This is a genomic window from Victivallis vadensis, assembly GCF_003096415.1.
In the GTDB taxonomy this organism is placed as follows: Bacteria; Verrucomicrobiota; Lentisphaeria; order Victivallales; family Victivallaceae; genus Victivallis; species Victivallis vadensis.
This window is the reverse complement of the sequence record NZ_QEKH01000028.1, coordinates 1-57,671: the sequence shown is the minus strand read 5'-3', so window position 1 is coordinate 57,671 and position 57,671 is coordinate 1. Positions and strand designations below refer to the sequence as shown.

Annotated in this window: 46 protein-coding genes and 1 pseudogene (1 of these 47 running past the window's edge); 23 read left to right on the top strand and 24 right to left on the bottom strand. The window is 59.2% G+C overall.

Going from position 1 to position 57,671, the window contains the following annotated elements; translation table 11 throughout:
- The 4 genes from C8D82_RS15515 to C8D82_RS15500 all read left to right on the top strand — a co-directional run.
- Positions 1 to 2,860: the 3' portion of a hypothetical protein gene (locus C8D82_RS15515; protein ID WP_133245234.1), read on the top strand. It extends 338 nt beyond the left edge of the window; only the last 2,860 of its 3,198 coding nucleotides appear in the window; its start codon lies off the left edge, out of view; the stop codon is at positions 2,858 to 2,860.
- 39 nt (positions 2,861 to 2,899) lie between these two features.
- Complete coding sequence (locus tag C8D82_RS15510) at positions 2,900 to 4,291, top strand: MFS transporter (protein ID WP_116885199.1); 1,392 nt, start codon at positions 2,900 to 2,902, stop codon at positions 4,289 to 4,291.
- An 88-nt stretch (positions 4,292 to 4,379) separates the two neighbouring features.
- The gene (locus tag C8D82_RS15505; protein WP_206212657.1) at positions 4,380 to 5,765 is read left to right on the top strand and encodes an alkaline phosphatase; all 1,386 of its coding nucleotides are present in this window, start codon (positions 4,380 to 4,382) and stop codon (positions 5,763 to 5,765) included.
- Between the two features lie 3 nt (positions 5,766 to 5,768).
- On the top strand, positions 5,769 to 6,905 hold the full coding sequence (locus C8D82_RS15500; protein WP_116885198.1) for a YibE/F family protein: 1,137 nt from the start codon (positions 5,769 to 5,771) through the stop codon (positions 6,903 to 6,905).
- Here C8D82_RS15500 and C8D82_RS15495 read toward each other — a convergent pair.
- The 4 genes from C8D82_RS15495 to C8D82_RS15480 form a co-directional block, all read right to left on the bottom strand.
- A complete protein-coding gene (locus tag C8D82_RS15495; protein WP_116885197.1) occupies positions 6,823 to 10,026 on the bottom strand; it encodes an efflux RND transporter permease subunit in 3,204 nt (1,067 codons plus the stop codon). The genes C8D82_RS15500 and C8D82_RS15495 overlap by 83 nt on opposite strands.
- Positions 10,023 to 11,186 carry an efflux RND transporter periplasmic adaptor subunit gene (locus C8D82_RS15490; RefSeq protein ID WP_116885196.1) on the bottom strand — a complete coding sequence of 388 codons (1,164 nt, stop codon included), beginning with the start codon at positions 11,184 to 11,186 and terminating at the stop codon, positions 10,023 to 10,025. The genes C8D82_RS15495 and C8D82_RS15490 overlap by 4 nt, the downstream gene beginning before the upstream one ends.
- 182 nt (positions 11,187 to 11,368) lie before the next feature.
- Positions 11,369 to 12,607, bottom strand: coding sequence for a trehalase family glycosidase (locus C8D82_RS15485; protein WP_116885195.1), 1,239 nt, complete (start codon positions 12,605 to 12,607; stop codon positions 11,369 to 11,371).
- A gap of 76 nt (positions 12,608 to 12,683) precedes the next feature.
- Positions 12,684 to 13,421 (bottom strand): helix-turn-helix domain-containing protein, encoded by a 738-nt coding sequence (locus C8D82_RS15480; RefSeq protein ID WP_116885194.1) that lies wholly within the window; start codon positions 13,419 to 13,421, stop codon positions 12,684 to 12,686.
- Between the two features lie 188 nt (positions 13,422 to 13,609).
- Between C8D82_RS15480 and C8D82_RS21310 the strand changes: the two genes are divergently transcribed.
- The 3 genes from C8D82_RS21310 to C8D82_RS15470 all read left to right on the top strand — a co-directional run bounded on the left by C8D82_RS21310 (position 13,610) and on the right by C8D82_RS15470 (position 16,492).
- A complete protein-coding gene (locus C8D82_RS21310) occupies positions 13,610 to 13,747 on the top strand; it encodes a hypothetical protein (protein ID WP_165833118.1) in 138 nt (45 codons plus the stop codon).
- Between the two features lie 158 nt (positions 13,748 to 13,905).
- A complete protein-coding gene (locus tag C8D82_RS15475) occupies positions 13,906 to 15,609 on the top strand; it encodes an FAD-dependent oxidoreductase (RefSeq protein WP_116885193.1) in 1,704 nt (567 codons plus the stop codon).
- Positions 15,610 to 15,757: 148 nt separating this feature from the next.
- The gene (locus C8D82_RS15470) at positions 15,758 to 16,492 is read left to right on the top strand and encodes a type II secretion system protein (protein WP_116885192.1); all 735 of its coding nucleotides are present in this window, start codon (positions 15,758 to 15,760) and stop codon (positions 16,490 to 16,492) included.
- Positions 16,493 to 16,622: 130 nt separating this feature from the next.
- On the opposite strand, the gene C8D82_RS15465 is transcribed toward C8D82_RS15470, so the two are convergent.
- From C8D82_RS15465 to rpmF, 3 genes are read right to left on the bottom strand one after another with little or no spacing between them, the layout of a single operon-like run.
- On the bottom strand, positions 16,623 to 17,609 hold the full coding sequence (locus tag C8D82_RS15465; protein ID WP_116885191.1) for a beta-ketoacyl-ACP synthase III: 987 nt from the start codon (positions 17,607 to 17,609) through the stop codon (positions 16,623 to 16,625).
- 28 nt (positions 17,610 to 17,637) lie between these two features.
- Positions 17,638 to 18,681 carry a phosphate acyltransferase PlsX gene (plsX, locus tag C8D82_RS15460; protein WP_116885190.1) on the bottom strand — a complete coding sequence of 348 codons (1,044 nt, stop codon included), beginning with the start codon at positions 18,679 to 18,681 and terminating at the stop codon, positions 17,638 to 17,640.
- A gap of 52 nt (positions 18,682 to 18,733) precedes the next feature.
- On the bottom strand, positions 18,734 to 18,913 hold the full coding sequence (gene rpmF, locus C8D82_RS15455; protein WP_116885189.1) for a 50S ribosomal protein L32: 180 nt from the start codon (positions 18,911 to 18,913) through the stop codon (positions 18,734 to 18,736).
- Between the two features lie 244 nt (positions 18,914 to 19,157).
- Between rpmF and C8D82_RS15450 the strand changes: the two genes are divergently transcribed.
- From C8D82_RS15450 to C8D82_RS15425, 7 genes and pseudogenes are all read left to right on the top strand, one after another.
- Positions 19,158 to 20,141 carry an ROK family protein gene (locus C8D82_RS15450; RefSeq protein ID WP_116885188.1) on the top strand — a complete coding sequence of 328 codons (984 nt, stop codon included), beginning with the start codon at positions 19,158 to 19,160 and terminating at the stop codon, positions 20,139 to 20,141.
- Entirely contained in the window at positions 20,141 to 20,758 is a 618-nt protein-coding gene (locus C8D82_RS15445; RefSeq protein WP_116885187.1) for an MBL fold metallo-hydrolase, read from the top strand. Before C8D82_RS15450 ends, C8D82_RS15445 begins: the two co-directional genes overlap by 1 nt.
- 3 nt (positions 20,759 to 20,761) lie before the next feature.
- The gene (locus C8D82_RS15440) at positions 20,762 to 23,026 is read left to right on the top strand and encodes an AMP-binding protein (RefSeq protein ID WP_116885186.1); all 2,265 of its coding nucleotides are present in this window, start codon (positions 20,762 to 20,764) and stop codon (positions 23,024 to 23,026) included.
- 239 nt (positions 23,027 to 23,265) lie between these two features.
- Positions 23,266 to 23,343, top strand: a pseudogene (locus tag C8D82_RS22360) (prepilin-type N-terminal cleavage/methylation domain-containing protein); the annotation flags it as partial.
- A 114-nt stretch (positions 23,344 to 23,457) separates the two neighbouring features.
- Positions 23,458 to 24,027: a hypothetical protein gene (locus tag C8D82_RS15435; RefSeq protein ID WP_147835982.1), complete on the top strand. Its 570-nt coding sequence runs from the start codon at positions 23,458 to 23,460 to the stop codon at positions 24,025 to 24,027.
- A gap of 347 nt (positions 24,028 to 24,374) precedes the next feature.
- On the top strand, positions 24,375 to 26,447 hold the full coding sequence (locus tag C8D82_RS15430) for a hypothetical protein (protein ID WP_133245233.1): 2,073 nt from the start codon (positions 24,375 to 24,377) through the stop codon (positions 26,445 to 26,447).
- 41 nt (positions 26,448 to 26,488) lie between these two features.
- Positions 26,489 to 27,580, top strand: coding sequence for a GntR family transcriptional regulator (locus C8D82_RS15425; RefSeq protein ID WP_116885183.1), 1,092 nt, complete (start codon positions 26,489 to 26,491; stop codon positions 27,578 to 27,580).
- 57 nt (positions 27,581 to 27,637) lie between these two features.
- Here the strand turns inward: C8D82_RS15425 and C8D82_RS15420 are convergent, their stop codons facing one another.
- Positions 27,638 to 28,468 (bottom strand): hypothetical protein, encoded by an 831-nt coding sequence (locus tag C8D82_RS15420; protein WP_116885182.1) that lies wholly within the window; start codon positions 28,466 to 28,468, stop codon positions 27,638 to 27,640.
- Between the two features lie 174 nt (positions 28,469 to 28,642).
- On the opposite strand from C8D82_RS15420, the gene C8D82_RS15415 reads away from it, so the two are divergent.
- From C8D82_RS15415 to C8D82_RS15400, 4 genes are read left to right on the top strand one after another with little or no spacing between them, the layout of a single operon-like run.
- Positions 28,643 to 29,659, top strand: a complete 1,017-nt coding sequence (locus C8D82_RS15415; protein ID WP_165833117.1) for a glycoside hydrolase family 130 protein — start codon at positions 28,643 to 28,645, stop codon at positions 29,657 to 29,659.
- A gap of 14 nt (positions 29,660 to 29,673) precedes the next feature.
- Positions 29,674 to 30,426, top strand: coding sequence for an H-X9-DG-CTERM domain-containing protein (locus C8D82_RS15410; protein WP_116885180.1), 753 nt, complete (start codon positions 29,674 to 29,676; stop codon positions 30,424 to 30,426).
- 30 nt (positions 30,427 to 30,456) lie between these two features.
- Positions 30,457 to 33,429 carry a DUF5696 domain-containing protein gene (locus tag C8D82_RS15405; RefSeq protein ID WP_116885179.1) on the top strand — a complete coding sequence of 991 codons (2,973 nt, stop codon included), beginning with the start codon at positions 30,457 to 30,459 and terminating at the stop codon, positions 33,427 to 33,429.
- Between the two features lie 3 nt (positions 33,430 to 33,432).
- A complete protein-coding gene (locus C8D82_RS15400) occupies positions 33,433 to 34,203 on the top strand; it encodes a carbohydrate-binding family 9-like protein (protein WP_116885178.1) in 771 nt (256 codons plus the stop codon).
- A gap of 40 nt (positions 34,204 to 34,243) precedes the next feature.
- Here C8D82_RS15400 and C8D82_RS15395 read toward each other — a convergent pair whose 3' ends face one another.
- The 11 genes from C8D82_RS15395 to C8D82_RS15345 all read right to left on the bottom strand — a co-directional run bounded on the left by C8D82_RS15395 (position 34,244) and on the right by C8D82_RS15345 (position 43,892).
- Complete coding sequence (locus C8D82_RS15395) at positions 34,244 to 35,089, bottom strand: adenylate/guanylate cyclase domain-containing protein (RefSeq protein ID WP_116885177.1); 846 nt, start codon at positions 35,087 to 35,089, stop codon at positions 34,244 to 34,246.
- A gap of 3 nt (positions 35,090 to 35,092) precedes the next feature.
- A complete protein-coding gene (locus tag C8D82_RS15390) occupies positions 35,093 to 35,863 on the bottom strand; it encodes a glycosyltransferase family 2 protein (protein WP_116885176.1) in 771 nt (256 codons plus the stop codon).
- A gap of 28 nt (positions 35,864 to 35,891) precedes the next feature.
- Positions 35,892 to 36,695, bottom strand: coding sequence for a pyrroline-5-carboxylate reductase (gene proC, locus C8D82_RS15385; protein ID WP_116885175.1), 804 nt, complete (start codon positions 36,693 to 36,695; stop codon positions 35,892 to 35,894).
- Between the two features lie 11 nt (positions 36,696 to 36,706).
- The gene (locus C8D82_RS15380; protein WP_116885174.1) at positions 36,707 to 37,540 is read right to left on the bottom strand and encodes an undecaprenyl-diphosphate phosphatase; all 834 of its coding nucleotides are present in this window, start codon (positions 37,538 to 37,540) and stop codon (positions 36,707 to 36,709) included.
- A 9-nt stretch (positions 37,541 to 37,549) separates the two neighbouring features.
- The gene (locus C8D82_RS15375; protein ID WP_133245231.1) at positions 37,550 to 37,765 is read right to left on the bottom strand and encodes a hypothetical protein; all 216 of its coding nucleotides are present in this window, start codon (positions 37,763 to 37,765) and stop codon (positions 37,550 to 37,552) included.
- Complete coding sequence (locus C8D82_RS15370; protein ID WP_116885172.1) at positions 37,762 to 38,745, bottom strand: helix-turn-helix domain-containing protein; 984 nt, start codon at positions 38,743 to 38,745, stop codon at positions 37,762 to 37,764. Before C8D82_RS15370 ends, C8D82_RS15375 begins: the two co-directional genes overlap by 4 nt.
- A gap of 129 nt (positions 38,746 to 38,874) precedes the next feature.
- Complete coding sequence (locus C8D82_RS15365) at positions 38,875 to 39,849, bottom strand: RluA family pseudouridine synthase (RefSeq protein ID WP_116885171.1); 975 nt, start codon at positions 39,847 to 39,849, stop codon at positions 38,875 to 38,877.
- Positions 39,815 to 40,600 carry a prolipoprotein diacylglyceryl transferase gene (gene lgt, locus C8D82_RS15360; RefSeq protein WP_116885170.1) on the bottom strand — a complete coding sequence of 262 codons (786 nt, stop codon included), beginning with the start codon at positions 40,598 to 40,600 and terminating at the stop codon, positions 39,815 to 39,817. The genes C8D82_RS15365 and lgt overlap by 35 nt, the downstream gene beginning before the upstream one ends.
- Complete coding sequence (locus C8D82_RS15355) at positions 40,601 to 41,566, bottom strand: DUF368 domain-containing protein (protein ID WP_207776150.1); 966 nt, start codon at positions 41,564 to 41,566, stop codon at positions 40,601 to 40,603.
- Positions 41,567 to 41,722: 156 nt separating this feature from the next.
- Positions 41,723 to 42,115 (bottom strand): helix-turn-helix domain-containing protein, encoded by a 393-nt coding sequence (locus C8D82_RS21305; protein ID WP_165833116.1) that lies wholly within the window; start codon positions 42,113 to 42,115, stop codon positions 41,723 to 41,725.
- A 163-nt stretch (positions 42,116 to 42,278) separates the two neighbouring features.
- Positions 42,279 to 43,892, bottom strand: a complete 1,614-nt coding sequence (locus C8D82_RS15345) for a SpoIIE family protein phosphatase (RefSeq protein ID WP_116885168.1) — start codon at positions 43,890 to 43,892, stop codon at positions 42,279 to 42,281.
- 284 nt (positions 43,893 to 44,176) lie between these two features.
- Here C8D82_RS15345 and C8D82_RS15340 point away from each other — a divergent pair, with 284 nt between their 5' ends.
- The 4 genes from C8D82_RS15340 to aroC all read left to right on the top strand — a co-directional run bounded on the left by C8D82_RS15340 (position 44,177) and on the right by aroC (position 47,931).
- The gene (locus C8D82_RS15340; RefSeq protein WP_165833115.1) at positions 44,177 to 44,524 is read left to right on the top strand and encodes an STAS domain-containing protein; all 348 of its coding nucleotides are present in this window, start codon (positions 44,177 to 44,179) and stop codon (positions 44,522 to 44,524) included.
- Between the two features lie 899 nt (positions 44,525 to 45,423).
- On the top strand, positions 45,424 to 46,311 hold the full coding sequence (gene argB, locus C8D82_RS15335; RefSeq protein ID WP_116885166.1) for an acetylglutamate kinase: 888 nt from the start codon (positions 45,424 to 45,426) through the stop codon (positions 46,309 to 46,311).
- 1 nt (position 46,312) lies between these two features.
- Positions 46,313 to 46,879 (top strand): shikimate kinase, encoded by a 567-nt coding sequence (locus C8D82_RS15330; RefSeq protein WP_116885165.1) that lies wholly within the window; start codon positions 46,313 to 46,315, stop codon positions 46,877 to 46,879.
- Positions 46,876 to 47,931, top strand: coding sequence for a chorismate synthase (gene aroC, locus C8D82_RS15325; RefSeq protein WP_116885164.1), 1,056 nt, complete (start codon positions 46,876 to 46,878; stop codon positions 47,929 to 47,931). The genes C8D82_RS15330 and aroC overlap by 4 nt, the downstream gene beginning before the upstream one ends.
- Positions 47,932 to 48,101: 170 nt before the next feature.
- Here aroC and gshAB read toward each other — a convergent pair whose 3' ends face one another.
- Positions 48,102 to 50,324 (bottom strand): bifunctional glutamate--cysteine ligase GshA/glutathione synthetase GshB, encoded by a 2,223-nt coding sequence (gene gshAB / locus C8D82_RS15320; protein ID WP_116885163.1) that lies wholly within the window; start codon positions 50,322 to 50,324, stop codon positions 48,102 to 48,104.
- 249 nt (positions 50,325 to 50,573) lie between these two features.
- Here gshAB and C8D82_RS15315 point away from each other — a divergent pair, with 249 nt between their 5' ends.
- A complete protein-coding gene (locus tag C8D82_RS15315; protein ID WP_207776149.1) occupies positions 50,574 to 51,944 on the top strand; it encodes a cation:dicarboxylate symporter family transporter in 1,371 nt (456 codons plus the stop codon).
- 88 nt (positions 51,945 to 52,032) lie between these two features.
- On the opposite strand, the gene mraY is transcribed toward C8D82_RS15315, so the two are convergent.
- The 4 genes from mraY to C8D82_RS15295 form a co-directional block, all read right to left on the bottom strand.
- Positions 52,033 to 53,124 carry a phospho-N-acetylmuramoyl-pentapeptide-transferase gene (gene mraY, locus C8D82_RS15310; protein WP_116885161.1) on the bottom strand — a complete coding sequence of 364 codons (1,092 nt, stop codon included), beginning with the start codon at positions 53,122 to 53,124 and terminating at the stop codon, positions 52,033 to 52,035.
- 130 nt (positions 53,125 to 53,254) lie between these two features.
- Positions 53,255 to 54,679 carry an MATE family efflux transporter gene (locus C8D82_RS15305; RefSeq protein ID WP_116885160.1) on the bottom strand — a complete coding sequence of 475 codons (1,425 nt, stop codon included), beginning with the start codon at positions 54,677 to 54,679 and terminating at the stop codon, positions 53,255 to 53,257.
- A gap of 174 nt (positions 54,680 to 54,853) precedes the next feature.
- On the bottom strand, positions 54,854 to 56,377 hold the full coding sequence (locus tag C8D82_RS15300) for a hypothetical protein (RefSeq protein WP_116885159.1): 1,524 nt from the start codon (positions 56,375 to 56,377) through the stop codon (positions 54,854 to 54,856).
- Positions 56,374 to 57,573: a beta-galactosidase trimerization domain-containing protein gene (locus C8D82_RS15295; RefSeq protein ID WP_116885158.1), complete on the bottom strand. Its 1,200-nt coding sequence runs from the start codon at positions 57,571 to 57,573 to the stop codon at positions 56,374 to 56,376. Before C8D82_RS15295 ends, C8D82_RS15300 begins: the two co-directional genes overlap by 4 nt.
- Between the last annotated feature and the right edge of the window lie 98 nt (positions 57,574 to 57,671).

The following is a 57,671-nucleotide window of genomic DNA, read 5'->3' as shown; positions in this document are numbered from 1 at the left end:
GACCGTGCGCAGCAACTCCGAGCTGCGCTGGGGGACCGGCAAACCCTATATCCTGCAACTGGCCGCGGACCGGCAGGGAGCCGACGGCCGGGTGCTGGCGCCTTCCGGTGAACTGCTTGCGGAGCTGCGGTATGAATTCAGGCAGCCGGTGGAGCTCTCCGCCGGAGCGGTGACGGCCCGCACGGAGCTGGCCGAAACGGTGGTTTCCGCATGCCGGGTTACCGATGAACCGATGCCGGTTCCCCCGCCGAAACCGGCGAAGAAGATCGTATTGCAGGCCTCGGACGCCGGATACGACGCCGGGAAATTTGAATCGGTCGAAAACCGGGTGTTTTCGGATGGGCGCGGACTTCGGCCCAGACAGGAAGCCGGTGAACTGACCTTTACTTTCCGGACCGATCGCGACTGTGACTATCTGCTGAAAAGCAGTGTTGCATCCCCCAGTCGCGACGTTCCGGTTTATTCTAAATTCAGTCTGGACGGCGAACCGCCGCGCCGCCGCGTGGTGTTTCCGGCCTGGCGGCGCGGCGCGGGCTGGGAGAAGCTGATGCGGCTGCCGCTCAAGGCGGGGGAACACACGCTGCGGGTCGAACTGCCGCGGTCGATCACCCTCGACTGCCTGACGCTGGAGCCGCTGCCGCCGGAGCCGGAAGCCCCCGCCGCCGCCCGTTCCTATCAGCCGAAGCTGACGCCGCCCGCCGGACATCCGCGTCTGCTGCTGACGCCTGAAACCATTCCGGCGGTGCGCGCCAACCTGAAACACCCGGAGAACGCGCAGGCCGTCGCGGTGCTGCGCCAACTGGCCGCCGCGCCGCTTCAGGCTCCGCAGAAGGACGGCGTGACGGTCTATGACCGCAACTATCTGCTCGCGATCGAAGCGCGCGCGTTCTTGTATGCGCTGGAAGGCGACCGCCGCCTCGCCCGCGAAGCCGTGGACGCGATGAAAACATATCTTGCCGGGGTCGACTTCGACAACCTGATGGATGTGACGCGCCTGATCGGGCATACGATCTTTGTTGCGTCGGAGGTGTACGACTGGTGCTATTCGCAGCTCACCGACGCCGAGAAGGCGGAATTGCGTGCCGGAATGCTGCGGCTCGGGCTGGATTCCGAAATCGGCTGGCCCCCCTTCAAACAGTCGGTGATCAACGGTCACGGCAACGAATCGCAGTTGTCGCGGGATTTCCTGTCGATGGCGATCGCGGTGTACGACGAGGACCCGGAACCCTACCGGCTGTGCGCGTACCGGATTTTCGAGGAGATGGTTCCGGCCCACAACTACGAGTACCGCTCCGGGAGACATACGCAGGGGAGTAACTACGGTCCCTGCCGGTTCAGCTGGGATCTGCATCTGGCGATGACTTTCCGGATCATGACCGGGAAGGAGATTTTTTCCGCCGACATGGCCAAGGTACCGTATTTCTGGATTTACATGCTGCTGCCGAATCAGGAGCTGTTCGACGACACCGACGTGTTTTTCGAGCACGGCACGCCGTACCGTTACGGCGAACCGGCCTTCAACATGTTCGCCTATACCGGCGATCCGCTGCTGAAGGGCGAATTCCTGCGCCAGGGCGGGCTGCCGTGGATTTCAAAGTACATGCCGGTGCAGTTCCTGATCTTCAACCGCCCGGAAGTGGCTGCGTCGCGGGAGTATTCCGGACTGCCGCTGACCCGCTTTTTCCCGGAGCCTTTGAGTTCGATGATCGCCCGCACCGGCTGGGAGTTCGGCCCGGACTCCCGGACCGCCGTGGTCGAGATGAAGGCCGCCCCCTACAACCGGCACGACCACCAGCACATGGATGCGGGCGCGTTCCAGATTTTCTACCGCGCCCCGCTTGCGGTGGATATCGGCGTCTACGGCCACTGGGGGCAGCACTACGACTTCACTTTCGCGAAACGCACCATTCCGCACAACGCATTGCTGGTCTACGACCCGGATGAAAAGTTTGCGGTGCCCGGCAACGACGGCGGCCAGCGCTTCGTGAAGACGATGCCGTGGACGATCCGGCAGGTGATCGACCATCCTGAAATTCATTCAACCGGCCGCCTGGCCGCCCATTACGCCGGCCCCGACGCCGACCGGCCGCTCTTCAGCCACATCAAGGGGGATATCGCGGCGGCGTACAGTCCGCACAAGATGAAGGAGTACGAACGCAGCTTCGTGTTCTGCCGCCTCGACAATCCGGAAACGCCCGCGCTGCTGATCGTGTATGACCATGTGGTTTCGGCTCGGCCGGAGTTCCGGAAGTATTTCCTGCTGAATACCATCGCGCGGCCGGAACTCATGGAAAATGCCGTCCGGGTGGAAAACAGCCTGCCCGGAGGAAAGCCCGGAGAGCTGTTCGTGACCACGCTGCTGCCGCGCCGTGATAACCTTGAGGTTACGACGGCGGGCGACGGCAGGGCGCTGGAGTTTTTCAACGAAAAAGTGGAGATGCCGCCCCGCAACCGGATGCTGAGCCGCGGCTGGCGCACGATGATCTCCCCGAAAACACCGGCGGCGGAGGACCGTTTCCTGCACGTGATGCAGATCGGGGAGCCTTCCGCGCCGAAGCTTCCGGCGGAGTTGTTTGAATCCGGTACCCGGATCGGCGTGAAGGTCGCGGACCGGATCGTGACCTTCTCGAAAAACGGCCGGGCGACCGCCGACCCGGTGGAATTCACGGTTCCGGCGGGCGCTCCGCGCCAGGCGCTGCTGACCGACCTGCTGCCGGGCGACTATACGGTGATGCGGGACGGCAAACCGGAGCGGAACATTACGGTTACGGAAGGTGCCGGGACGCTTCTGCTGCCGGTCGAAGCCGGCCGCACTTATCGGGTCATTTCCGCTTGCAAAAGCCTGGACGCGGCTGTATAATAGGGATATTTCGAGAAACAACAAACGGGGAATCCACCGATGAATACGCATTCTGCTGAAGGAGCGCCCGCGTGCAGGCAGTGGCGCGCCGGGACTTTGACCTATACCTTTGCCGGTATTGTCGCGCTCTTTTTCCTGCTGCTGGCGGGGGATTTCGTATGGTCGCTGCGGGAGCGTTCGGTCGGAGTGATCACCCAGCTGCTGCTCAAGCAGCACGGCGCTTCGGACTTTCTGGTCGGACTTTATCTGGTCGCGCTGCCCGGCATTCTCGGACTGCTGGTCGGGCCGGTCATCAGCTACCGCTCCGACCGCCACCGGGGACGCTGGGGGCGGCGGATCCCCTATCTGTTCTTTTCGACGCCGATCGCGTTCCTCGGCATGGTCGGCATGGCGTTCACCCCGTGGCTGGGAAGCTGCCTGCACCGGATTTCCGGCTTGCAGGGTATCTCCGAAAATCAGTTGATTCTGACGCTGTTCGGCGTATCGTGGATGCTGTTTGAATTCGGTGTGTTCATCGGCAACGCGATCTTCACCGCACTGATCAATGATGTGGTGCCCCGGGAGCTGATCGGCCGCTTTTTCGGGCTGTTCCGCATTGTCAGCCTGGCGACCGGGATCATCTTCAACGCGTGGTTCCTCGGCTATGCCGAAACCCACTACATGATGCTTTTCCTGACGGTGGGGGGAATCTACCTGATCGGCTTCATGGTGATGTGTTTCCGGGTGAAGGAGGGCGAATACCCGCCGCCGCCCGAGCAGCCCGAGCAGCGGCATTCGCCGCTCGCCGCCGCCGGGACCTATCTGCGCGAAAGCTTCACCTCCGGCTATTATCTGCTGATCTTCATCGCCGTGACGCTGGCGGCGATCGTGTTCATGCCGGTGAACACCTATTCGATCTTCTTCATCGGGGAGCTGAATGTGCCGCTGGACCATTTCGGCAAGTACATCGCGGCGAGCTATGTGGTTTCGATCGTGCTCTCCTATCCGCTGGGAGTGCTGGCCGACCGGTTCCATCCGCTGCGCTGCGGGATCACCGTGATGCTGCTGTACGGGATAAGCTGTCTCGTCAGCGGGATTTTCATTCGGGGGGAAGCCGGATTCGCGGCGGCGCTGATCGCCCATACGGTTCTCTCCGGAACTTATTTCACGCTGACGGCGTCACTGCTGCTGCGGCTGTTCCCGCAGTCGCGGTTCGCGCAGTACCAGTCGGCGCAGGGGATTCTGGGCACGCTGGCGATGATTTTCGTGGTGCCGTTGATCGGCAAGCTGATCGACCTCTCCGGCAACTACCGGCTGATCTTCTACGCCGGCGCGCTGCTGGCGCTGCTGACCGCGATGTTGCTCTTCGCCTGCTACCGCCGGTTCAGGCAGTACGGCGGACCGGATCACTACACGCCGCCGGAACCCGAAAATTTTCCGAATGCGCATTGACTTGCGCGGAAAACTCATCCATATTAATCCTGTGACGGAAATGTTAGCTCCGGTTGGCCCGGAGTCAACCTAAACACAAGGTGAAAGGATGAAAATGAGATTTCTGCGTTGTCTGCTGGCGATCATCGCCGTGACGGTGCTGGCGGCGGTTCACGCCGCGGAAGCAAAACCGGTCAAGTATGTGTTTTTGTTCATCGGCGACGGCATGTCGATCCCGCAGCGGATGATGACCGACGAGTTCCTGAACCGCACCGAAAAACGCGGATTGCTGATCAACCGGTTCCCCGGCCAGGCGATCACCACCACGATGGCGGCGGACTCCTTCATCACCGATTCGGCCGCCAGCGGCACCGCGATCGCGTGCGGCGAAAAGACCAACAACGGCCGTATCGGCATGGATGCGACCGGAAAGCGCAAACTTCAGTCCGTCGCCGAAGCCGCCCGCGACAGCGGCCGCAAGGTCGGCATTGTAACCTCGGTGACGCTGAACCACGCGACGCCGGCGGCCTTTTACGGGCACAACGCGAGCCGGGGCAACTACTACCAGCTCGGATTGGATCTGGTCGCGTCGGATTTCGATTATTTCGGCGGCGGCGGCATCGCCCGGCACGACGACAAGAAAGACAAGCTGTACCGGGGCGACATTTACGGGCTGGCCCGGCAGGCGGGTTACACCGTCAGTCGCAGCAAAGAGGAGTTCGGCAGACTGAAGCCGGGCGTCGGAAAGGTGATCTCCGTCGGCGCGAAGGCGGACCTGCCCTATGCGATCGACATGGATGCAGACACGCTGCGGCTGGCCGACTTCACCCGGCAGGGCATCGAATTGCTGGATAATCCGAAAGGCTTCTTCCTGATGGTCGAGGGCGGCAAGATCGACTGGATGTGCCATGCGAACGACGCGGCCACGACGCTCCGGGAGGTGATCGACTTCGACAATGCGGTCCGGGTCGCCTATGAGTTTGCGCGGAAACATCCCGACGACACGCTGATCGTGGTGACCGGCGACCATGAGACCGGCGGCCTGACGCTCGGTTTCGCCGGGACCGGCTACCGCTCCTATATCGAAAATCTGCGGTTTCAGAAGTGCTCCCGCGACAGGATGACCGATCAATTCAGGAAGCTGGAGCAGCCGTCCTTTGAGCAGGTCAAACCGCTGATCACGGAGATGGCGGGGCTGGTGTTCGCCGCTGACGGCAGGCGGGAGAAGGGCGGCCTGAACCTGACCGAAAACGAGGAAAAGACGTTGCAGGAGGCGTTTGAGCGGCAGTACAAGGACGGCAAATTCACCGGCGGTGCGGTGCTGACCGACGCGGTGATCCGCCTGCTGAACAACAAGTCGGCAGTGGCGTGGACGACGGGAGCGCACACGGCGCTGCCGGTCAGCACCACCGCTTACGGCGCCGGAGCGGAACTTTTCTCCAACATGATCGACAACACCGATATCTCCAAACGGCTGAAGCAAGTGGTGCGCTGAGCGATGCCGGGCCGGAAGAAGCTGCCGGTTTCCCGGCGCGACCTGGTGATGTTTCTGGTGCTGGCGCTGCTGTGCGCGGGGCTGGCCTGTCTGGACCTCTTTCCGAAAAGCGATCCGCAGCCGGGCCGGAAGGTCCGTGCCCGGGTCGTCGCGGTGGACAACACCGACGTGGAGGAGTTCGGCCTGCTGAAAAAAGGGTCGCAGTCGCTGGAGGTGGAGATCCTCGGCGGCAGGTGGAAAGGGCAGCGCTTCCGGGCGGCGAACATCCTGCGCGCGCAAATGGAACTGGACAAGCTGTTTGAAGCGGGGGATACCGTTCTGGTCGGAATCCTCGACGACGTCGACCCGGAAACCTACACGCTGAACGCGCAGGATCACTACCGGATCGGCTATACCGTCATCCTGTTCAGCCTCTTTGCAGTGCTGCTGGCGGTGTTCGGCCGGTTCACCGGAATCTGCGCGCTGCTCTCTTTCGTATTTTCCTGTCTGGTGATCTGGAAACTGGTGATCCCGCTCTGCCTGCTGGGCTGGAACGCGCTGCTGGTCTCCTTCGCGGCGGTGACGCTGCTTTCGGCGGTGATCATCTTTCTGGTGGCGGGACTGACCCGCAAGGGAGCCGCCGCCTTCTCGGGAGCGATCGCCGGGGTGTTCGCAAGCTCGCTGCTGGCGTATGTGTTCACCCATCTTTTCAAGATCAACGGCGCGGTGATGCCGTATTCGCAGTCGCTGCTTTACTCCGGCTACGAGTTCCTGAGTCTGTCGGATATCTACATCGGTGCGATCTTCCTCTCCTCCTCCGGGGCGGTGATGGATCTGGCGATGGATGTGGCCGCCGGAATGGAGGAGGTGAGGTTGAAACAGCCCGGAATTTCCCGGCGTGAACTGATGCAGTCGGGGCTGCGGATCGGGCGCAGCGTGGTCGGCACGATGACCACCACGCTGCTGCTGGCCTACTCCGGCGGCTACCTGACTTTGATGATGACCTTCGCCGCGCAGGGGACCAGTCCGGCGGATTTCATCAACAACCCCTACGTCGCTTCCGAAGCGGTCAAGACCATCATCGGGAGTTTCGGGCTGGTGCTGGTGGCTCCGCTGACTGCGGCGCTCGGCGCGGCGATCCTGTCCCGCCGGTCCAGTTGACCAGCCGCTGCACCAGCACGTAGAAGGCCGGGATCAGGATGGTGCCGCCGATTACCGCGACGAACATGCCGCCGAACACCGCCGTGCCGAGCGAGCGGCGGCTGGCCGCTCCGGCCCCGGTCGCGATCACCAGCGGCAGCGTGCCGAGCAGGAACGAGATCGCGGTCATCAGCACCGCGCGGAAGCGCAGTCTGGCGGCGGCGAGCGCCGCGTCGTACAGCGGCGTTCCCTCGTCATATTTGTTTTTGGCGAATTCCACGATCAGGATCGCGGTCTTGCAGGCGATGCCGAAAAGCAGCACAAAGCCGACCTGCGTGTAGATGTTGTTGTCGATTCCGGCCAGGTAGAGCGACAGCAGCGAGCCGAAGAATGCGATCGGCACCGCCAGCAGCACCGCGACCGGCAGCATCCAGCTTTCGTACTGCGCGACCAGAAAGAGGTACATGAAGAGCAGCGCCAGCGCGAAGATGACCGCCATCATATTGATTTCAATGCTGCCGAGGCTGATGCCGGCGGCGGACTTCTGCTCCTGATAGGACATGTCGGTCCATTCGAACTTCATTCCGGCGGGCAGCACCTTGCGGGCGATCTCCTCCATCGCCTTCATCGCCTGTCCGCTGCTGTAGCCGGGGCGCTGCATGCCGTTGACGGTGGCCGAGGAGTAGAGGTTGTAGCGGTTCAGGTATTGCGGCGAGGGGCGGGTTCTGATGTTGACCAGCGTGCCGAGCGGGATCATTTCACCGGATTTATTGCGCACGAAAAGGTTGCGCAGCTTGGCGGTGCTGTCGCGGAAGTTGGTTTCGGCCTGAATTTCCACTTTGTACACCTTGCCGTATTTGTTGAAGTCGTTCACGTAGGTGTAACCGGTCAGCCCCTGCAGCGCGGTGTTGAGGTCGGTCAGCGCGACGCCGAGCTTGAGCGCCTTTTCCCGGTCGATTTCAAGGAAAACCTGCGGCACGTTGGCGCTGAAGGTCGAATAGACCGCGAGGAACTCCGGACGCTTGCGCGCTTCGGCGGTGATCAGGTCGATCGCCTCCTGCAGCCGGTCGGTGTGGGTGCCGGTGGTGTCCTCGATCACGAAGGAGAAGCCCCCGGTGGTGCCGATCCCCTGGATCGACGGCATGCCGAAAACGCTGAGCTGCGCTTCGGGGATCGCATTGAATTTCGCCATCAGCTCCGCGAGGATCGCATTCTGCTGAAGCTCCGGCTTTTTGCGCTCCTCCCACGGTTTCAGGCAGACGATCAGCAGCGCGTTGTTGGAGGCCTGCGCGCCGGTCAGGATGCTGAAGCCGGGCACCGCGATCACGTCGATCACGCCGGGGACTTCGGCGGCCAGCTTCGCGGCCCGGTCGGTCACGGCGGTGGTGCGGTTCAAACTGGCCGCGTCGGGGAGCTGGACGTTTACGAAGAGCTTGCCCTGATCCTCGTCCGGGATGAAGCCGGTCGGCAGATGGTTGAAGAGCTGCACGCACAGGAACGCCAGACCCGCATAGCAGACGATCATCAGCGAAGTGCGCCGCACGATCGGCGACACGATTTTGCCGTAGCCCGCGGTCAGCTTCTCGAAACCGGCGTCGAACCAGCGGAAAAAGATGAATTTCTTCGCATTCGGATCGATCGGCCGCAGGATCATCGCGCTCAGCGCCGGACTCAGCGTCAGCGCGTTGACGCTCGAAATCGCGACCGCCACCGAGATGGTGATGCCGAACTGGCGGTACATTTCACCGGTGATCCCCGGCAGGAAACAGACCGGGATGAACATCGCCAGCAGCACCAGCGTGGTCGCGATCACCGGCCCGGTGACCTGCTCCATCGATTTGATCGCGGCGGCTTTGGGATCGAGGTGCTCCTCCTCCATCAGCCGGTTCACGTTTTCGATCACCACGATCGCGTCGTCCACCACCACGCCGATCGCGAGGATCAGCCCGAAGAGCGTGATCAGGTTGATCGAATACCCGATCACCGCCATCACTGCGAACGTGCCGATCAGCGATACCGGAATCGCGATGGTCGGCACCATCGTCGAACGCCAGTCCTGCAGAAAGAGATAGGTGATCAAGATCACCAGCAGCACCGCTTCGATCAGCGTGACCACCACTTCGTCGATCGAGGCGGTGATGAAGTCGGTCATGTCGAACGGGATCGCATAGTCGAGGTCTTCCGGGAAGTAGACCTTCAGTTCTTCGAGCTTTTTCCGGGCGGCTTCGGCGATTTCGAGGCCGTTCGCGTCGTTGAGCTGGTAGATCGCGAGCAGCGCGGCGGGCTTGCCGTTGAAGCTGCCGCTGGAGGAGTAGTTTTCGGCGCCGAGTTCGACCTTCGCGATATCGCGCAGCCGCACCTGTTCCCCGGCACTGGTGGAACGGACCACGATATTTTCAAATTCCTTCGGCTCGGTGAACCGCCCCTGCGTCTGCAGCGAATAGCGGAACACCTGCTTGCCGGAGATCGGCGCGTCTCCAAGCGCTCCGGCCGAAACCTGCACGTTCTGCGCCTTGATTGCAGCGATCACGTCATCCACGGTCATATTGAGGTAGGCGAGCTTGTCCGAATCCAGCCAGATTCGCATCGAATACTTGAGTTCGCCGAGCATCTGCACGTCGCCGACGCCCGGAATGCGCGCAAGCTCATCTTTGAGGTTGATCGAACTGTAGTTGTTCAGGAACAATGAGTCATAGGTCCCTTTGGGGGAATAGAGCGCGATCACCTGCAGCATATTGCTGGATTTCTCCTTTACGATCACGCTCTGGCGGCGCACCTCCTCGGGCATCTGGGCGCTGGCCCAGTTGACCCGGTTCTGGGTGTTCACGGTGTTCTGGTCGCCGTCGGTGCCGATGTCGAAGGTCACGTTGATCGTGGCCATGCCGGTGTCGGTGGCGGTGCTGCTGATGTAGAGCATCCGCTTCACGCCGTTGAGCTGCGCTTCGATCGGCTGGATTACCGTCTCCTGCACGGTTTTGGCGTCGGCGCCCGGATAGGTGGTGGTCACCGAAATCAGCGACGGCGTGATGTTCGGGTACTGCGCGACCGGCAGCGTGAAGATCGAAATCAGTCCGGCCAGCGTGATCACGATCGAGATCACGAAGGCGAACCGCGGCCGCTCGATGAAAAAACGGCTGATCATTTCTGCTTGGCTCCGTCAGTTTTCGGCGCTTCCGGCTTCGCGGCCTTCGGCAGCTGCACATTGGGATCGGCGGATTCGACCGCCCTGACCTTCGAGCCGGGACGGACTTTCTGCAGTCCCTTGACCACGACCCGGTCGCCGGGCTTCAGGTTGTCGGTGACCACTGCGAAACTGTCGTCGCGAAACGCGGTTTTGAGGGTCTGCCGCTTCACGGTGCCGTCGGGCGTGACCAGATAGACATAATCGCCCGCCTGATCATTCATCAGCGCCGCCAGCGGCAGCAGCAGCTTCGTGCTCGGTTGCCGGGGTTCGAGCTTGACCCGCACGAACATGCCCGGGAGCAGTTTCCGGTCGGGATTCGGGAATACCGCCTGCAGCTTCAGCGTGCCGGTGGTATTGTTGATCTCATTGTTCCAGAAGGAGATTTTTCCTTCGGTCGGATAGACGGTGCCGTCCTGAAAGGTCAAACTGACCTTCACATCCGGATTCCGGCCGTCCTTGCGGAACTCGTGCATTTTGAGAATGTCCATCTCGGTGATCACGAATTCGACGCGCATCGGATCGGTCTTGACCACCTTGGCCAGCGTGCCGGTTTCGAGGTTGACCAGATTGCCGGTGCTGACCGCCGAAAGGCCGACCCAGCCGTCGAAGGGGGCGCTGATCCGGGTGTATTCCAGATTCTGGTTCGCGGTTTCGAGCCTGGCCTGACAGCCGCGCACGTCTGCCTCGGCGCTGAGCTTGTCGGCTTCGGCGTTCTGGAACGCACGTTCGCTGGTGGCGTCCCCCTTCAGCAATGTCTGCTGGCGGTTGTACTGCTCGACGGCATTGGCCAGATTGGCCTTCGCCTTGGCCAGTTCGGCTTCGGCGGCCTCGACCTGCGCCCGGTACAGCACCGGTTCGATTTCATAGAGAAGCTGATCTTTTTTGACCTCCTGCCCCTCCTTGAAATTCCGGTTGACCAGATAGCCTTCGACCCGCGCGACCAGATTCACCTCATCGTAGGCTTTGGCGACCCCGACGGCGGGAATCGTTTCGGCGATCGGCGCTTCGGCCGCCGTAATCACTTCGACCTGCGGCGGCGCGGCCGGGGCCGGAGCCTCTTTTTCACATCCGGCCAGCAACAAAGTTGCGGCACCCGCAATCAGGAACATTCGAATCATATTCACTCCTTTCCGATCAGAAAAACGGCTGAAATTTTTTATAAAATACCTTTCAAACGCATTTTTTGCAAGTCGGGAGTGAGCGGCGGATGACCGCGCGGCTGAACTTCAACGATCAATTTCACTTCGCGAAGCTGTTCCGGCAGCATTACAGCCTGCCGCCGGGACGCTTTTCTGATCCGTTACCGGGAACGGCTGAGATAGTCGGCGGCGCAGACGAACACGCTGGCAGTCCATCCCATCATCGCGGGCATCGGATGCGTGCCGCGGATATCGACGGTGCCGTCCGCCACGTTGTACTTCTCCCACAGTTCGCCGGTCTTTTCAAAGTTCGCCGTGACCAGATCGACGTACTTCAGAGCGAGACGCCGGGCGGCTTCGGTGAAACCGTTGCGGTCGAAAGCTTCGATTGCAATCAATTGCAGCGGCGCCCAGCCGTTCGGGTAATCCCACCGGCACTGCCGGTCGGATTTGCCAGGTTCGCAGGCGGCGAGGCCGTAGTCGCACTCCAGATACTTTTCCGCCGCGAACAGGGTGGATTCCGCCTGTTCCGGCGTCGCGAAGCTGGCCCAGAGCGGAAACAGCGAGGCGGCGGAAAATACCGGTGAATGCCGCTTGTTGACGAAGTCGTAATCCAGAAATACGCCGCGCTCCTCATTCCAGCAGTAGCGATTGATCAGGTTCCTGCGGATTTCGGCGCGCTGTTCCCACTCCATCGCATGGCCGAGGTCGCCGAGGTCGCGGTAGAGCAGGGAAATCTCCCGCCGGGCGATATACATCAGCACGTTGAGGTCGATCGGGGCGTAGTCGAGACAGCGGTGTTCGAAGCGGGGCGTGAAATCCCAGCCGGATTCCGCTTCGGCAAGGGCATGGAACGCCGCGGCGCGCCGGGCCGCCGGATCGGCTTCTTCCGCCGGGCAGCCGGGACGCTGCACACAGCAGTCCGCATAGAACTCCTCAATCGCCGCCGCGTCGGGATTGCCGCTGTAATGGTGGAGGCCGCAGGGAGTGCGGCGGTGGTCATTCCAGAAGGCCATCTCCTTTTCCAGCCCGGCGACCGCGCGGGGCAGCCACTCCCGGTCGTTCGGGAATTTGCGGGCGATCAGTTCGATCATCGGGGCGAGGAAGGGCGGCTGGGAACGGTTCAGATGGAACGTGCGGTTCCCTGCCGGCACAAAGCCATAGGTTTCCACCTCGTAGAGCAGGTTTTCACAGTTGTTCCGGGCCTGTTCGGCAAAGCCGTCCAGCACCAGTCCCCGGCTGGCGAAGTAGGTGTCCCGGTAGGAGAACTCCTGAAACGCCGGCCGGGCGCAGGGAACGCTATAGGGATGGGGCAGGCCGAGCAGGGTGCCCTCGGCGGTGCGGTGGATGCGGGTCGTTTCCGGCCAGCGCCGTTTGATGAAGTCGAGAACCTTCTGCATATTCTCCCCCCGGGTTGAATGATTGCACTCTCCGGTTTAATATAGCGCTCCATCCGCCGTTGTCAACCGGAAGAAGTTACTCTTCACCGAGCAGGTTGCGGATGCGGCTGGTCAGCAGCGAGCACTCGAAAAGCAGCCGGTCGAAATTCCGGGTGTCGGCGGCGTCGCCGTAGAAGGAGACGCCGTAATAAATCTCTTTGCACCGGACCGGGAAACAGATGTTCCAGCGCTTGTTCGGCTCCATCCGCAGCAGATAGCCGTTGGTCAGTACGCTGTCGACCAACTTTTCCAGCAGCTCCCGTTCTTCGTTGAGGTAGGCCGGATCGGCATTGTCGTTGCGGGCGGAATCCATCAGCTTTTGCACCGCCTCCTCGCGGGAGAACGCCTGCGAGAGGATCACGATCGCGATGTTGGAGCGGTGAAAGGGCACCTGGCAGGGCAGGCCGTACATCTGGTTCTGGCTGAACAGGTCGCTGCGGTACAGATAGACCAGCTGGCCATGCTGGATGCCGGCGAATGCGCCGTGGACGCCGAGCGCTTCCGCCTTGGCCCGGATCAGCGGATTGACCGTGCGGGGCAGCGGGGAGCTGTTGATCGCGTTCTGCCCGAGCCGGATCAGTCCCAGCGCGGCTTCGAAATGGCGGTAGCCGGATTTGGTCACATAACCGGCCTCGACCAGATCGGCGGTGATCCGGCTGGCGGTACTGATGTTCAGGCCGAGCGTGGTGCTCAGATCCTTCAGCGAAACAGGTTCCGGCGAAGCGGCGATCGCCTCCAGCACCAGAAAAGTCTTTTCCAACAATTTATTTTTCATCACAGGCTCTTTCGACAGATAATTTCTTGTAAGGAAAATAATATCTTACGATGTTAAATTCAAGCTCGGAAATTGTAAATTGACCAAGTTCATACAAAAGATTTGCATAAACAGTGCGTTTCTTTGCACTTTCGGCATTTGCACAGTATAATATGGCTGGAAACTTCGGAATGACCGGGAGGGACGATGTGGGAAAAAAAACTCCAAATCGGAAAAACGATCCGCTGTTGCAGGCAATCGTCATTCTGCTGCTGGCGCTGATTCTGCCGGGGATGGCGCTGCGCATTTTCAGCGGCGTATTCGAGCTGCTTGCTGCTTATTTTTAATTGTTCAAAATATCATATTGTAATATTTTTGCAAAATAATTGCATCATTTGATAATCTTTGCCTTGTCATTTCTGTAAAATCCATTATAATTAATAACGACGGATGGAGTCGGATTGTCTTTTGTTCATATCGTTAAAATTTTACGGGGGTATCGGGAATGATGGTCAAGACGAGAGAGCTTTGTGCTGATTTTGTGGTGGTCGGCGGCGGCATGGCGGGACTTTGCGCGGCGGTCGCCGCGGCCCGGAACGGGGCGAAAACCGTGATTATTCAGGACCGGCCGATGTTCGGGGGCAACGCTTCGAGCGAGATCCGCATGTGGATCTGCGGCGCACACGGTCCGAACCGCAAGGAGACCGGCCTGCTGGAAGAGCTTCAGCTCGACAACTATTACTATAATCCGGAATTGCGCTTCACGATCTGGGATGATGTGATGTACTCCTTTGCGATCCGTGAACCGAACCTCAGGGTGCTGCTGAATTCCTCCGTCGAGAAGGTTGAGGTTGAAAACGGCAAAATCACTTCAGTCACCGCGTGGAACCTGGTGGAATACACTCGCTACAAGGTCAGCGGAAAACTTTTCTCCGACTGTTCCGGCGACGGCATCCTGCGGCTCTCCGGCGCGAAGTTCCGGCAGGGACGCGAGGGGCGCGATGAGTTCGACGAATCCCACGCACCGGAAGTCGAAGACAAAAAGACCATGGGCAACTCCATTCTGATCCAGCTGCGCCGGACCTCCGCGCACCGGCCGTTCCGCGCGCCGGAGTGGGCCTATCATTACACCGACGAGACCGCGCCGAAACGCAACCTGATGCCGGAAGGCAACAACTTCTGGTGGATGGAGTTCGGCGGCGTGAAGGACACGATCACCGACGCCGAGGAGATCCGCGACGAACTCTATAAAATCGCCTACGGCGTCTGGGAGTACATCAAGAACCATCCGGACGGGCGCGGCCACGGCTGGGAACTGGACTGGATCGGCAGTCTGCCGGGCAAGCGTGAAAGCATCCGGTTTGTCGGCGACCACATCCTGTGCCAGAAAGAGGTCGAGGCGGAGGGGAAATTCAAGGACAGCGTCTGCTACGGCGGCTGGACGATGGACGACCACCATCCCGAGGCGATCTACTATCCGGGCGCGCCGACGATTTTCCATCCCGCGCCATCGCCGTTCGGGATTCCGTACCGTTCGCTCTATTCGGTGAACATCGACAATCTGTTCTTTGCCGGACGGCAGATTTCGACCACGCACATGGCGCTGAGTTCGACCCGGGTGATGGCGACCACCGCGATGATGGGGCAGGCGGTCGGCACCGCCGCCGCGATCGCACTGCGCCACGGCGAACTGCCGCGCGGCGTTTACGAGCGCCATCTCGACGAACTCCAGCAGACGCTGCTGGATCAGGACCAGTTCATCCCGAACATTCCGCGCCGCGTGCCGGAACTGACCCTGAAAGCCAGGAGTGACCGTGAAATCCTGCGGGACGGCTGGGATCGCGACTGGGACGACGGCGAGCACGGCGCGAGCTTCGCGGCGGGTGAAAGCTGCTCCTACACCTTCGACAAACCGGAGACGGTTTCCGGAGCGCGGCTGGTGTTCGACAGCGATCTTGCCGACCTGAAGCGGCAGCGCAATGTGGAGACCTCCGGCGAAATCCGCGAAATGCCGGCGAAGTTGCCGCGCGCCTTCCGGGTGGAAGCCGATGTGGACGGCAAAAACGTCGTGCTGGCGAATGTGGAGGAAAACCATCACCGGCTGGTGCAGCTGGCCTGGAAACCGGTTCAGGCGTCGGCGGTGCGGCTGGTGCTGGAAACGGGCTGGAGCGCCGAACCGATGCGGGTGTTCTCCTTCGACGTGAAGTAAAGAGGATCTCCCGGGGATGTTCCGCGATTCCGCATGGAGTCGCGGAACCGTCTGTTTTCAAAACTCTATGGAATTTTCCGAAGCTGTTTTCAGAAAATTCCACAGTTGACAATAGTTATTATTATCTATATTGATTAGAAAGGGAGCTATGAAAAGAAGTTTTACTTTAATCGAATTGTTAGTAGTGATTGCGATCATCGCAATTCTGGCCGGAATGCTGCTGCCCGCCCTGAACCGGGCGCGGGACAAGGCGAAGGAGATCACCTGTACCAACAACGACAAGCAGTTGGGGCTGGCCTATGCCCAATACAGCGACAACAGCGATGGCTTCATGCCGTTTACCGATACGATCAAAAACAACCAGCAGGTTCTTTCTGAAAAAACTTTTCTTTCCTTGCAGCTGGCCCCTTATGTCGGAGCCAGCGTCAATGAGAGTGATACTGCCAATCTGGGGCGGATCAAAAATTTTGAATGTCCGTTGCTCAACACCTACGTCGCCGGTACGGACCGGAAGAAATTTGTGTGCGGTAAATGGCCGAACGGCATGGCGCATGCAATGCCGAAGACCGGAACGAGCGGAATCAAGATTTCCAACGGTAAGGCGCTGTCATCCAAAATCATCATCATGTGCGACCTTTCCGGCTCGATGCGCAATTCGATCGTATTCCGGCCCGCTCCGTTGAATTGGTACTCGTCCGGCAGCTTCAAGAAAGAGCGGACCGGAGTCCACTCCAGCGGCAACGGTGTGCTTTTCGGCGATGGCCATGCCGCGACCGTGTCGTCCAGCCACTGGATGAACGGCAGTTCTTTAAATCCTTCCGCATTCCTGCTGGATCGTCCTTATAGAGAGGATGATACGGACTTTGGTGGAATTACGAAGTAGCACCGGGGGCAAGTCTCCGAATCGGAATTCCGCATTCGGCGGCCGGGCGAAGCGCCCTGATCGCCAAAGGTGAAATCCCGAACGGAAAAAAAGCCGGAGTTTTTCGGCTCCGGCTGTATCGCATGGGAAATCAGTAGCGCAACAGGATTGCGCCCCAGGTCAGACCGCCGCCGAATGCGGTCAGCAGCAGATAATCGCCGCGCTCGATATCGCCGGAGCGGATGATTTCATCGAGGCAGATGCCGATGGAGGCGGCGGAGGTGTTGCCGTAGTGACCGATGTTTTCGAAGACCCGGTCATTGGCGACGTCGAGGCGTTGCGCGACGGCTTGAATGATGCGCTGGTTCGCCTGATGCGGTACGACCATCCGGATTTCAGAGGGGGCGACATTCGCGTCTTCCAGCGTCTTTTTGCAGGCGCTGACCATTGCGTTGACCGCAAGCTTGAAGGTTTCGCGGCCGGCCATATGGATCGAATGCATATGATTGGCGAGGGTTTCCGCGGTGAACGGCATCCGGCTGCCGCCGGCGGGCATGATCAGGATATCGGCATAGCCGCCGTCGGCATGCAGATCGCTGGCCAGCAGACAGTCGGCGCCCTCCGCACCGGTATTTTCCAGCACTACCGCGCCGGCACCGTCGCCGAAGAGCACACAGGTATTGCGGTCGGTCCAGTCGGTGATGCTGGAGAGCTTTTCTGCGCCGATCACCAGCGCGTATTTGTATTTGGGATTCGCTTTCATCAGCGAATGGCCGACTTCGAGCGAATAGAGCAAACCGGAGCAGGCGGCTTCCAGATCGAAGCAGAACGCATTGGAAGCGCCGAAGCGTTTCTGCAGGATGCAGCCGGTGCTCGGAAACACGTGGTCGGGAGTGATTGTCGCGACGATGATTACCGAGAGCTGGTCACCGGTGATTCCGGCCATTTCAAGCGCGCGTTTTCCGGCTTCATAGGCGAGGTCGCTGGTGGCCTGTTCCGGCGCGGCGATCCGGCGCTCCTGAATTCCGGTGCGAGTGCGAATCCACTCGTCACTGGTTTCGACCATCTTTTCCAAATCCGCATTGGTCATCACCCGGTCAGGGACATAGGACCCGGTTCCTGCAATTCTGATGCTCATTTACGCTCCCGGCGTGTAAAATTAAACTTCATTGCTTTTCGGCGGCCAGCTTCTTTTCCAGTTCGGCCGTCGTACTGTGCGTCTCGTTGATTTTCGCGATGATCCGGTCGTTGAGACCGAACGTGACGCACTCGCCGGCCACCCGGATCGCATTCCGAACCGCTTTGGGGCTCGATGAACCGTGGCCGATGATACAGATTCCGTTGATTCCGAGCAGCGGTGCGCCGCCGACGTCATCGGCGTCTCCGAATGCCTTCAATTCGCGGAACGCGTTTTTCGCCAGCATCGCCCCGACCAGCCGCAGCGCGTTTTTGGTCAGCACCCGCTTCAGCCAGAACATCGTGGACTTCGCCAGGCCTTCAATGCCTTTGAGCATCACGTTTCCCGCGAAACCGTCGCTGATCAGCACATCGGAAGCTCCTTCGAATACCACGTCCGCTTCAACGTTGCCGACGAAATTGATCGGCAATTGATCCATCAGCTTGAAGGATTCCTTGGTCAGTTCGCACCCCTTGATGTCCTCGCCGCCGACACTCAGAAGGCCGACGCGGGGCCGGTCGAGCTTGAACAGATACTGGGCGTAGATTTCACCCATGATGGCGAATTGCGCCAGATTGACGGGAGTGCAGTCGGGGTTGGCGCCCGCATCCATCAGGATGAAGCGCCCTTCCTGGGAGGGCAAACTGGCGGCCAGCGCGGGCCGGTCGACTCCGGGCAGGGTCCGGACCAATACCTTGGTCGCGGCCACCGTGGCCCCGGTGTGGCCCGGCGTCACCATCGCGTCGACCTGCTTTTCTTTCAGCAGCTTCGCGCACACGGTGATCGAAGAATTACGCTTGGCGCGCAACGAAATCGCCGAAGGCTCCGACATCTCACAGACCGTTTCGGCGTGAACCACCTGAACCCGGGGATGATCGGCGATTCCGTACTTTTCCAGATAAAATGCCAGTTTGGCCTGATGACCCACCAGTACGAAATCGTAATCCGGAAAATCGGCCAGAGCGATGGTCAAACCCTCGACCACCACTCCGGGCGCATAATCGCCACCCATGGCATCAACGGCAATCTTCATACTCGCTCCAGCCTCCAGAGACAACGGAAATCAACGCAAACGCAGAAACGGCTTACGCTTCGACGTTCAGGACCTGCTTGCCGTTGTAGAAACCGCAGGACGGGCAGACCCGGTGCGGTGTCGACGGAGCGGAGCAGTTGGTGCAATAGGTGGCCTGTACGCCTTCGTAGCGGTTGGCGGCCTTGCGCTGGCGTCTCTTCATTCTCGAGGTTTTTCTTTTCGGTACAGCCATTTTATCAACTCCTTGATTCGTTGTTTTGTGTCGTCTTTTCGTCATCCCCGCATCACGGGGACAGAATTCATACAAGTAGCTTACTATATCACAGAATCGTTTTTTTGCAAGGTGTGCGGACAAGTTTATCGATGAAAAGCCGTTCCCTCCTGCCCGCCGGGTTGAAAAAAGCTGCAAACAGGGCTACTATAAATAGAAAGTAGCAAGCGTGATTTTTTCAACTTCCATTTCGGGAGGGGGTTTGATGGATAAAAAATTTCTGGTCGGATTCGATGTCGGCGGCACCAAGTGTGCGGTGATCCTCGGCGCCGCGGGGACGGACGGCGAACTGGAGTTTCTGGAGCGCGGCGTTTTCCCCACAGCGGAGTTCCGTGAGCCGGAGCGGTGCATCGAGGAGATGACCCGCCTCGCCGACGGGATGCTGGCCCGGCACGAGCTGACCAATGATCGGCTCCACGGCCTCGGCGTCTCCTGCGGCGGTCCGCTGGACAGCCGCGCCGGAGTGATTCAGTCGCCGCCGAATCTGCCCGGCTGGGATGAGGTGCCGATCGTCAGCATGCTCGAAAACCGCTTCCGCCGCCCGGTCCGGCTTCAGAACGACGCCAATGCCGGAGCGGTCGCCGAGTGGAAATTCGGTGCCGGGCAGGGAGTGGAATCCATGGCGTTTCTGACTTTCGGCACCGGACTCGGCGCCGGCCTGATTCTGAATAAACGGCTTTATGCGGGGTGCTGCGACCTCGCCGGGGAGTGCGGCCATATCCGGCTGGCCCCGTTCGGACCGGCCGGCTTCGGCAAGGCGGGCTCCTTTGAGGGATTCTGCTCCGGCGGCGGCCTTGCGCAACTGGCCGCGATCCGGGTTCGGGAGCAGTTGCAGCGGGGAATACCGGTGGAGTGGTGTCCGACTGCCGCCGATTTGTGCGCCGTGACCGCCAAAACGGTTGCGGATGCGGCCGACGGCGGCGACGACCTCGCCATTGCAATCTACCGCGAGTGCGGCGAATGGCTCGGGCGGGGACTGGCGGTGCTGGTCGACCTGCTGAATCCGGAACTGATCGTGATCGGCAGCATTTTCGCCCGCTCCGAGGCGCTGCTGCGCCCGGCGATGGAGGAAACCTTGCGCGGCGAGGCGCTTCCGGCCGCGGTGGAGCGCTGCCGGATCGTCCCGGCGCAGCTCGGGGAAAAGATCGGCGACTACGCCGCCCTCTCCCTGGCGATGGGGGAGTACTGATGAGCGTCACGGTCCACCAGCTTGCGGTCGGCGGTTTCGATCACAATTTCAGCTATCTGGCGGTCGCGGCGAATGGAGACGCGCTGCTGGTCGATCCGACCGGCGACGCCGAAGTGATCTGCAGGGCGGTCGAAGCGGCCGGAAGCATCACGCCGCGCTATATCCTGCTGACTCACGGCCATCTCGACCATACGCAGGCGGTCGGGGAGGCGCTCGGCTTTTTCCCGGCTGAGGTGGTCGCGCATCCGAATCATCCGCTGGCGGGCCGGACGCGGCTCCGGGACGGGCAGCTGCTGCCGTTCGGGGAGACCGCGGTCGAAGCGATCTTCACGCCGGGGCACACCCGCGATTCGGTCTGCTACCGGTTCGCCGACGATTCGGCGGTTTTCACCGGAGACGTGCTGTTTGTCGGCTGTATCGGCTTCTGCCGGTCGAAGGAGATGTACAACTCCCTGATGAAAAAGATTTTGCCGCTGGCGGATTCGCTGGTGGTTTATTCCGGGCACGATTACGGCCCGGTTCCTTTCCGCACCCTCGGAGAAGAGAAAAAGCTCAATCCTTATCTGAACTGTCATTCTCTCGAAGAGTTCAAAGCAGAACTTCAACATCTGGAATAGCTTATGCACTGGGACTCCATTCTTGCCGCCGTATTGAGCCTGGCCGTGGTCATCGGCCTGCTGATTTTCTTCCTGAAACCGCATTGGACCTTGAAAATCATCGTGTGGCTTCTGCGGCACACGGTGGTCAATCTGCGGGTGATCGGCGGCGCGAACATCCCGGAATCCGGGCCGGTGCTGATCGTGTCGAACCATGTGTCGCTGATCGACCTGCTGCTGATCCAGTCGATTTCGCCGCGCCCGGTGCGTTTCATGATCCAGCAGGAGGTGCTGGAGTTCGTGCCGACCCGGTTCATCTTCTGGTATCTCGGGGTGATCAAGGTGCCGAACCTGCGCCGCCCCAAGGCGATGCAGCGGTTTTTCGAGCGCAGCCGCGCCGAGCTGCGCAAGGGCGGCGTGCTCTGTCTGTTCCCGGAGGGCGGCATCTCCGGCAACGGCGGGCTGATGCGGTTCAAATCGGGCGTCGCGCCGCTGCTGCCGGCGGGGGTTCAGGTGTCGGTGATTCCGGTGCGGATCGGGATGCTGTGGGGGAGGCTGTTCACGATCTTCCGCGGCAAGCTCAAATACCAGAAGCCGCGCACGCTGCCGGTGCAGTTCAACCTGAACATCGGCGATCCGGTTTCGCCGGAGCTTTCCGCATTCCAGCTGCGCCAGCGCATCTCCGAACTGGGCGCGGAGGCGGAGATGGGGCCGCAGCCCAACGAGGTGCCGATCCACACCGCATTCGCCTTGCGCGCCAAACGCCATCCTTTCGCGGTCACCTATTACGATGCGGACGGCGCCAGGGTCACGAATTTTGAAATGCTGGTCCGCGCCGCGATCCTGTCGAAGAAAATCCGTGCCCTCGACATCGGCGAATCCGGCTATGTCGGCGTATTGATGCCGAACTGCACGGTTCTCGCGTCGCTGATGCTGGGCGTGATGTACAGCGACCGGACTCCGGCGGTGATCAATTTCAGCGCCGGAGCCGACGTCGCGCTCGAAGCCGCCCGCCGCGCCGGAATTTCGGTGATCCTGACCAGCCGCAAATTCCTTGCGAAACTCGGCTGGGAGGCGGCTCCGGAGATGGTGTTCCTTGAGGACGTCGCCAAATCCGTGACGAAGCGGGAGAAAAAGCGGGCCGCGCTGCGCATTCTGCTGCTGCCGCGCCGGATGCTGGTGCGCCGCCTGGCGCCGCTCTCCGGCTTCAACGTGCAGCGGCAGGCGGTGCTGCTCTTCTCCTCGGGGTCGACCGGCAGGCCGAAAGCGGTGATGCTGACTCACCGCAACATCAACTGCGATCTGTGGGCGTTCTGGCGGGTGATCGTGTGGAGCAAGGCGGACCGGATCGTCGGCAATCTGCCGCTTTTCCACGCCTACGGCTTCACGGTGGAATTCGCGTTCCCGGCGATGTCGGGCACGCCGACGGTCTATGTGGTCAATCCGCTGGATTCGGCGGGGGTGGTCAAGGCGATCGAGGAATTCAACATCACGATCCTGACCGCGACGCCGACCTTCCTGCAGAACTACATCCGCAAGGCGAAGCCGGAACAGCTCCGTCCGCTGCGGTTGGTGATCACCGGCGCGGAAAAACTCCGTCCCGAGCTGGCCGCGAAGTTCCGTGCGCTGACCGGGCTTGAAATCATCGAGGGATACGGCTGTACCGAACTCTCGCCGATCGTGACGATCAACCTGTGCAATTCGATCTTCCAACTGGGCAGGCACGCGGACCATCCGGGCAGCATCGGCACGCCGCTGCCGGGCATCCACGTGCGGGTGGTCGATCCCGATACCGGCTTCGAGCTGGGGCCGGACCAGCCGGGCCGGATGCAGGTCAAAAGCGGCATCGTGATGAAGGGCTATCTGAACGATCCCGAACAGACCCGCAACGTGTTGCGCGACGGCTATTACGACACCGGCGACATCGCCCGGATCGACCAGGACGGTTACGTGTATATCACCGGCCGCGCCTCCCGCTTCAGCAAGATCGGCGGCGAAATGGTGCCGCATGAACTGGTGGAGCAGGCGATCGCGAAAATCCGGGGGCGCGAGGAGCGGGAGGTCGCGGTGACCGGCCGCGGCGACGCGAAGCGCGGCGAACGGCTGGTGGTATTCTATACGCCCGACGACCTCGACCCGGCGGCGATTGTGGAGGCCCTGCGCGGTGAGAAAATGCCGAATTTGTGGATTCCGAAGGCGGAGGATTTCGTGAAGATCGACCATCTGCCGCTGCTCGGCAGCGGCAAGCTGGACCTGAAAAAGCTCAGGCAGCTGGCCGACGGATTATGATTCTATCCTGAATCCCGATTTGTAATTATAAAGTTTGCGGTTCGTTTGGTATTACGGCTGTAAAATCGCTGAGTGTCAATCCGTTTTTCGTTGCGTATCAGTGTGACTGGCTTTATTCTGATCCAAATATCTGGTGATTTCTGTAATTTTTGAAATTTTTTCAATATATACTCTTGACTTTAGAATAGCTTCGTGCCATAATATATAGCATCGACAGTAATAAACGATTGGAGGTTTTTATGCGAAGCAAATTTCAATTTACATTGATTGAATTGCTAACGGTGATTGCGATCATTGCAGTTCTTGCCGGAATACTGTTGCCGGCTCTGAACCGTGCCAGAGGGAGAGCTCACTCTACTGCATGTCTGAACAACCAGAAACAGATCGGGACCGGTTTCCTGTTCTATGCTAATGATTTCAATGATAGCGTAATGTTGGCATTGAATGTCGGGAACGCGGGCAATTGGCACTCCTATCATGCTTTGTTGAGTGATTCTCCGAGCTGGCAGGCAACTGCCGACTGGGCGGCAAACCTGCCGGCGCCGATGTTTTTCAAGCTGGGTTATTACAATTGGAAGCTGAATAACTGTCCCGCAACCGCGCAGCGCCTGCCGGATGCAACGAACTATCATCCCTATGTATATGCGGTTCCTTTCCCGAGCGGCGATCCTTCTTTCGGGCTGCGTCCGGAGTATCAGACTTGGTCGGGCGGCGGCAATCCTGCCGCATATATCCTGCTCAAACGCATGAGGCGGGGAGATAAAAGCTGGGGACTTGCCGATTCAGTCAAAACCGATGATCAGCCGGACCTGCAGATATGGTATGTCACGACGGGTCAGAACGCAGGATATGCGCTCCGGCACAGCGACCGCGCGAATATGTGGTTCTTCGACGGACATGCGGCGGCGACCGACCGTTTCAGGCTGCGTGAAATTTTCACTTTCCATTCCGGCGGTTCGACGGTTCCGGTTGTAATCGGGAACAGTAAATTCAATTTCTGATGATCATGATGAAATATCTTTTTCTGTTTTGTATGACGCTGGCGGCCGGTGCGGCCGTTGTGGATACCTCCGAATCCCTGGTTGCCGCGGCTCCCGGTGCAGCCTTTGTGCAAGGGGAGAAATTGAAATTCTCATTGAAGTGCGTGGAATCGCCGCCACGCACATGGACATTGCGAAATTGGCGCGATGAAGTGGTGCGCCAGGGAACGTGGCCGGGGAAGGAACTGGTTCTGGCACCTTTGCCCAACGGATACTATAAGCTGGAGCTGATTGGCGGCGGGGGCTTTACAGGCAGTCGCGGATTCGCGGTAGTTTCCGATCCCGGAAAGCGGCCGGCAAATCCGGATATGTTTTTTGCTTTGGACTCCGCCCAGAGCTGGTTGGCCCGGCCCGATGCGGAGAATCCCCGACAACCGGGAAACGCCTTTGAAATCGTTTCGGAGGTCGCCCGGCGTTCCGGTGCGGGCATGGTACGCGATCGCATGAGCTGGGCCGAAGTGAATCCCGCCCGGAACCGATATGTGTGGACCTATTACAAGACCAATGCGGAACTGCTGAAGGAACGCGGGATCAGGCTCTCCGGAATGTATCACGACTCTCCCGGCTGGTGCAGGAACGGGAAAGGTTTGCTCCCGACCAATCTTCTCGACACATACGTTTTTGCAAAAAATGCGGCGGAGGCTTTCAGGGGCTGCATGGCCAATTGGGAATTCTGGAACGAACAGGATCACGGCTTCGGTCAGGAGAGCGCGTGGGATTACGCCGCTGCTCTGAAAGCCGCATCGCTGGGGTTTAAAGCCGGGGAGCCGGAGGCGACGGTAGCGATCGGTGGTTTTGCGATAACGCCGGTGCTGCCGTATGCAGATGTCGTGATGAAAAATGGAGCGGGCTGCTACTTCGATATTTTCAATATCCATACTTACCGGCCTCTCCGGGATTTTCCGGAGATCCTGACGGACATCCGGGCTCATATGGAACGCTGCGGTATTGCGGGCCGGCCGATCTGGTTTACAGAGAACGGTTCCGGCATGGAGGGGGCTGGACGCGAGGAGAGCTTTATGCCGGGAATCCGGCAACACTCTTTCGACCAAGAACTGCTGATTGCGGAGTATCTGCCGAAGATGATGATCTCCATGCAGATGCTCGGGGTGTCCCGTGATTTTTTCTTCGTTCTTCCTCCCTACAGCGAGAATGGAGGAAACAAGGATTGGGGGCTGATGCGGCGCGACTACACGGTGAAACCCGGCTTTGCCGCTTTCGCCACGCTGGTAGATCAGCTCGGCGATGCGATCCCGGAGGGGGAGGCTGATGTCGGTGATGGCGTGAAAGGATATTTGTACCGACACAGAAACGGGAGTCGGACTCTGGTATACTGGAGTATATCCGAGCTTGATACGGAACCGGTTCGTCCCGGACTCTCTGCGGCGGACCCTAAATTGCGCAGGATTGTCCTTCCTCCGCAGGAAGGGCCGTTATGTGGGACCGACCTGTTCGGAACGCCTTTTGAGATGAAGGAGGAAGCATTGACGGTTTCGCGCTTTCCGAGCTTTCTCCACGGTGTGACCGGTCTGACCGTCATCGACCGGGCCATCCTTCCACCGGTTGCCCGGGATCCGGAAGCCGGAGAGGACAGAACAGTCGTGTTCCGTACGGAACTTTCAGAGGATTTTCTGCTTTCCAGCGGCAAGGACTATGTGGATATCCGGCAGCCGGAGGCGCGTTTCAAACTGGAAATCTGGAACCTTTCCGGGAAACCGAAGAAAGGGACGATCACGGTTTCCGGCGGGGATTGTACCGGGATTCCTCCGTCGGTGTCTGTTCCACCCTTCGGCAAGGCGGAGTTGGCGCTCCGCTTTTCGCCGGCATATGACGGGGCCTTTAAGACGGTCCTTGCGGTCGGCGGGGTTTTCAATGGCCGCAGGGTGACGCCGTTGGTGGTTCCGGTACAGGGGCTGCAGGCGATGGCGGGTTCCGGGCGGAAACTGGAAATCACGGCGATGCTCGATCCGGTCAATTGGCGTAAAAATGCTTCGGGCGAGATGCAGATCGCTTATGACGAGATGGAAGAGGCTATCCGTTTCCACACCGTTTTCCCGGCGATCGAGGACCGCTGGAGTTATCCGGAATACGAACTTCAACTGCCGCAGGAGTCGTTGAAGGGGGCGCTTGGAATTGCGTTGGAGGCAAAGGTCTCTTCGCCCGCCGCAGTCAGGCAGATGCTGGTAATGGCGGTTCCCGGTGAAGGGGAACGCGACCTCTATTTGCGGGTTGCTCCTGATGGGGAGTGGGAGAAGCTTACTGTGCAGTTTCCTGCCGGGTTTGAACCGGACCGGATAAGGCGGCTGCGGATCGGAGTGAACAGCGCCGCCGGAGAAATTACCGTTTGGCTCCGCAAGATTCGGTTTGTATATGCTCCTTGAACGACTTGCATTTTGGCGGTTTGCATGGAATATTAAGCAATATGCGTCCCAGTAAGGTAAATCAAATTCGAGAGCAGATTCTGCGGGAGATCCGGATCGGAAACTATCCGCGCGGCGCGCTGCTTCCGCCGGAGCGGATCATGGCCGAACAGTTCGGCGTCAGTTATATGACGTTGCGCAAGGCGGTGGGAACGCTTGTGGCTGAGCGTTACCTTGAGCGAGCCCACAGCATCGGCACCTTTGTTCGCTGCGAAATTCCGGAGCATAAAGTACAAAAGCAGCTCGGGGTGGTACTGCCCGCCTGGTCGGCGCCGGAATACCTTGATTTCAACATGTATATCTCTGAGGCTTCCGAACATGCGAGATGGCTGGTCAAAGTGATCTATGCTCGCTCGTGGGAAGAAAAGACGATTGCTGACTTGTGGGGAAATTCGGATGCCATGTTCTGTATGTCGATCCGTGATCTCTGGACGATTCCGGAATCGTTGCAAAAGAAATTCCGTTCCGGAGGCAAGCCGGTCGTATTCTGCGGAAGCGTGGATGGAATCGGCGGCGTGGATGCCGTGGTCGATTCCCCCGAGTTCGGACTGGTGGAATTGGCCTGCAGGCTGTATGAAGCCGGCTATCGCCGGATTGTGCAGGTGGAGCAGTTCATACGCAACATGGCCGGGAAGCGTTTCCTGAATCCCGGAATGCATCAGATAGGCCGTTATATGGCGGAACATTACCCGGATGTGGTGCTCGATGATACCTCGCTGCTTTTCGAGGTGCCCCGTTTTGAATTGCCCCACAAGGTGCTGACGGAAAAGGTGCGGATGCTCGGCAACAGCTTGCGCGGAGCATTGATCGTCACGCCGTTGAGCTGTTATTGGGGAGTGATGCGCGGACTCTGTGATTCCGGCATGCGCGTTCCCCGGGAGGTGGGGGTGCTCTGTTACGGCGACCGGCTGGAAGCCTGGTATTACTGTCCGCGTCCGGCGGTGTTCTGCACACAGGCGCGTGAAATGGCCTTTCGCGGAATAGAGTTGGTACGCTGGCGGGAGCAGAATCCGGATGCTCCGCCCCGGCATGAGCGAATCGTCGCTGTTTTTCAACCGGGAGAAACGATGGATGTGGGGGCTGGGAATTATTGAACATATCTGCTCCGACAGAAGCGGAATCCCGGAAACTTCAAGAGAACAGGAAGCAAGCTATTTGAGGCGGGAGCGCTTGCGCGGCGGCCGCCGGTAGACTACCGTGCCGTCTTTCCTGACATCCAGCCCCGCCGCGAATCTGGCGTTGCATGAGGCGGCGATTGCGATGTTTTCGGCGAGGAGCTGCCGTCCCTCCGGGGTGGCGATCGCCTGTTCTTCGGCTTCGCGCACCAGCCGGAACTTCCGGCCCGGCTCCAGATAGACCAGCCCCCAGCCTGCCGCGATTTCATCGGGAGCCACCAGATTTTCCGGCACGGCCAGATAGCAGTAGTCCGCGACGCCGGTGTGCCGGATATGCTCCAGGCGGCTTCCCTGATGCAGCGCGTGCTGGAGCTTTTCGAGCCTTCGGCGCAGTTTCAGGTAGTCCCGGTTCCGGCTGGCCGCGTAGTTCCAGACCCGGAAGTCCGAAAACAGGTCGTCGGTCGAACCCAGTTCCGGCTCTGTCCGGCGGATCTCCGCTTCCAGGGCCTCCTTTTCGGCACGCAATTCATGGATGGCCGCCAGCCGGGCGTCCCGGTCCGCGCAGTCGGCGAAGCAATGCTCGAAACGTTCATACAATACGACCACCGCGGTGCGTTCCACACTCCGGTTGCGGCCGGTTTCGCCGCGCCAGAAACCGGCTGCCGTCACCTGATATTTGTGAAAGCGCGCCGGAACCCGCATCGCCGCCGCATCGGGATTCAGCGACCACAGGAAGCCGAAGCAGAGCTGCTGCAGCTCCCGGTGCGCCGGTTTTCGCCGCGCCGGCCGGGGCGGCGGAGGCGGTTCGGGGACCGGCTCCGCCGGGATGAAGCTGAACAAATCCAGTTCGGTATCGAAATCGGCCATAGCTTGTAGATCCGTAAATCGGTTGAATTTCGGTTGAATACCATAACATACCACCGGTTGCGCCGTTTTTCCACCGCAATTCGGGCAATGCTTCCGGTCATCGGTTCGGAATCCGGGAATCCGATCGCAAAATGATGGAAATCTGTCGATTTTTTTGAATTGCCTCTTGACATTTTGAACAAAATCGATCATACTATTAATAGCGAACGAAACAGTTTACCAACCATAAGAAACATTTTCCATGTACAAGAAATCTTTTCAACGCTACGAGAAAATCCGATTCTGACTGTCCGGAACCTGCCGGAGAAGGCGGGCTACTTCATCCTGAATCCGGGAGCGGTCAAATTCAACGGCGAATACCTGCTGCTGGTCGACGTGTTCCACAACGAGGGCGGCATCCTGTTCTGGATCGCGCGCAGCCGGGACGGTTACCACTTCAAGTTCGATCCCGCGCCGGTGGACTGGCCGAAACCGCCGGACTACTGGGAGGAGAACGGCGTGTACGATCCCCGCATCACGCAGATCGGCGACGACTGGTTCATCGCCTACGGCAGCCACAACAACGCGCTGAACGGCACCCGGATCGGTTTCGTGAAAACCCGTGATTTCGTGAAATTTGAATCCGTATCGATCAGCTCGGAGATCAACAACCGCAACGGCGCGCTGTTTCCGGAGCTGATCGACGGCAGGTACTGCCGCCTCGACCGCCCGTTCGGCGGCGGCGAACAGTCACCCTGCGATATGTGGATGAGTTTTTCGCCTGATCTGGTCTACTGGGGGGAAAGCCGTCCGGTGATGAGTTCGCGCCCCTGCCACTGGGACCAGCTCAAGCTCGGCGCGGGCGCTCCGCCGATCCGGATCGAGGAGGGATGGCTCGAAATCTACCACGGAGTGTCTGCCAGCTGCGACGGTTCAATCTACGCGCTGTTCGCGGCGATTCTCGATTACAGGGAACCGTGGAAAGTGATCGCCCGCAGCAAGCGCCCGCTGCTTTTCCCGGAAACTCCCTACGAGCGGACCGGCCGCGCCGGCAACGTGGTGTTCACCTGCAATGCGCTGCTCGAACCGGACAATTCGGTGAAAATCTACTACGGCGCCGCCGATGCCTGCATCGGGCTTGCGGAAATGCAGCTTGAGGATATTGTAAAAAGCTGTTACGAGGGCTATCAGTATATGTTGAATCAACAGTAAAGGAGAGCAGTATCATGAAAATCACTCAAAACCGCGATTTTCTGCCGCGTACTATCCGTTTCACCCTTATTGAGCTGCTCATTGTGATAGCGATCATCGCGATTCTGGCGGCGATGCTGCTGCCGGCGCTGAACAAAGCGCGCAGTGTGGCGCAGGCAGCACGATGCCTCAGCAATGTCAAGCAGATTACAACCGCCTGCCTGATGTATGCGGATTCCGATGCCGGAAACCGGGTGCCGCCTGCCGACAAAGCGGCACAACTCGGGCTCTGGTACGTCAGCGATTATGCGACATGGGCCGGGTTGCTTGTGATCAATAAATACGTCGGTACAAATATTTTCAATTGCCCCTCCGACTCGACTGGTTATCAGAAGATTCTGGAATGGAAGGAAAAAGCCTATTCGCCGATTGGATACGGCATCAACGGTTATCTGAACAGCTATTGCCATGATGAACGTGCTCCGCTTAAGACGTGGAAAATCCCGAGCAGTTCCGTGTTGGTCGGAGACGGTTCAACGACTATCCTGCTGGGGTATACCACGAAGTTGCGTTCCCGGCTGGCCAATGCCAATGACCGGGAGTGGGCGGAAAACAATCTGATGGCGGGCCGGGTCGATGTGACTAAGAAGCGGCATGGCCACGGTTCCAATGTCGGTTTCTGCGACGGCAGCGCCCGCAGCGTTTCCCAGGATGATGCATTTGCCGTTGAAGAAAGCACCGGTCTGTACAAGATTCGGTACGCGGTCGATAAACATTGGAAATGGTAAGACCATTATTTTTCTTAAGGAGTATTCAAGATGAAGTTTATGACACTGTTTGCTGTCGCATTGGCCGGTTCCGTTTCTTGGGGAGTTGCGGCGGAAATCGTATTGAACAATGGCTTTGAGGCCAGAACCGCTAAATATCATGACCACCCGGATATATTTCTCGGGGTGGAGGCCGCCGGCTGGGAGAAACTGTTTGCCAGGGGACGGAGATTGACTTTTGATGAACGTGAGTTTGAAAATCAAACCGCTGTTGATCGGGTTTCCGATGCCGGGCGAACGCAGACGGTCGGCTTCGAAGGATTTACACTTTCCACCGCTCCTGCCTATTTGCTGTCTGTTCCTCGAAGTCTCGGGGCCCCCGGGAAAAACGGGGAGATAACCGGCCGTATTCTGTTCCGGGAACCGGTTGCGGCCGCTGGTGTCGGGATCTGTTTTGCCACCGGTTCGCTGCGGATCCAGTTTGTCGGAGAAGAGGGGGATGTCCTGAAAGAGTATGTGGTTCACGGACAGCCCGATCCTGAAAAGAACAATACATGGCAGGACTATTTTGCCGTCTTTCAGTCCACTGATGAATTTTCCCGGGTCAGGGAGATCACTTTTGCCCGGCTGAATCTCAACAAGGGAACGACTGATCATTTTGCGATTGACAACCTTTGCTGGAATCCCGCACCTGTGATTCCTCCGGTCAAGCTGCCTCCGGTAGTTGCCGCCGATTATTCCCTGCTGAACGGGGCCAACCGGGTGAATGTTGCGCCGCAAGTTCCGGCGGGAAAGCCTTCGATTGCTCTGAAAGACGGAGTGGCGGTTCTGGAAAATCAGCTGGATGGCACCCGCTATACCTATCGGTTTGAACCAAAGGCCGGGCTTTCCGGCATTACCGCAAGCCTGAACGGCGCTCCGGCATTGCCGATTACGCTCCGCATGGCGCCGGAACTCGGCGGCAGGGCCGCCGCTGAAGAACTGGTCGCCGTCCGACAGGAGAATGATGCGGTGATTGCCGAATACATCTGGAAAAACGACAGATTCACTTTACCGGTAACGGTCCGGCTGTATCTCTCCGGCGGATCTCTGTGTTTTGATTTCAGTTCGGAAAAGAAAAATGTACCGCTGCGCATTCTGAAACCGCGTCCGGAACATATGCGGTTGATTACCAACGGCGATAATACCAAGTTTCGCTACAACGACAATATTGCGTTCTTCGGTTTCGGCGGCGACCTCGGCTATCTGGAAGCTCCCGGCTGGTTTTTCTCCTATCAGGCCGATTGGACCAAAACCAACAGCACCTCTCCCGCTCCGACCATCACCTATCAGTCGACACTGGACGGCAAGACGGTCGCGCCGTTGAGGGATACCGTGGCAATCACCGTGGCCGATACTCTCCCCAAGGTGCTGCCCTCCATTCCGAATCCTGTTTCACCCTATCGGGAAGAACTTGCTTCCCGGGTGGTGATGGAATACTGGTACGGCCATTTCGACGAACTCGGCGACCTGCTTGATACGTACCATCGCTACGGTATGGATCAGCTGGTGATTCTGGTTCATCGCTGGCAGAATGCCGGATTCGACCGCAAGCTGCCGACCATCATGCCGCCTTCGACAGCGCGCGGCGGACTCGATACCCTGAAAGCGGTCATTGACCGGGCAAAGGAAAACGGCATGCGTATTGCGCTGCATGATAACTATAAGGATTTCTATCCGACTTCGCCGCAATGGAATCCGGACGATCTGATGCTCTGTTCCAACGGCAAGCCGCAGCGTGCCTGGGCGGATTCCTGCGAGATGGCGCCGTCGAAAATCCTGAAATATGCCGAACCGAATATGGCTGAAATCCGCGAAAAACTCGGACCGAACGCCGGATACCTCGATGTTCACAGCGCCCATCTGCCGTGGTGGCGGATCGACTTTCGCGCCGGTGTTCCCAAGGCGGGGATGACCGCCGGAACCCTCGAACCGAACAATGCGCTGTGGCAGTTGGCTCGCGACAGTTATCAGGGGCCTGTATTCGGCGAATCTTCCCCGTTGACCAGTTGGGTTCACTCCGGCCGTATTGATGCGGTAATGGCGGCAACCAAGCATGACAACAGCCTTCTGGTGGACTTTCAACTGTTGAAGATCCGTCCGCTTGCCACAAACCACGGCGCGGGCTATTTCGAGCGTTGGAACAAGCGCGGCTATGCCAATGACTGGGAACTGGCCCCGCTGCTGCCTGCCGAATATGCCCGGTACAGCTTGAATGAACTTTCTTTCCTGAGTTCTCCCACTATCGATGACAAGATGAAACGGCAGTTCCTGCCCGCCGCCGTCCAATATTACCAGAAACGGAAGATTGTGGAGCGACTGGTCAACCAGCCGGTGAAAGCAATCTGGTATTACACGCCGGACAACCGTAAACTGACTTCGAGCCAGGCGGTGTTTCTGCCTAAAATTCAGATACAGCGCCTGCAATTGGAATTCGCCGACGCAAGCGCCATCTGGTTGAATTTCGGAAAAACGCCGTGGAAAGTGGATGATAAGCTCACTGTTGCGCCGTTGGGTTTTTATGCGAAGGGCAAGGATTTTGAAGCGGAAACCGGCTGCCGTGACGGTCTCTGGTTTGATTACTGGCAGGGAGAGAACGGTTGTTTCCTGAATTCCCGGAACTATGATTGGACACTCGAACCGCTGGGAAGCACCTATCATGGTCGCGGTGAAGGCAAGTCCCCCGAATTCCACAACGACGGCAAAGCGGTGTCCCGTGGTTTCCTGCGGACCGATACGGCAGTGTCTCTGGAGTTGGAGAAAGCCGGTGTTTGGCGGCTCCGCTTTTTCCCCCACGGTCAAGCCGGATTTGTTGAGGTCCGGGAAAATCCCATGGCGGGTCGAATCGTCCGCGCCATTGCTCTCGATGCCGACGGTAAGGAGTATACCGGTAACTCCTGCGATGAACTGATTCACGAAAACGATTCGATTCGGATCATTCACCGTACTCCCGGCATCTGGTCCTATAAGCTGGTGACGGAGTAGAACATGAGGAGTTTATTTTTCCTCTTTGCCCTCCTGATGGCGTTTTCCGGTTTGGCCGTGCCGGAAGCCGTCATCGCCCGAAGGGCGGTATGGGATCCGGTCATTGACGGGCGATTGACTGAACCCGACTGGAAAAGCGCGAGATGGGTTACTCTTGACCGCAGCCGTCCGGCCAGGCCGCGGACCGATGGCGAATGGAACGAACTTTCCCGGATGGTCGGTGAATATGTGAAACAGCAGTTCGCACAGAATGTTCAGGCTGCTGCTCTTTGGTCGGAACGCGGATTGTATTTCGCGTTTATAGTAGAGGATACCGATATCATTGGTCGCATGAAAGAAGGGGAGCTGTTATGGCTTGAGGATGTGGTAGAGCTGTTTCTGGCCCGCAATGCCCGCTCCGGTGAAAAGCATCTTGAAATTCAATTGAATCCGACGAATGTGATGATGCTCAATCCGCCGGAAGGTATCCGCTTTAATCGGCCGGCGAGTGCGGTGGCGGTGGATGGTTCCTTGAACTCCCATCTTGAATTCGATCGACAGTGGACGGCGGAGTTATTTCTGCCGTGGGAAGAACTGATGCGAACCGGACTTGCTTCTCCTCCGACCGGCGAAAACGCAGGGAGAGTGGCTGCTGTCCGGTTTGCAAGCTGGGATCTGACGATCTGTACTCAGCTTCGTATCAACCGTTTCACCGGGCCGGGGACCGATGATCCGCATTTCCCGGAATTCTACCGGCTGCTCGTTTGTGAAGGCTTTGAAAGTACAAAGCCGTAAACAACGTCGGAACCGTGCCGTTTTTTGACCGGTGGACACTCTACCGGTCGAGGAAGAACATCTTCATCTCCCCCTTGCCCTTGACTTCCTGGGGCGGGCGGGGAGTGAATACGCAGTCGGCGGGGGCGAGGTTCCGAACGGTTTCGGAGACGTTGATCCGCATGGGTTCGGAGAGCTGTTCCATCCGCGCCGCCGTGTTCACGGTGTCGCCGAAAATATCGTACAGGTACTTTTCCGTCCCGACGATGCCGCCGACCACGCTGCCGGAGTGAATCCCGAACCGCATCCGCCACTGATGGGGGGAATCCTGATTGCGCCGTTCCAGATACGCGCGCGCTTCAAGCGCGGAACGCAGGATGTTGGCGCAATGCTCGGGGCGGGGCTCCGGCAGGCCGCAGACCGCCAGATAGGCGTCGCCGATGGTTTTGATCCGCTCACAGCCGTGCGAAGTGAAAATATGGTCGAACTGCGTGAAGATGTCGGAAAGTTCCGCAATTACCGCCTCCGGCGTCAGCTCCGCGCTCATCCGGGTGAAACCGACGATGTCGGAAAAGAAAACCGTCACATTGTCGAAGAGCTCCGGCTTGCTCGCCCCTTCGCGCTGCAGCACCCGGATCACCCGCTCCGGCAGGATATTGCGCAGCAGCTGCTCGGAACGCTCCCGTTCCTGTTCGAGCGACTCCTTGAGTTCCAGCAGCGCGACGCTTTTTTCGGCCATGTCGATGCTCTGGTTGAAGGCACGGTCTTTTTCTGCCGCCAGCTCTTCTTCCAGCGTTTTGATCTTCTGCGTCAGGGCGCGCCGGTTACGGGCGTCCCGGAAAGTGAAACCGACCACCGCCAGCAGCATGATCCAGCTGAAAATCAGAAGACCGATCGCCAGTTGCATGGATTACTCCGCCAGTTCCGGGGTCAATACCTCATCCCACGGGCGGACGAAACTTTTTTCGTCGGAATTGAAAACATTGTAATGGATGATATGACACAACGCGGCCACACCGTCCCGCCAGCCGATTTTCTTGCCTTCATCGTAGCGGCGGGGATTGTAGGTGATCGGCACCTCCCAGATGCGCAGCCGCCGGGAACGGGCCAGTTTGGCGGTCAGCTCCACTTCGATGCCGAACCGCTTCGATTCCAGTTTCAGGTTCTGGATCACCTCGCGGCGGAATGCCTTGTAGCAGGTCTCCATGTCGGAGAGGTGGATGTCGGAGAAAAAATTGGAGAGGAACGTCAGGAATTTATTCCCCATTTCATGATGGAAATACCGCACCTGTCCCGGCGTCGCCATAAAACGCGAACCGTAAACCACATCCGCTTTCCCCGCCAGCAACGGAGCGAGCACGGCCGGATAATCGTCCGGGTCGTATTCGAAGTCGGCGTCCTGCACCATCACGAAAGGCTTCGTCGCTTCCTTGAAACCGCGGATCAGCGCCGCCCCCTTGCCCTGATTGATCTCCTGGTTCAGCAGCCGCACCCGCGACTCATCGCGGAAAGCCTGAAGCTTTTCCCATGTCGCATCGCGCGAAGCGTCATTCACGATGATCAGCTCGCCGACTTCGGGGCGTTCCAGCACCCGTTTCACGATCTTCCGGATCGTGTTTTCCTCGTTATAGGCGGGCATGACCACAGTCAGGCAACCGTTGCACTCCGTCGCTGCTCTCATCCTCGTCCCCTCTTTGTTCCGGTCGAAATTACTTTTTGCCCAGCTCCTCGGAGCGTCTGGCGCAGGCGTGCATCGCGTCGATCACCGTCGCGGCGAAGCCGTTGCGGTACATCACTTCCAGAGCGCGCGCCGTGGTTCCGGCCGGACTGGTCACCTGATCCTTCAGCACGGTCGGATGCGTTCCGGTCTTGAGCACCATTTCCGCGGCGCCCAGCACCGTCTGCGCGGCCAGCTGCGTCGCCATATCGCGCGGCAGTCCTTCCGAGACGCCGCCGTCGGCCAGCGCCTGAATAAATTCAAACACGTAAGCCGGGCCGCTGCCGGAAAGCGCCGTCACGGCGTCCATATACTTCTCATCGACCCGGAACGCGATGCCGACTGAAGCGAGAATCCGTTCAGTCAAAGCGATATCTTCTTCGTTGGCCTTCGGTCCGGCGGAGAAACCGGCGGCGCCCCGGCCGACCAGCATCGGCGTATTCGGCATGATCCGCACGATCCGCTCCGAACCGGTCAGTTCCGTGAGCCTGTCGATCGAGACTCCCGCCACGATCGACAGGAAAAGCCGGTTGCCTGCTTCGCTCCGCAACGGTGCGGCCGCGTCGGCGAGCATCTGCGGCTTGACGGCCAGCAGGATCGTTTCCGCTCCGGCCGCCGCCGCTTTACAGTCGGCGGTAACGCAGCGGATGCCGGTCGCATTCTGAAATGCTTCCGCCGCTTTGGGATTCACATCGAAGGCCAGCAGTTCATCCGCCTGGAAAGTACCGGCCTTGACCAGGCCGCCCGCGATCGCGGTCGCCATCTTGCCCGCGCCCAGAAAAAACAGTTTGCTCATGATTTGAAAGGTTATCCTTTGACTGCAACCGCGAGCCGCCACAGAATGACCGCGACTCCCGCAAAATAGAGATAATAGCTGAAATAGGAAAGCTTGCCGCGCTTGATCAGCGTGGTCAGCCACGAAAGCGCGCCGTAGCTCACGGCCGCCGACAGCAGCAGTCCGACTGCCATCTGCGGGATGGAGGCATCCTCGCTGCCCTGCGGCACACCGTGCCGGACCAGCGAGAGCAGTTCCAGAAACGCCGCGCCGCCGATCGCCGGAATCGCGAGCAGGAAGGAAAAGGTGCCGGCGGCTTCACGGTTCACGCCGCTCAGGATGCCTGCGGAAATCGTGGTCCCGGAGCGGGACAGTCCCGGCAGGATCGCGAACATCTGCGAAACGCCGATGATCAGGGTTTCGCGGAGCGTGATCTTCTCCAGCGGAGTCGGCGGCAGTTCTTTTTCTGCAGCCGGGCGCACGATCAGGCCCGGCTTTTCCGACATCCGCAGCAGCGTGGCGGTGATCAAAAAGCAGATGCCGATCAGCAGCGGTTCGCCGAACATCGCTTCGTCCAGTCCCGAAAGCTTCAGGCCCACTCCGGCCAGCCCGGCGGGAATCGTGCCGATGATCACCATCAGCAGCAGGTGGAACCGGTCACGCTTCAGGAAACCGAGCAGCAGTTTGAAGTAGAAAACCAGAATCGCCAGCAGTGAACCGGCATGCAGTACAATTCCCAGCGCAAGGCTGCGGTCCTCGGAAAAACCGAAAAGGGTTCCGAGAATGGCCAGATGGCCGGACGAGCTGATCGGCAAAAATTCCGCGATTCCCTGCACCACGGCAAGGATCACGATATAGATCCACATATTCACGGTTCAATTCTTTTCCTGGTTGCTTTTGGCTTTTTCCAGCCCGGTATCGACATCGGTTTTCACCCGTCCCCACACCGCTTCGACTTCTGTAATGCTCTCGTTGCGCGCTTCGGGAAAGAGCCAGAAATACAGACCCACTCCCGCTCCCGCGACGAGCAATAACACCAAGAGGCAGCCGCCGATCATTCCGCAGCAGCAGCCGACTCCCATTCTGATCATTCCTGCTCTTCCGCTTCCGGCTGGACTTCCGACTTGCGGGGACGGGCCTCCGATTTACCCGGCCGGAGACTGATTTCAAATACCGGCAGCTGCCAGGCGATTTCTTCGCAGAGCTTGCGCGTACCGGCGATCCGGTACTCTTTGCGGCGGCCGTTGCTGCGCTCCTCCTGAAGAGAGTAGCGGCCTGAAACACTGCGGCACAAGTAAGTGCCGCGGCCGGCGGTCTGACTGCGTTCGCCGAGGATCAGGGTGATCGTGCCGGGAATCCCGAGCGTCAGATCCCGCCCGGAAGCATGGATCGCCGCCAGCGTCTCTTCCGGGAACTGTTCGTAGTCGAGCACTTTCAGGGCGTGGCGGTTCGCATAGTCGCCGAAGGGGCCGGTTCCGTCGTATCGATCCAGATCGGTAAGTTGGAGCAGCGGAATCTGCCGCTCGGCATGATAGGGAGCGTGATACTCCATCGCTTCAAGCTCCTCGCCGCCGTCCAGGCCCGCGATCAGGCTCGGATTCAGGCCGCCGACTCCGGCGCTCTGAAGCAGTGCGGCCGGAGAACAGTCGAGAATCGGCGCAATCCGGTTCACCTCATCGAGCGTCGGATACGCTTCAAAGCAGGTTTCAAACACCCGCAGGTGTTCGACCGAAACCCCGGAGAGGTTGGAAAGCTGCTGCAGCGAGAGTCCCCGCTGGCAACGCAGCGCGAACAACGTCTGGTTGAACGGAGAAAGCATGTTCTCCGCTCCGGTACGGATCCGGGAGAGCATGGAGTTGAGTTCAAAGACCTTCGCCCGGTCCAGCGCCAGCATTTCGCAGATCGCGTCGAGCTGCTGCTGGTTCGGCACAATCTTGCCGTGCATCATTTGTGAGACCGCGGAGCCAGTCACCTGAAGCCGGGCCGCCAGATCATTCTGCCTGTAATCGGTGTTCTTAAGACAGTCCTTGAGCAGCTTCCCGAATCTGATTTTCAATGGAGTTACTGACATATCATCACCTTGGAATTTGTGAATTTCGATTTATTTATCGTTAATATACATAATTTTTCCAAGAATCCAAACGTTTTTTTAAGAAAAAACGAAGAACTTTTGCGGTCAGAATTTAGCACGTGAAAAAAATCAGGGAAAATCAGCCGGTTCCCGAAGTGTTTTCACCCCGATCCGTTCTAAAATTCTCCGGATATCTTCCGGCGGCGGAGCCGTGAACTCCATCGGCGTTCCGGTTGCCGGATGCGGAACGCAAAGCTTCCAGGCGTGCAGCAGCTGGCGTTCCACCCCCGCAACCGCCGTTCGCGCGCCGCCGTAAACGGCATCTCCCAGCACCGGAACGCCGAGAGAAGCCAGGTGAACCCGGATCTGGTGGGTCCGGCCGGTCAGGATCCGGACTGCGAGTACGCCTATTTCCACTCCGTCGAGCATACCGGTATATTCCACGCGGTATCTGGTGATCGCCAGTTTGCCGTTGCGCTCCACCACCGCCATCTTCTGCCGGCTCACCGGATGGCGGCCGATCAGGGTGCTCAACTCTCCCGACCGGCGTATCGGCACCCCGCGCGTGATTGCCAGATAGGTCTTGCGCGTCTCCCGCCCCGCGAACGCGGTGGACAGCTTGAACTGCGCATTCGCGGTTTTCGCCACCGCCAGACAGCCGGAAGTATCTTTGTCGAGGCGGTGCACGATTCCGGGACGCGAAGTGGTACAGGCCAGCTGTTCGGCCAGCTGCGGGTAACGCCCCAGCAACGCGTTGACCACGGTTCCGGTCGGATTCCCCGCGGCCGGATGGACCACCACGCCCGCCGGTTTGTCGATCACCAGCATCACGTCGTCTTCATATAGAATCGGAAATTCAAACGGTTCCGCCGCCGGTTCCGGGGATTCCTCTTCGGGCAGTTCCACCGCGATCGACATTCCCGCCCGCACCGGATAGCGCGGCACTTCGAGCGCCACGCCGTCAGCCTTCACCAGCCCGTCCCGGATCAGCCGCTGCAGAAAGGAGCGAGACTCCCCCGGAATCAGCCGGGAAAGGCAGCGGTCGAGCCGGGTGCCGGCGTCGCCGGCTTCAATTTGAAAGGTCAGCGTCTTGCGGTTCATCATGTTTCCGTGCAAAATAAATGGCCAGGCCGATTCCGAGCGGGATGATCACCAGCCCGATCAACTGGGCGGGAGTGAACAGGTCGAACGCTTTGGGGTTGTCGCCGCGGAACAATTCATTCACAAACCGCAGCACTCCGTAAAGGGCGAGGTAGCAGCTCATCGCCACGCCGCGCTTCGTATGGCGCACCAGCTGGAAAAACACTCCCCAGACGACCAGCATTTCAGCCGCCTCGTACAGTTGGACCGGATGAAGCGCCTGCTCCGGATACCGGAGGGCGGCCTCGCTGCCCGGCGGATAGTGGACGCCGATTCCAAGCGCAGTCGGGCGGCCGTAGCAGCAGCCGTTCAGGAAGCAGCCGATCCGTCCGCAGGCGTGTGCGATCGCGATGGCCGGCGTATAGACATCCAATACCCGCACCAGGTCGAGCTTCTGCATCCGGCAGTAGACGATCAGCGCGAGAATCGCCAGGATGAAGCCGCCGTAGAAGACCAGGCCGCCCTGATCGATCCGGACGATCCGCCACAGATGGTCCCGGTATTTGTCGAAAAACTGGACCACATAGAAAATGCGGGCTCCGACAATACCCGCGATCATCGCCACGAACAGACTGGTGGAGGCCTGATCGGAACTCATCTTCGCGTATTTGCGGTTTACGCCGATCATCAGGCAGCCGAGCAGGAAGCCGACTGCCGCCATCAGGCCGTAGCTGCGGATTGTGACCGAACCGAACTGCAGAAGAATCGGGTGCATTTAAACCGTCTCCTCCGCATCGGCCGTTCCGGTCCGTTCCCGCGCCTCGAGGCGTTTGGCGGCATATTCGATTGCCAGCACCAGCACGAAGCCGAGCACGCCGAGCGCCACGGCTCCGGCGACACCGGAGTCGAACCGGGCCGGCAGCACATTTTCCAGCCCGTCCGGTCCCTTCCAGGGCCAGACCTTGCGGAGCGAGCCGGCCATGAAGCCGATCAGCACCGCGACGGTCAGGTCGTGGTATTTCCGGAAGAGCCAGCCCAGCAACCGCACGAACGAACCGATTCCGACTACAATGCCGACCATGAAAAACGCCAGAATCAGCAGGTTCTGGCCGACATCCGTTCCGCTCTTGAGGTTATGCACTGCTCCGAGCACCGTCTCATACTTGCCCATCAGCACCAGGATGAACGAACCGGAAATCCCGGGCAGAATCATCGCGCAGATCGCGATCGCTCCGCATACCGCGATATACCACAGACCGGCCGGCGGATGCCGGGTCAGCGGCAGCCCGACGATGATCCAGGCGGCCGCCGCGCCGGCCAGCGCGCCGATGATCCGGTCGAACGACCACTTCGACACCCGGTGGAATACCGCGAAGATCGAAGCGAGCACCAGTCCGAAGAAAAACGACCAGATCAGCGCCGGTTTATGATCCAGCATCCACTTGATTTTCGAGGAAAGCAGCACGATCGCGGTCAGGATTCCCAGCCCCAGCGACAGCAGGAACGGCCACGGCAATGTCCGATACGCTTTTTTGACCTGGAAGCGGAAGGCCATTTTAAAGGCATCCGGAGAGAGGAACGCCCGGATCGAATCGATCAGCTCCTGATAGATGCCGAGGATGAACGCCATTGTTCCGCCCGACACGCCCGGGACCACATCCGCCGACCCCATGATGAACCCCGACAGGAAGATGCGCCCGTATTCCCGGATCACCCGCTTTTTCCGTTCTATTTCCGCCATCTGAAAATTCCGTTCTGCTTTTTAAACTCAAACCATTGATGACAAATATACAGCAGAAAACACACAAATGCAAAGTCTTCCCGTAATTTTCCGGCGGAGGAATAAAAAAATCCGGCCGGATGGCCGGATGGAATTGCAGATGCAAACACAGGCGTATTACAAGGCGCTGATCAGAAGCTCGTTGATATTGGAGAGCGCCTTCTTCTGGGATTCGATGCTGAGCATCCGGAAGTCGCTGAGCAGTTTCTTTTCAAGCTGGTTCTTTGCGGTGAATTCGAGATCCGCGATTTCATAGAAAAAACCGGTTTTGTCTTCGACAAAGCAGCTGATCAGCATCCGCTGCTGCGCGATCGGCACCTGGCGCGAATTCAGATGCACCAGAATCGCATCCATCTGTTCGCGGCTGGGCAGACTCTTGCCGCTCAGCAGCTTGGAAATATACTGGCTGGTAACTCCGATCGCATTGGCAAGCGCCACATTCTTGATTTCGAACTGGGCAAGAATATTCTTGAGAGCGCTGGGAAACTTCTTTTCGGATTTTGTGACCATGACCTGACCCCTCGTTAAGATACCTGTTTTGGATAACTGCTCATTCCGTCTCCCCCGATTGCCTGCCGAGTTACACGGTAAACCATTCTGATAATAATATAGGTGCTTTCCCCGTTCGTTGCAAACCTGAAAAGCAACTTTTTCGGAATTACGCAGTAAACTTTTATCTGCGAATGATGAAAACAGTTTCGTTGAGGCCGCGATAATGTTTGCGCCGGATGGATTCGGCGATGCTGGTGATGATCGCCAGTCCGCGCCCGGAGGTGGCGCGGTTGGCATTGAGTTCCTCCAGCTGCTGCCTGGCGGTATGGACGTTGAAGGCCGGGACATCTTCCCACTCCCGGCCGCGATCCATTGCGGAGATCACGATTTTCTCCTCCTGAACTTCCAGCCGGACCGCAATCACGGCCTTGCCGCGTTTGGCGTTGACGAGGCCGTGCAGCACCACATTGTTCAGAAACTCGCTGAGCAGAAGTTCGATTCTGGTGCCCAGTTCCTCATCCCCGGTATGGTGCTGCACGAAATTGCAGAATTCCAGCACGCCCGCGCTGATGCTGTTCGTCGTCGGCTGGAGCTGCCGGAAGCAAACGGTCGGAATTGCGCAGTTCTTCTGCAGCGCCATGATGAAAACGTCATCGGGAGACTCGGAAAAGCCGATCTGGTCGATCACGCTGCGCAGCCGGAAGGGGATTGAAACCACGTTGGATTCCGCCGCCAAGGCGCCGAGCAGTTCGCGGAAATTCTTCTCCTCAATCACCTCTTCCGGGGCATTGGGTTTGCTGAGGTCGAGCAATCCGTCGGTATAGCTGATGAAAATCGAGTCGTCCTCGAAGTCGAAGTCGATGTTGTCCTCCTCCTTATAAGGAAGGTCCCGGGACCAGCCGATCGGAATGCTGCCGCGCCCGTCCGCGGAAATCTCCCGCGCTTCGCCGCGGGAGGGCGAGCAGCAGATCAGGCCGGGATGCCCCGCATTGTGAAAGGTCAGGTGATTCCGGCGGAAATCGAAAAGCGCCACCATGCAGGTCATATAGCTTTCACCGTTCAGGTCGTTGCGGACGAATTCATTGATCCGGTTCATCACCTGATGCACCTGCAACTCCTCGGGCGCGATTTCGGCGAGCAGCATTTTCAGGAAAGCCTGCAGCGCCATCATGTAGAGCGCGGCCTGCACGCCGTGGCCGGCGATATCTCCGAGCACTACCAGATGCCGTCCGTCGGCAATCCGGTAAAATTCGAAGATGTCCCCGGATACCTTGAAGTTCGGCTCATAGAGAAAGGAACTGATCAGCTGGTCGTTGATCTGGCACCAGTTCGGCAGCACCAGCCGCTGCACTTCGCCCGCCAGCGCCAGGTCGGATTCGATTTTCTGCAGAAAGCCGTTGGCGGCGGCGCTTTCGCGGTAGGTCTGAACCGCTTGCTCGATCTTTTCGATCAGGGTCTTTTTATTGAAGGATTTGTTCAGATAATAGGAGTACTGGTCGGCGGTGATCCGGTTGACCAGCGTGCTGTTGATGTCATCCAGCAGCGAAGTCAGGAAAATAATCGGAATCTTCTTGTTGCGCGACCGGATCAGCTGACGCACCTCGAAGCCGTCGATGCCGTCCATCAGAATATCCAGCAAAATCACATCGAAATCCGCTTTTTTGAACTCGCTGAACGCTTTCAGGGCATCGTTGCACGTCACCAGGTCGCAGGATTCGCTCTGCAAACAGGACTCCAGCAGCAGCAGATTGAATTTCTCATCATCCACTGCGAGAATTTTATATCGGTTTTCCATTTCCGTTGTTTTCCGGCACTGTATTCTGAACTGCCAAACTGAATTATTTGTGATAATATAGAACTGCCAATGTCATTAATCAACTATCAAGTTTAAAAATGGCGTAAAAAAATAAAGAATTGCAGATATTATAGAAAAAAAGAGGAAAAAATCTTTTTTAAGATCGGAAAACAGTTGTAAAAAGTGAATACCAGACTATCTTAATAATATTGTAAGATTGTGCCGAGGGGGATCATGATTCCGTTCCATACCCGGGACGAGTAAGAAAGATGGAGAGGGTGTTTATGGATATTCGTGAGGAGAAGATCGGTTCGTCGGTCAAAGTGATGATTATCGGGCGATTGACGGCGGATTGTGCGGATCAATTCAAACAATATATGCAGGAGGCCTTGGCGCGCGGTCGTCGTTTCGTGCTGGATCTGTCCGAGATGGAATATGTGGACAGTACCGGGCTGGGGGCGATGGTTTTCGTTCTGCAACGTATTTCCGAGGCCGGCGGTGAACTCAAGATCGCCAGCCTTCAGGCCAAGCCGCGCGTCGTGTTCGATATCACCAAAGCCTACAAGATTTTCGATATCTATCCGGATGTCGAAAAGGCGCTCGCCGCTCTTGAGCCGCCGCAACAGGCCTGAATTCAGCACGAAGCCGATCAATGCCGCCTCTTACCCGGAGGCGGTATTTTTTGCGGCAAGGCGCCGCTGCAAATACGCCCGCCAATGCCCCTCCGGGGGGCGTGCGGGCAACCAGTACAGGCAAAGCATCGGGCGGTCTGCATTACCACTTACGCGGCGCACAATAAGCGCGGTCAGCGCCGCGAACGAATGTGAGGGAATTACTTGCGGCAGCAAGTAACGAGGAACGATAGTGACGAAGCCGAACGTAGTGAGCGAAGCCCCTCCGGCGTAGTGAGCGCAGCGAACGTTGAGGAGTTGGCCGCCGCAGGCGGACAAGTAAGCGGCGAAGCCGCGCCCGCGAGCGGAAGTGCTCCGCAACCGGACCGGCCTCTGCCACCGGCGAGGGGGGCCGGGGGACGTGCGCGACGTCCCCCGGAGCCATCCGCAGGCCGTCAATCCCGTGCTCACTACCCTCCGGGCAGCCTGCCTGTGCTTGCGTTCAAAAGTTGTTACCCTCCGGGCAACCCCGCTTATTCTTGCGGCAATGACGAGCCAACCATAAAACTCATGTGCGATTGGAAAGCGGAGATGAATCTCCGCACTCCAAGGTTGCCGATCGGCATTACGGATATTGGGCCTACGGACTTCCACGGACTGGCACGGAAGGCACGGAAGCTCCAAAGTTGCCGATCGGCCTTTCCGGGCAGCTTGTTGCAATGGTAAACGGAACGGTAAAACTCACACGCGACTGGAAAGCGGAGCTGAAGCCGGCTCTGCCGCCCCTTCGGGGACCGCACTCCAAAGCTGCTTTGCATCGGGTGATTTTTCACAATCATTTCGGCGGGAGCAGTTGAAAAAACAGGCAAACGGCGGCATGTTATAGCAGGTACATTGATTTTTTTACAGAGGACAGTGACATGCAGGATCTTATCAAAAAGGCGAATGTGCTGGTCGAAGCACTGCCGTATATTCAGAAATTCCGTAATTCGGTGATGGTGATCAAGTTCGGCGGCAGTTCGATGGAGGACCCGGAACTGGTCAGGAGCACGATGCGCGACGTGGTGCTTCTGGAAGCGACCGGCATCAAGCCGGTGGTGGTGCACGGCGGCGGCAAGGCGATTTCAGCGGAATTGCGCAAGCAGGATATTCCGGTCAGGTTCGTGAACGGCCTGCGTTTTACCTGTGACCGCACCATCAGGGTGGTGGACGATGTGCTGCACAATCAGGTCAACCGCGAACTGGTCGAACTGGCCAATGCGGCGGGCGGCAATGCGGTCGGGGTTTCCGGCAAGCAGGTGCTGAAGGCGCAGCGGACGCAATCGGTCGACCCGGTGACCGGAGAAGCGCAGGATATCGGCTTCGTCGGTGAAATCGTCGGCGTGAACGGGGCGAAGATCCTGGAAGAGGTCGAAGCGGGGCGGATTCCGATCGTGACGCCGCTGGGCCTCGGACTGGACGGCCAGGTCTATAACATTAACGCCGATGTGGCCGCGTGCAAGGTGGCCGAGGCGATTCATGCGCGCAAGCTGGTATTCCTGAGCGACGTGCCGGGCATTCTGTCGGACCGGGAAAATGAAGCTTCGGTGATTCCGACCATCTGCACCGATGAGATCGGCGGCCTGATTCGCGACGGCATTATTTCCGGCGGCATGCTGCCGAAGATCAAAAGCTGCGTCGAGGCGCTGAATTCCGGCATCAACAAGGTGCAGTTGATCGACGGGCGCGTGATGCACACGCTGCTGCTGGAAATCTTTACCGACCGGGGCGTCGGCACCCAGATCGTCCGCCCGGACTCCGTGATGTGATATGGCGGAACGACTGACGCGGCCGCTGCTTTTTTTCGGCATCAAGCACTGCGGCAAAAGTACGCTCGGGCGACTGACGGCCGAACACTTCGGAGTGAAATTCGTCGATACCGACCTTGAGCTGGAGAGCCGGTTCCAGATGCTGAACGGCTGCCCGCTGCCGACCCGCGATATTTTCCGGGAACTGGGCGAGGAGGGGTTCCGCCGGTTCGAGGCGGAGACGGTCGAGGCGCTTGCCGCGCAGCAGGCCGGCCCCCGGGTGGTCGCGCTGGGCGGAGGCGTTCCGGCCAATCCTTTTGTGGAGCCGGAGGTTTTGAAAAAAATGGGCTTCGGCGTATATCTGGCGATCCGGCCGGAAATTGCGTTCGAGCGGGTCAGGCGCCGGGGGCTGCCGCCGTTTCTCGCCTCGTTTGCCGATCCCTATGCCGAATTTCTGCGGATGAACCGGCAGCGGGAAGCGGCATACCGAAGCTATGCCGACCTGACGTTCCCGATCGAGCGGGAGGAGGCGGCCTCCGCCGTTGCCGAAAAACTGATTCAGATTATTCTTACGGAGTTGAAACCATGAGCGGAAATACGTTTGGCGAACTGTTCAGAGTGACCACGTTCGGGGAGTCCCACGGTCCCGGACTGGGAGTGATCATCGATGGGGTGCCGGCAGGGGTGAAGATCGATGAGGCGTTGATCCAGCGCGACCTCGACCGGCGGCGACCCGGACAATCCAAAGTCAGCACGATGCGCAAGGAACCGGACCGGGTCGAAATTCTCTCCGGCGTGTTTGAAGGCGTTTCCACCGGAACCAGTCTCGCGATGGTGATCCGCAATACGGATCAGCGCAGCCAGGATTACGGCCGGCTTGCGGAGCTGTTCCGCCCCGGCCACGCCGACCTCGGTTTCTTCAAAAAGTACGGAGTACGCGATTATCGCGGCGGCGGTCGTTCCTCGGGGCGCGAAACCTCGATGCGGGTCGCGGCGGGAGCGGTTGCGAAGATGGTGCTCGCGACGATGGGAGTTTCGGTGCGGGCCTGTTCGATGATGATCGGCGGCGTCTACGCCGAAACCGTCGACTGGTCCGTCGTCGAAGAGAATATCGTGCGTTCGCCTGATCTCGCCGCGGCGGAAAAGATGGTCGCGGCAATCCGCGCCGCACAGGCCGACCGCGACAGCGTCGGCGGCATCATCTGCTGCGAAGCCCACGGCGTTCCCGCCGGATGGGGAGAGCCGGTGTTCGACAAACTCGATGCGCTGCTGGCGCACGCGATCCTTTCCATCGGCGGCATCAAGGGAATCGAAATCGGCGCCGGTTTCGAGGCTCCGAAAAAACGCGGCAGCGAAAACAATGATTCGATTCTGCCGTCCGGTTTCGCGTCGAACCATGCCGGCGGCATTCTGGGCGGCATCTCCAACGGCGACGTAATCACCTTCCGCGCCGCGATGAAACCGACTTCGTCCATCGCAAAGAAGCAGCATACGATCGATAAAGAAGGCAACGCAACCGAGATCGAGGTTCTGGGACGCCATGACCCCTGTCTGGTGCCGCGCGCCGTTCCGGTCGTCGAAGCGATGACCGCGCTGGTTCTCGCGGACCTCGCCCTGCGCAATCGCGCCGCCCGCATCTGATGCACGATAATCCGGGATTTCGCCTTCGGCGGGCAGACCCGCCTGCCTTTAAAACGGCAGGCTTTTCCGCGTGACTGCGCTTTGCATTCATAAACGGGATACGAAAAGTCTGTCGGTAAATTCCGCATTGGCGCGTTGCAGTCGGAAATACGATTGGGATATGGCCTTTTCTATAGTTTTCGGTCGAGCAATCCCAGCGCAATCAGAATCTGCCGGGCGGCCGGACGCGGTTTCCCTTCCGCCGGAAATTCATGAATCAGCAAAGCCGGATTGAAGTTGGCTTCGATCACCGCGCAGGCGGAAGCGGAAGTGAGCGGTTCCGCAATGATGATGTCGACTCCGCAGACTACGGCGTTGAAGGCCGCGGCGGCCTGTTCCGCAATCCTTTTGAAACGCTCCGGCATGATGTCGGTGGCGTCGCAGGCCTCGCCTCCGGCGCTGATGTTGGAAATGCGCCGCAGCTGAACGTCCTGTCCCGCCGGTATCACGCTGTCAAGGTCCAATTTCTGCAGCGCCAGATATTGTTTCATCGCCTCGTCCGCCACGATCGTGACCAGCGGACGGTGGTGTCCCGGCGCGCGCCACGGATTGCGGTTCGCCTGTTCGATCAGTGCGCGTATCGTCGAGACGCCGTCGCCGACGACGTGGCACGCGCGGCGGTGAGTGACGGCGAACGTCCTGCCCGCAATGACCAGAAAACGGAATTCCCGGCCCGGGCAGTACTCTTCGATCAGGATATGGCGGTCGAATCGGCCCGCCAGCCTGACCGCTTCCAGAAGCTGTTTTTCGGTCGCCGGATTTTCAAATACGGATATGCCGATGCCGTAATTGGTCGATACGGGTTTGACGACGGCGGTTTTGCCGACAAAGGGGCGGATGGCTTCCGCCGCGTTGCCGGAGTCCGGCTGAAATTCGATTCCGGCGGGCGTTTGCAGGCCGTGTTCACGCAGAAGCTGTTTGCTGACGACCTTGTTTCCCATCAGCAGGGGCGTCACATAGGTGTCGAGGGAGGTCTTGGTTCCCTGGACCACATAGTCGCACCGCGTCCCTTTCCGGAGCCGGAGGATGTTGTCCGCCCGGCTGATCACCTCGAATGAAATCCCCCCTTTGATCGCTTCGCGGATGATGCACTGGGTGGAAAGTTCGAGGTCGTCGAAGCCCGGCAGCCGCCACGCTTCGGCCAGCGCCTGATCCCGGTAGGATTCAGCCAGCCGGAGCCATTCGGGAGAACGCTCCCCGGTTTCCCGGATTCGCCGGGCATAGGAGAGTTGCGGATGGTGCAGCCGCTTGCCGGCCTGTTCAAGTACGTCCGGAAGCTCAACGGATATGTTTCGGGCCGTTTCCGCGAGCCGCTCCAGCAGCTTTCCCGCCTTACGGCTCTGATCGGGGGAAAAGCCGTATTCGGCGACCGCGTCGGCATCGTCGGCAAATTTCTCCAGCTCCGTTTCATCGGTCAGGAGAGAGTGGAAGAACAGCAGCCGGAGAAATTCCATATCGACCGGCGAAATCCCGCATTTTTCAAACGGGTTGAGGTCCGGAATGCGCAGCTCCAGCCGGTCGATTTCCGGCGCATCGTCCGTTGCGGCCCCGGCGAAACGCAGCCGGATCGGAGTGTACAGTTCGTGTTCCGTGGCGATCAGCCCCGCTTTCAGGCAGCGGTCCACGCTCTCCCGGTAAGCCCGGACTGACGAATAGTCCAGCCGGGCGGAGCTGAGGGTGCGGTAACCGGCCGGAGAGTTGCGGATCGACACCTGAATTTCCCTGTCCCCGGCGGAAGCGGGAGATGCTCCGAGCAGGCCGACCGCAAACCACAGCATCCGGTACAGATTGCGGATGGTTTTCAGATAGCAGCCCTCCCGGACCGCCTGAAGTTCCCCGTCGCCCGCGATCCGGCGCAGCAGCCCGTCATCGAAGGAAAAATTGTAGTGAATCCCGGAGAGCAGCAGCATCTCGACCGGATATTTCTCCCTGAGTTTCCGCCGCCTGAGATTTTCGGCGGCATTTTCAAACCGGGCGCAGGCGATCCGGTCGGGTTCCGGCAGGAGGCACGGCGTGGAAAGCGGCCACAGCAATTCATGCCGGGCGGCCAACTCCCGCAGCGCGATGTCGGTCAGCGTTTCCAGAAAGCGGTGGCAGGCCAGCGGCGATTCACACGGCGGGGTTTTCAACTCGATCTGGCTCTCCGCCCAGTCCGCGGTGAAAAACGGGTTGTCGTCCTTTCTGCCCAGCGTTTCCGGGTGGGCGGTTTCGGCCAGCTCGCCGGAGGCGGTACAGCGCAGGCTTTCGCGTTCAACTCCGATTCTGCAATTGGCGCGGCCGCGCAACGCTTCGCCCGCCGCGCGGATGATCGATTTCCCATTCAGCTTTTCTGCAATTTCCGTATGGTTCTTCATGGTTTCCTCCTCCTGAAACTTGATGAAGTCAAAATAAATGCTCCTCCCTTATAGCATACAGCAAAAACGCAACAGGTCAAACCGGGCGGCGGATTTCCCCTCGGAAATTTCCCGCGCGGCGGCAAAACTTCCGCTCAAATCGGGCGGATCGCTTGCAATTTATCAATGGAAAGTTATAATTAATCACAGGAGTCCGGCGCCCCGGTCCGGAACGGCGCCTGTTTTTTTAATGAAGAAGGCGGTTGCATTGTGATTATATTGAATGTCTGTATTTTTCTGTCGGGTGTTGTCGGCCTTTTTATTCTGCAGAGGAAAAAGGTCTCCTTCAATATTCTGGTTTTGTCGGCTCTGGCCGGTGCAGTCGGTTTCGGGGTGTTCCTGAATTTGTTCGACGGCGAAACCGCCGCTCGGAGCCTGAGGTGGATCGGAATCGTCGGCAGCATCTATGTCCGTCTGCTGAAAATGATGGTCGTTCCGCTGATCTTCGTGTCGATCGTCTGCGCGATCATCAACCAGAAATCGGGCCGGCAGATGGGCAGAATAGCCGCGTGGTCGCTGGTGTTCCTGCTGGGAACCGCCGCAATCGCGGCGACCGTCGGCGGATTGACCGCCATGAGTTTCCACCTCACCGCGGAGGGGATTGCCATCGGAGAATCCGAAGCCCACACCACGCACTCGCTGCAGGATCAGGCAGGCAATATGGGGCTGCTGGAGGACACCATCGTCGGAATCATTCCGGAAAACCCCTTTTATGCGATGACGGGACAGGGCCCGAACGCGACGCTTTCCGTCGTGCTGATCGCCTGCCTGGTCGGAGTCGGGATCATCGGCGTACGCACCTACGAGCCGGAACAGGCCGAGCTGTTCACCGGATGGATCAACGCGCTGAATACCCTCGTGGTGGAAATCGTAATGATGATCATCATGCTCACGCCGTACGGCATTTTCTCATTGATGACCAGCACGATTGCCGGAGGGGATTTTGCCGGCATCCTGAAATTGATGAAATTCGTAATTGCGTCTTACTCGGCGATCTTCCTGATGTTCCTGATTCACGCGCTGATTCTGACAATGTTGCGGCTGAATCCGTTGACCTACTGTAAAAAGGCGCTGGCGACGCTGAGCTTCGCCTTCACCTCCAGAACCAGCGCGGGAACCCTGCCGCTGACGGTCCGCGCCCTGACCGAGAAAATGGGAGTATCCGGCGGCGTCGCCAATCTGACGGCCTCGCTCGGAGTTTCGATCGGACAGAACGGCTGCGCCGCCATCTACCCGGCAATGCTGGTGGTGATGGTGCTTCCGACGGTGGGGCGTTCGATGACTCCCGGTTTCTTTCTTGTGATGGTGCTGACGATCACCGTGGTTTCGATCGGGATCGCCGGGGTGGGAGGCGGTGCGACCTTCGCCGGAATCATGGTGCTGTCGGCGCTGGGACTGCCGGTGGGAATCGCTGGACTGCTGATCGCGATCGAACCGCTGATCGATATGGGCAGGACGGCGCTGAATGTCAGTGACGGCATGGTTTCGGCGCTCGGCACGGCCAGATTCACCGGCAATTTCAACAAGACGGTTTACGACGACCCGAAGGCCGAGTTTGTGGACAAGGCGGCCCGGCACTGAACCGTACCGGAGAGCCGCCGAAATTTCTCACGATTGCCGGAGCGGTTCGCCGGGCAAGGCCCTCGGCCGCCGGAGGCACTCCGGGAAGTCAGCGCAGTTTGAGCGTGGCGAGGGCCATCAGCGCGAATACTCCGGCGAGAATCCAGAAGCGAACGACAATCTGGGTTTCGGTCCAGCCCTTGCGTTCGAAGTGGTGGTGAATCGGGGCGCAGAGGAAGATGCGTTTCCCGGTGGTCTTGAACGACGCGACCTGAAGCATCACCGAAACCGCTTCCATCACGAAGACTCCGCCGACCAGCACCAGCAGGATCTCCTGCCGCACCAGCACCGCGAGCATGCCGACCGCTCCGCCGAGCGCAAGGCTGCCGGTGTCCCCCATGAACATTGAGGCGGGATGGCAGTTGTGCCACAGGAATCCGATGCAGGCGCCGCAGATCGCGGCCGCGAACACCATCGCCTCCTCGGCGCCGGCGATGAAGGGAATGTTCAGGTGTCCCGCGAAAATCTTGTGTCCCATCAGATAGGCGAAGGCGGCGTAGGTCAGCGTGCAGAAGATTGTGCAGCCGGTCGCGAGTCCGTCCTTGCCGTCGGTCAGGTTCACCGCGTTGGAGGCTCCGACGACCACGATTGCGGCGAAGGGGAGCGTCCAGAATCCGGTGTAGACCGGCTCTTTGAAGAACGGCACCATCAGCTGGCGCATCAGCACGCTGAGCTCCGGAATCCGGCTCAGGTACCAGACCGAAAGTCCCGCGACCAGGAACTGTCCGAGCAGTTTGAGTTTGCCGGGAATGCCGTCGCGCCGCTTGTAGACCACCTTCATGAAATCGTCGTAGAAGCCGATCAGCGAGAATCCGAGCGTGCTCAGGATCAGCACAATCGAAATCGGATCGTCGATCTGGTTCCAGAGAACGCTGCTGACGAGGGTTGCGCCGATCAGCAGCACGCCGCCCATGCAGGGAGTCCGGTCCTTTTCCCGGTCGATGAATTCGGCGGGGACGAGGCCCTCCAGCCGGGTGGCGGCCTGTGCGTTCAGCGCCTTGAGCTTCCGGGCGGTCCAGCCTCCGAGCAGGATGACCAGCAAAAAGGCGGTCAGAGCCGCGCCGCCGGCCCGGAACGTCACATAGTCGAAGAGGCGCAGCGGCCCGAAATGATCGCTGAATTGGGAGAGAAGGTAAAGCATCGCTCGAACAAACTTTCCATATAAAAAATTGGGGTTGACAATACAGGCTTTTACTATATCACCAACGCGGGATTTTTCGACATGCTTCCGGTGAAAAAAGCGATTTTTTCAGGGGGCTGCGACGGGTCTGTCACATCTCCGGTGCGACGGCAGGTCCGCGGGCCGCGGAGTTCCGGCGGCGGAGTGCGTGCGCCTCCTTGTGCCTGAGCTGGCGGAACTCCAGATAGAGCAGGAAGAAGATGAACAGTGCGGCGATGCCGTCGGCGATCGGAGCCGTGGCCCATACTCCGTCGAGCGCGAAAAAGCGCGGCAGGATCAGGATGCTGCCGAGAAAGCAGACTCCGTTGCGGAAGATGGTCAGGAAGATGGTCTTCCGGGGCCGCCCGGTCGCCTGGAAGAAATTCGAGCCGATGCAGAAGATCGGCCACAGCGGAAAGAGCAGGAAGAACACCCGCAGCCCGTGCGCCGCCATCGGCACCACGTCGGGATCGCTGTTGCAGAACCAGCCCACCACCGCCGGAGCGAAGATCATCACCGGTATGTACAGGAAAAGCGTCATGATTTCACTCATCAGAAAGGCACCCTTGAGCGTCTGCGCCACCCGCCGGAACTGTTCGGCGCCGTAGTTGTAGCCGACGATCGGCTGGTAGCCCATCATCACGCCGAAAGTCGGAATCATGATCAGCATGATGATCGTCGAAATGCAGGTCATCGACGCGACCGCCTTGTCGCCGCCGTTCCGGAGCAGCGTGGTGTTGATCAGGGCGTTCAGCACCGAATTGATGCTCTGCAGGATCAGCGGCGACAGGCCGATCGCGCTCATCGCGCACAGATAGTGCCAGTCGATCCGCAAATTGCGCCGGCGCAGCGTCAGGTAGCGGAACGGGCCGACCGAGAAGTGCCAGAACATCAGCAGCGTTGAGAAAACCTTGGAGATGCCGGTCGCCCACGCCGCCCCGGCGATGCCCCAGTTCCACTCCATGATGAAGATGTAGTCCAACACGACGTTGGCGATGCAGCCGACCGCGATGTACCACATGGAGAAGTTCGGGCTGCCTTCGGCGCGGATGATGTTGGTGGTTCCCATCGACAGGAAGTCGGCGGCCATGAACCAGAGCAGGATGCGGAAGTATTCGGCGGCGTAGGGATAGGTCGCCTCGCTTGCGCCGAAGCAGTAGAGCAGCGGTTTCAGGAACAGGAAGCCGAGCAGCGTGGTCAGCGCCCCGCCGACGAGGAAGATCATGATCACGTTGCCGAGGATGCGTTCGGCGGACTCCTTGTCCTTTTCCCCGAGCTTCAGGGAGACCAGCGTGCCGCCGCCGATGCCGAACATCATGCCGACCGCGATGAAGATCATGAAAAGATAAAAGGTGATTCCGACTCCGGCAATCGCGTCGGTGCCGAGTTTCCAGCTGATGAAAAGGCGGTCCACCACATTGTAGACGGTGAACATCAGATTGCTGATCAGCGACGGAATGCTGAAGCGCAGCAGCAGCTTCAGAATCGACTGGGTGCCGAGCTCATGGGTCAGGCGTTCGGAGACGGAAGAGGACATGGGAAAACCGGATTTTTCTGCCTGTTTACGGAATACTGCGTCCGAGGAGTGACACCGCGGCGACAGGCCTGCTGCGGTGGGGATGCGACGGACGCGGCGGAAACGAATGGCCTTTACTATAGCATCAATTCCCGAATGATCAAGATGCTCTTCCCAAATTCCCGTTATTGCAGGCTATTCTCCGACCCGAATATGGATTTCGGCCCATCGCAGGCGGATTTCCGCATCGCTCCGGTTGATGATCTCGATCAGGTTTTCGCCGTCGTGGAGCGTCCCGGCCGGAACGGAAAACGCATTCAGTTCCAGCGGAACCTCCGGCAACGGCAACGGCGCGGGCGGGGGTGCGGGCATGCATACCACGGTGTTCAGCCGGATTTCCGCCGAGCCGGGAAGCGGAACCGCAGTGCCGAGGAGAACGCGGCTTTCGCTGCCTGCCGGAATGCTGCCGCCGTTGAGGCGTACGGAAACACTGCCGTTCGCGGGGATGTTGTCGTCAAAAGCCGCACGCCCCGAAATTCCCTCGACCATGCACTCATGATAAGTCGCGACATGCCGCCGGGATTTCCGGGACAGTGCGCAGGCGGAGCCGAGGAAAGTGTAGAGTTTCCGCTGGCTTTCCCAGTTATTGATGCTGTCACGGTACAGATGGTTGAACAGGTAGATGCCGTCCGCTCCCTGCTGATAGTACGAGGAGGCGAAACCGGTGTCGATTTCCGGGGTGCTCTTCATGCGGACCGGCAGCGAACTGCCGACGTGCTGTTCCAGACAGGGGAGCAGCGCGACACCGTCCGGCAGGAGCCGGCGCCACAGTTTCACCGGCAAGCCGGATTCCGAGGTCTGGAAATAAGGGCTGGGCGTCACCATGTCCGCCAGTCCCTCCCGGCACCAGTTGACCACATCCAGCCCGGCGTAAAGCGCCTCCTCCGGGTGGCTCGGAACCCGGACGTTGATTTTGACCGGATGGCCCCGGCGGCCGGCGGCCTCCCGCGCCAGATGTTTCACGCCGCGCATGAATTCGGTCAGGAGCCCGCAATTCGGTTCAGCGAAGCCGGGCTTGAAATAGAAGGGACTGCGCATCCAGTCCAGTTCGAAGCCGTCCATTTCAAAGCGTTCGAAGTATTCCCGGACCAGTGTGAAATGGTGATCCCATACCGCTTTTTCTCCGTAGTCCAGACACTGGGAGAACCAGAACGAATACTTTTCCTTATAAGCGGCCCTCCGGTATTCCGGATGGTCCCGCCATAATTCCCCGTGCATGATCCGGGTCGGATCGTCCGCGTAATGAACGTCGTTCATCCGCATCGAAATCCACATTTCGACCCCTTTCTTCCGGCAGTAGTCGTACCGGAAGCGGTAAGGGTCTTTCACATTCTGAAACAGGGCTTTGACGTTGCGGCAGAGAGTGGCGAAGTCCTCCGGGGCGCCGCAGCGGGTTTCGAGTTCGCGGCCCTGATAGCGTGCCTTGCCGTCATCGCCTTCTTCCAGTCCTTTCCAGAGCGGCTCGAAGGCGCGGCTGTCGAAGAATGCCCGCATCGCGTTCGGATTGAACAGAATGCCGGTGACGCCGGGAACCGCATAATAATCGATGTGCCGTTTCAGGCCGGCCTCGTCCATCGTCTCCACGATCGGGGAGTGCCACGGCGCTCCCGAACGGTTCGCGAAGAAACACCACGCGTCGTCGTTGATATAAAGGCTCATTTGGTTTCCCTCCGGTATGCGACCACCATCTGATGACAGGAGAAGGCGGGGACTGTGAAGCGAATGGATTCCCCCGTCTGCGAGAATGCAAGCTCCGTTCCGGCCGGTTCGAGGCGGAGCCGGGCCGGACGGAACCCGGTGCGCAGCTCCACCGTGACCGGCGGCGCGGGCGGAAGCTCCTCGATGACTTCGACCTGGTGTTTCCCGCCGCCTTTCAATACTTTGGGCGCGTAGAGCAGGTGAAGGACCGTTCTTTCCCGCTCCGGCTGCCGCATCAGGGTCAACCGGCCTTCGGCGGGCAGTCCCGTGCAGCGGATCTGCCGCCTGCCGCCCAGCAGGACATCGATGGTCTTGAGCAGGAACTCTTTGAGCGCGATCTGCCCGCGTTCCCGGTAGATGGAAAAGACCGGAAAGGCGAGGACCGCCAGATTATCCCGGATCACTCCGCCGCACAGCCCGGTCGGGGCCGGGGAGAACGGCGTGTGCTGGTGAGAGGAAAAATGCCGGTAGGAACGCTGGAAATAGGGATTCAGCACCTTGCCGAGCCAACGCTCCCCGGCAGCGGCCCGCAGCTTTCCCGGCGCGCCGTAAAGGACCAGCGGCGAAGTCAGCCATTCCGGAGCGAACGCCTTGTCCATTTGCAGATAGGCCGGGTTGAACCCGCTGACGCCCTGATATTCGACGCCGGTGTCAAAGGAGTAAGCGTCTTTGTCCGCGGCAAGTCCGGAAGTTCCGGACAGCAGGAGTTTTCCGCCCCGTTCCAGATATCCGGTCAGGCGGCCGGCCAACGCCGCGTCGCACCGGATGTCGTCAGGCAGGATCACAAGGCCGTAGCCGGAAAAATCCATCTCCCGGTCTAGCAGGTCGAAAGGCAGGTGCCCTTCCTGCAGAATCCGGGCGCAGCCGGTCTCCGCCGCCGATTCCGTGCTTTCGCGATGGAATGCGCTGTTGGAGAGTACGGCGATGTCCGCCGCCGATTCCGCCCCGATGCACCACGCTTCTTTCGCTTCGACTTCGGCATACGCCTGTCCGATGGCGCGATAGGTCGATTCATCGAGGCGGGCGTCGGGATGGAGCTGGTCGCCGATGCTGCACCGGGCGCCGTTGGCCAGCATCGCCATGCATTCGTAGCGCAGGGCGTCGGGATGTTTGTAACCGCCGAATTCGCCCCAGGTGGAGTGGAATTTCCCGGTCATGCCCACACCTGTCCTAACAATTTTCAAAATGGCGTAATTTTCTGATTACGCCCCCTCATTTTCATCTATTTCACACCAATTCTCAAAAGTAGCCCCCC

What these genes read in the sequence shown, in the direction of transcription:
- C8D82_RS15440 (WP_116885186.1), top strand. Translation starts at nt 20,762, where the DNA reads ATGCACTGGGACTCCATTCTTGCCGCCGTATTGAGCCTGGCCGTGGTC.
- C8D82_RS15485 (WP_116885195.1), bottom strand. Translation starts at nt 12,607, where the DNA reads ATGCAGAAGGTTCTCGACTTCATCAAACGGCGCTGGCCGGAAACGACC.
- C8D82_RS15390 (WP_116885176.1), bottom strand. Translation starts at nt 35,863, where the DNA reads ATGAGAGCAGCGACGGAGTGCAACGGTTGCCTGACTGTGGTCATGCCC.
- aroC (WP_116885164.1), top strand. Translation starts at nt 46,876, where the DNA reads ATGAGCGGAAATACGTTTGGCGAACTGTTCAGAGTGACCACGTTCGGG.
- C8D82_RS15445 (WP_116885187.1), top strand. Translation starts at nt 20,141, where the DNA reads ATGAGCGTCACGGTCCACCAGCTTGCGGTCGGCGGTTTCGATCACAAT.
- C8D82_RS15400 (WP_116885178.1), top strand. Translation starts at nt 33,433, where the DNA reads ATGAGGAGTTTATTTTTCCTCTTTGCCCTCCTGATGGCGTTTTCCGGT.
- C8D82_RS15470 (WP_116885192.1), top strand. Translation starts at nt 15,758, where the DNA reads ATGAAAAGAAGTTTTACTTTAATCGAATTGTTAGTAGTGATTGCGATC.
- C8D82_RS15380 (WP_116885174.1), bottom strand. Translation starts at nt 37,540, where the DNA reads ATGTGGATCTATATCGTGATCCTTGCCGTGGTGCAGGGAATCGCGGAA.
- C8D82_RS15430 (WP_133245233.1), top strand. Translation starts at nt 24,375, where the DNA reads ATGTTTTTTGCTTTGGACTCCGCCCAGAGCTGGTTGGCCCGGCCCGAT.
- C8D82_RS15305 (WP_116885160.1), bottom strand. Translation starts at nt 54,679, where the DNA reads ATGTCCTCTTCCGTCTCCGAACGCCTGACCCATGAGCTCGGCACCCAG.
- C8D82_RS15490 (WP_116885196.1), bottom strand. Translation starts at nt 11,186, where the DNA reads ATGATTCGAATGTTCCTGATTGCGGGTGCCGCAACTTTGTTGCTGGCC.
- C8D82_RS15425 (WP_116885183.1), top strand. Translation starts at nt 26,489, where the DNA reads ATGCGTCCCAGTAAGGTAAATCAAATTCGAGAGCAGATTCTGCGGGAG.
- C8D82_RS15480 (WP_116885194.1), bottom strand. Translation starts at nt 13,421, where the DNA reads ATGAAAAATAAATTGTTGGAAAAGACTTTTCTGGTGCTGGAGGCGATC.
- C8D82_RS15510 (WP_116885199.1), top strand. Translation starts at nt 2,900, where the DNA reads ATGAATACGCATTCTGCTGAAGGAGCGCCCGCGTGCAGGCAGTGGCGC.
- C8D82_RS15495 (WP_116885197.1), bottom strand. Translation starts at nt 10,026, where the DNA reads ATGATCAGCCGTTTTTTCATCGAGCGGCCGCGGTTCGCCTTCGTGATC.
- C8D82_RS15370 (WP_116885172.1), bottom strand. Translation starts at nt 38,745, where the DNA reads ATGTCAGTAACTCCATTGAAAATCAGATTCGGGAAGCTGCTCAAGGAC.
- C8D82_RS15355 (WP_207776150.1), bottom strand. Translation starts at nt 41,566, where the DNA reads ATGGCGGAAATAGAACGGAAAAAGCGGGTGATCCGGGAATACGGGCGC.
- C8D82_RS15420 (WP_116885182.1), bottom strand. Translation starts at nt 28,468, where the DNA reads ATGGCCGATTTCGATACCGAACTGGATTTGTTCAGCTTCATCCCGGCG.
- C8D82_RS15500 (WP_116885198.1), top strand. Translation starts at nt 5,769, where the DNA reads ATGCCGGGCCGGAAGAAGCTGCCGGTTTCCCGGCGCGACCTGGTGATG.
- C8D82_RS21305 (WP_165833116.1), bottom strand. Translation starts at nt 42,115, where the DNA reads ATGGTCACAAAATCCGAAAAGAAGTTTCCCAGCGCTCTCAAGAATATT.
- C8D82_RS15300 (WP_116885159.1), bottom strand. Translation starts at nt 56,377, where the DNA reads ATGAGCCTTTATATCAACGACGACGCGTGGTGTTTCTTCGCGAACCGT.
- plsX (WP_116885190.1), bottom strand. Translation starts at nt 18,681, where the DNA reads ATGAAGATTGCCGTTGATGCCATGGGTGGCGATTATGCGCCCGGAGTG.
- argB (WP_116885166.1), top strand. Translation starts at nt 45,424, where the DNA reads ATGCAGGATCTTATCAAAAAGGCGAATGTGCTGGTCGAAGCACTGCCG.
- C8D82_RS15295 (WP_116885158.1), bottom strand. Translation starts at nt 57,573, where the DNA reads ATGACCGGGAAATTCCACTCCACCTGGGGCGAATTCGGCGGTTACAAA.
- lgt (WP_116885170.1), bottom strand. Translation starts at nt 40,600, where the DNA reads ATGCACCCGATTCTTCTGCAGTTCGGTTCGGTCACAATCCGCAGCTAC.
- C8D82_RS15450 (WP_116885188.1), top strand. Translation starts at nt 19,158, where the DNA reads ATGGATAAAAAATTTCTGGTCGGATTCGATGTCGGCGGCACCAAGTGT.
- gshAB (WP_116885163.1), bottom strand. Translation starts at nt 50,324, where the DNA reads ATGAAGAACCATACGGAAATTGCAGAAAAGCTGAATGGGAAATCGATC.
- C8D82_RS15435 (WP_147835982.1), top strand. Translation starts at nt 23,458, where the DNA reads ATGTTGGCATTGAATGTCGGGAACGCGGGCAATTGGCACTCCTATCAT.
- C8D82_RS15405 (WP_116885179.1), top strand. Translation starts at nt 30,457, where the DNA reads ATGAAGTTTATGACACTGTTTGCTGTCGCATTGGCCGGTTCCGTTTCT.
- C8D82_RS15505 (WP_206212657.1), top strand. Translation starts at nt 4,380, where the DNA reads ATGAAAATGAGATTTCTGCGTTGTCTGCTGGCGATCATCGCCGTGACG.
- C8D82_RS15395 (WP_116885177.1), bottom strand. Translation starts at nt 35,089, where the DNA reads ATGCAACTGGCGATCGGTCTTCTGATTTTCAGCTGGATCATGCTGCTG.
- C8D82_RS15465 (WP_116885191.1), bottom strand. Translation starts at nt 17,609, where the DNA reads ATGAGCATCAGAATTGCAGGAACCGGGTCCTATGTCCCTGACCGGGTG.
- C8D82_RS15345 (WP_116885168.1), bottom strand. Translation starts at nt 43,892, where the DNA reads ATGGAAAACCGATATAAAATTCTCGCAGTGGATGATGAGAAATTCAAT.
- C8D82_RS15330 (WP_116885165.1), top strand. Translation starts at nt 46,313, where the DNA reads ATGGCGGAACGACTGACGCGGCCGCTGCTTTTTTTCGGCATCAAGCAC.
- C8D82_RS15475 (WP_116885193.1), top strand. Translation starts at nt 13,906, where the DNA reads ATGATGGTCAAGACGAGAGAGCTTTGTGCTGATTTTGTGGTGGTCGGC.
- C8D82_RS15410 (WP_116885180.1), top strand. Translation starts at nt 29,674, where the DNA reads ATGAAAATCACTCAAAACCGCGATTTTCTGCCGCGTACTATCCGTTTC.
- proC (WP_116885175.1), bottom strand. Translation starts at nt 36,695, where the DNA reads ATGAGCAAACTGTTTTTTCTGGGCGCGGGCAAGATGGCGACCGCGATC.
- C8D82_RS15375 (WP_133245231.1), bottom strand. Translation starts at nt 37,765, where the DNA reads ATGATCAGAATGGGAGTCGGCTGCTGCTGCGGAATGATCGGCGGCTGC.
- rpmF (WP_116885189.1), bottom strand. Translation starts at nt 18,913, where the DNA reads ATGGCTGTACCGAAAAGAAAAACCTCGAGAATGAAGAGACGCCAGCGC.
- C8D82_RS15365 (WP_116885171.1), bottom strand. Translation starts at nt 39,849, where the DNA reads ATGATGAACCGCAAGACGCTGACCTTTCAAATTGAAGCCGGCGACGCC.
- C8D82_RS15340 (WP_165833115.1), top strand. Translation starts at nt 44,177, where the DNA reads ATGGATATTCGTGAGGAGAAGATCGGTTCGTCGGTCAAAGTGATGATT.
- mraY (WP_116885161.1), bottom strand. Translation starts at nt 53,124, where the DNA reads ATGCTTTACCTTCTCTCCCAATTCAGCGATCATTTCGGGCCGCTGCGC.